Source organism: [Clostridium] ultunense DSM 10521 (genome assembly GCF_000511955.1).
GTDB classification, from domain to species: Bacteria; Bacillota; Clostridia; order Tissierellales; family Tepidimicrobiaceae; genus Schnuerera; species Schnuerera ultunensis.
This window is the reverse complement of sequence record NZ_AZSU01000001.1, coordinates 293872-351542: the sequence shown is the minus strand read 5'-3', so window position 1 is coordinate 351542 and position 57671 is coordinate 293872. Positions and strand designations below refer to the sequence as shown.

Below are 57671 nucleotides of genomic sequence, written 5' to 3'. Positions count from 1 at the left end.
TAGAAAACCAAAATTTAAATCTATAGGCCCACCTATTTTTATCTAAGATAGGTGTTATAAAAAATATTACTGCAACACTTAAAACTGAATACCATAATACTAAATGGGACACTAGACCTTGAGGCCAACTTTGGGTTACTATTATCTTCAAAAAGTAAGCATATAAAATAGCTGAATATACTGTAATTAATGGAATTACAATATATAACAATAACACCTTTAAAGGTTTCGGATATTCATATTTATTACAATCCTCATCTATTTCAGGAATTCTTGCTAAAAATAGAGAAGGTGCAAATATTCCTGCAATAATTAAGAAGGTATAATAAAAGTATTTCCCAGGTATATTAGCATTAAATAATTGATTAATGGTGAAATATATTGCCGAGGTCCCTAAGTATAGGACAAATGAATATATGGCTGTGACAAAAAAACTAGAGAACAATTTTATTATATAGAATTCATACCCACCTTTTTTCCTAATCCAAGGTATATAGGCAAAAGCTAAATATAAAAATAGTGAAACTCCAATATACCTTATCATGCTTATCATACCAAAGTCTTTCAATAACAAAAGATAGTATATTATTAGAATAGTTGCTCCTAATATATAACCTAATATTTCATGTGATCTATTAAAAACTTTCCTTTTCTGATATATTAATTTAATACACAGAGACAAAGGTATCCCTAGGGCAATGACCATATTGATTCGTTGGAAGGTTTCCCTTGAATTTTGAGCTAACTGGAGACCTTTTTCTGATAGGATAATCAACATAATAACTAAAGTAGTGGATACACCAATGGTTATAGGGAATCTTTTAAAGCTATTTTTAATACTTTTAAATATATTTTTTATTCTTAAAGTAAAATTCATTCCTTTCCCCTCCTTTTCCTTAATATTACTGTTTATATAATACTCTTTTTATTGCGAATAAGAAAGTTCTCATTTATAGTTCTCATTTATAAAATATTAATTAAAAAGAACTTGACCTAAATAAGTTTTAAAAACGGCTTCCTTATAATGCTTCGATAAAAACCTTTTTTTATAATAAATAAAACATTAACATGAAAAGGCAACTACCTAGGAAATAGTAGATGCCTTTTATTTGCCCAGTAGATTAGGGTTTTAATACTATCTTCTATCAACCATTTCTACTAATTTTTCTTCAATATATTCATTAAAGTCTTTATCTCCTATATTTACCTTGCCTTCTTGATATAAATCTGGCATTATTCTAAAGAAATTAATTATGAGTTTGTTTCCATCTATTATATAATCATCTAAATGGCCCGGAACAAATACTACCTCTATTTCTTCATATGCAAAATCAGGGTTTATGCTATTTGTTTTATCCACTAATCCACTTAAATTTAGCATTTTCACTGGTTGTACCATCATATTGGTAAACTCTAAATCTTCCAACATCCACATATTGTTATTCCAAAATTTTCTTTCCTTCTTACTCTCACTATTAAGCATTTCCCTATTAGAAATGGCACTAAGAACTTTTCTTACCGATTCTTTATCAAATTCTTGACCATAAATATACTCCATTTCTGGAAAATTAGCTATGCTTAATATATAGGGTTCTCCTACCTTCTCCTTTTCACTAGTAGCTTGCCAATAGTATAGCATTGCCTCTACTACATCTAAGTTTGTTTTAATTCTTTTAATCATACTATCACTCCTTGTAAGTTTATATTGTTATTTCTTCTACTATTATACACCTTGTAAAGGTTTATTTTTCACTTTTTTCTAAAACCAAAAATACCCATGAAAAAAAATTCATGGGTATTTTTACTGTTCTACATTGATCACTCTGTTTTGCCATTTATCCATTTTATATATTATATAGCCATATACGCATATTAAAAAATTGCTAGAACTCATGGAAATCCATATGCCTGTAGGGCCCAAATTGGTAAAGTGCTTAAATAATAAAATCATAGGAATTCTAATACCCCAAAGCCGTCCAATGGCCATAGTCATGGAATATTTAGTATGGCCTGAACCTTGAAATAACCCTTGAAATATACTAAACAACCCCATTAAAGGCATAGTTATAGATATATATCTTAAATATGTAACTCCCTGTTCTATTACTTCCATATCGTCCTTAGAACGCATAAAAAGATCTATTGTTTCCCTATCTCTCCACAACATGAGTATTACTCCAACAAAAGATATAGATAATGTTACTATTACAGATTTCTTAAAAGCTTCATGTACCCTATCAAATTGGCTTGCTCCTATATTCTGGCCAACTATAGAAGTTAAACCTGCACCTATCCCCATAGGTGGCTGCATTATTAATGAAGTAATCCGATTAACCATAGCAAAGGCCGCTAATGTAGCTGTACCATAGGAGGCTATGAAACTGTTTAAAACTACAAAACCTAACGCAGCTCCCGATTGACCGATGCTAGCAGGAAAGCCTACTTCAACAATCTTTTTTAATTTATCTTTATTGAACTTGAAATCTTTAAAACTTGGTTGGATCATAGGAGAATGTTTTTTTAATAAATATATTCCAGCAAATACTAATAAGGCTTGAGATACTACTGTGGCTATTGCAGCGCCTGCCACACCCATATCTAATGTAAATATAAAGATTGGATCTAATACTACATTGATAATAGCGCTAATGGCACTGAGAATTGTTGGAGCTAATGTATTCCCCTGGGCTGTCATAATAGAATTGAAATTAAAAAATAAAAATACAAAAGGAAATCCCAAAAAACTTATCTTTAAATATATAATACTATATATTGCTAAATCCCCAGTACCTCCCATTAACTTAATAATATATGGACTTAATATATACCCTAATAGAGCAAAACAAATGGAGAATATAGTTGATATCACCATTATTTGACTAGCATAAGCGTTGGCTTCATCATGTTCTGAAGCTCCCATTAATTGGGATAATATAGAGGTGCCAGCAATAGAAACCCCAATTCCTAAGGATATAAATAAGAATAGTATAGGCCAAACAAAAGAGGTAGCAGCAAATTGGACCGAACCTAGTTTACTCACCCAAATTGCATCTGCTAAATTATATAGGGTTTGAATAAAATTGTTTATCATAATAGGTAACGATACTACGGTAATTGCCCTATACATATTTCCTTTCAATATTAGTTCTTTTGGATCTAATCTCTCCATAAGCTCTCACCTCATCTATTTAACTATGCATTCAACATATATTATATCATCAATCCATAGTAAAAAAGTTCTTAGATACTCGAAATATAATTATTCCAAATAAAAAAAGGGGATTATCTTTAAAGCTCCCCTTATTTCTTTAACTAAACCATAGTTTTAATTCCCTTTCTGCGCTTTCAATGGAATCTGAACCATGGATAATGTTTTGAGTAAGTGAATAGGCGAAGTCTCCTCTAATGGTACCTGGTTGAGCCTTTTTAGGATCCTTATCCCCTATCATAATCCTCATTGTTTCTACAACAGTCTCTCCTTCAACCTCCATAGCCATAACTGGCCCTTTAATAATATATTCTACTAGTTCTTGAAAGAAAGGTTTTTCTTTATGTTCTATGTAATGATTTTCCACTAATTCTCTACTAGGTTGAAATAGTTTTGCCTTTGTAATCTTAAACCCTTTTTTCTCTATTCTTCCTATTATTTCCCCTATAAGTCCCCTTTCAACCCCATCGGTTTTTATCATTACAAAAGTTTTTTCCATCTTATCACCTCAACAGTTTTTTAATATTATAGCATATGTTCATATTTTTATCCAATATTTATACTTATAGACATATAATGTATTAATATTGGTATGCATAATACCTTATCTTGTGTTAACTACCTTATACAGATTACCCTCTCTCTAAATACGTGATTGTAGCTAAATACATATCTCCTTGTTGGATATATTCTATATCTATTACCTCCAACAGCTTTTCTTCGTTTGTTAGAATCCATTCATTTACCCTTTCCTCTAAACTTGAACCATCTCCATAATCCGCCATAGAAACATGCTTCATCTTACCACTCCTTAAAAACATAGTTATAACTAATATATTCAATAAATGGAGATAGTTTCTTGTTTTTTCATAAATTATATTTTGCCTATAATATTTTTATACCATTCTCAATAAATTCAATCTTTCCTTCTTTTAATAGTCTTCCCAGAGCTTTCTTAAATGCAGATTTACTAATATTTAATTCCTTCCTTATTTCTTTTGGTGAACTATAATCGTTTAATAAAAGTATACCACCCTTTTCTTGAGCCTTATTTAATATTAGTTCTGCATCCTTATCTATTTCCATATAAGCTTTATCCCTTAAACTAAGGTCTAGTTTACCATCTTCTTTTACATTTATTACCCGTAAATCTACTTCTTCTCCTGGTACATAGACTCCAATTAATTCATTTATAGGTATAAGCCCTTCATATTTATTGTCTACAGCTACAAAGGCACCAATTTCCTCATTTATACTATAGATAGTTCCCTTTACCCAATCATTTTCTTTATAAGGCGAATCATTTCTCAAAAAATCCTTAACCTTCATAGTGCCACATAATCTGTTGCTTTTATCCATATATAGGCCTATTAAATATTTTCTGCCTTTTTCTAATTTCATGGTTTGTTCTTTAAAGGGAAGAAAGAGATCCTTTTCTAGCCCCCAATCTAAAAATGCACCTATTTTTGTAATATCTACTACTTTCAATAAACCTATTTCCCCCAAAGTAACCTTAGGCTTTCTAGTTGTTGCAATCAATCTTTCCTTGGAATCCCTATAGATAAATACTTCTATTTCATAACCTATATTAGCAGCTTTTGGTACTTCCTTTTTAGGTAATAGTACATCTTTATCCCCTTTTTTACTATCTTTGGTATTTAAATATACTCCTACTGAAGTTTTCCTTTTTACCTCCAATTTCTGTATTTCACCAATCTGAATCATAAACACACCTCTTATCTTATTCATTATAAATACGATTCTATCATATATAGTATATATTTACCTATACTTTTTAAACAATTATTAAATGGGACATTAATTAATGTCCCATTTAATTCAAATACTAGCTAAAACTTGTCATAATATATATGCTCCTCCAGGATACCCTTTTCTTTTAACACTTCTACCACCGTATCTATCATGGCAGGGCTACCACATAAATAGGCTTCTTTATCATCTGGATTTTTTATATGTTCATCTAATAATACATTTACCCTTCCTCTTGCTCCTGTCCAGTTATGTTCATCTAATGCCCTAGATAGTGTAGGAATAAACTCAAAATCGTATAAAGCTTTCTCAAATTCCTTCAATTCATCTAACAGAAATAAATCCTCTGGAGTTCTTGCTCCAAAATAGAATCTTGCCTTCCGCTTTATATCCTGATCTTTCATATGATAGAGGATAGATAGAATTGGAGCCATACCGGTACCAACTGCCACTAGAATCATTTCGTTATCATACTTATCTTGATAACAGAAATCGCCATAAGGGCCATTAATATCAACCGTATCTCCTACTTTAAGGTGTTTATGAACATAAGTAGTAGCTATACCACCGGGTACATATCCTATAATGAGGTCTATATAACTTTTTTCAGAAGGGGGAGAAGCTATTGAATAAGCCCTATATACCTCTTCATCATTTCCTTCATATATAGGAGCCTTTAACTGAATGTATTGACCTGGTTTAAAGCTAATCTCCTCTCCCTCTTTAAATCTTAATCTTAATTTCTTTATCACTGGAGTCATATCTTCAATAGACTCTACTGTAACTTGATACTCCCTTACATTAAATAATTCTTCTGGAATTTCAATCCTCATATCTTCTTTAATTTTACATTGACAAGAAAGCCTTACCTTGTCTTTTAACTCTTCTTCCGTAAGCCATGGCAATTCTGTAGGAAGAACAGGTCCTCCACCTTCCAGTATTTTTACCTTACAATATCCACAGGTACCTTTTCCCCCACAGGCTGAGGGGATGAAGATTTTTTCATCGATTAATGCTGCCAATAGAGTATTTCCACCGTCTACTATGTATTCCTTATCATCATTTATTACTATCTTCATCTCTCCATAATTGGCAATGGTTCGGTCAGCAAGGGTTAATAAAAAGGCTAATATACCGGTAAAAGCTGTTACAGTAACTGTTGTAATTAGTATAGTTTCCACAAAATCCCCCCTATTGAATCTGTACTATGCCTGAAAAACCTATAAATGCTAAAGCCATCAGACCTGTTATAATTAATGTTATCCCTGGACCTTCTAATCCCTTTGGCAATTTAGTCCGCCTAATCCTCTGTCTAGCTCCAGCCATAGCGACAATAGCTAAAGTCCATCCAATTCCCGAACCTACAGCAAATCCCACGGACTGAAGGAAAGTATATTCTCTAATCACCATAAATAGTGAAACTCCTAATATGGCACAGTTAACGGTAATAAGTGGCAAAAAAATACCTAAAGCATAGTAAAGGTTTGGAAAATACCTCTCTACTACCATCTCAATTAACTGTACAAAAGCAGCTATACTTATTATAAACACTATGAATCTTAGATACTCTAAATTAAGAGGCACCAATATATTATGGTAGATTATATAGTTTAACATAGTAGTGAAAGTTAATACAAACGTAACTGCCTGTCCTAGACCCAATGAAGTTGGTATTTCATTAGATACGCCAATAAAGGAACACATGCCTAAAAAATAACTGAAAATCATATTATTTGTAAATATGGCTGCAAAAAATATAACTAATGGATTGAGTTCTATCATCAGTTAATTGCACCTCCTTCTTTTTCTTCCTCAGTAGTTCTGCTTCTAGCCCACCAGACTATTACCCCTAATATGAAGAAAGCTGCTGGCGGCATTACCATTATGGTCCAGTTAGTCCACCAATCACCTAATACCCTATATCCAAAAATAGTTCCAAATCCAAATAGTTCTCGGATAAAGGATATGGCAAGTAATATTATGGTATATCCTAAACCAGATGCAATACCATCTAAGAAAGAATTTAGAGGAGGATTGTTCTGAGCATAACCTTCACATCTTCCCATTATTATGCAATTTGTTATTATAAGCCCTACATAGGGTCCTAAAGCTTTACTCATTTCAGGATAGTAGGCCTTTAAAAAGATATCTACTATTATTACGTAGACGGAAATTATAAGTACTTGAACCATCATTCTAATATGTTTTGGGGTAAACTTCCTTATAATAGATACAGTTAATTCAGAAAAAGCTGTAACAAATATTAATCCCAACCCCATTATCAATGAATTTAGCATCAAATTAGTAACCGCTAATGCAGAACATATTCCAACTACCTGTTTAAATATAGGGTTATCGTCCCAAATTCCTTTTTTGAAAATTTTCTTTGGACTATCTCCTGCCATTTATCTACTCCCCCCTTTTCTATTTATAAATTCAAATATATCTTCATTTAAGAATTTACTAACCGAATTAGATGTTTGGGTAGCGCCAGCTATAGCATCTACATTCCCACCAGGTGCTGGCTTATATATAATATATTGCCCATCCTGGGCTTGAGTTAAATCTAGGCCTCTAAATTGTTCTTTGAACCAATCTTCCGATATTCTGCCGCCTAACCCCGGTGTTTCACTATGGGACACGAAATCTATTCCTAAAAGCTGACTATAATCCTCAGATATAGCAACATAACCTTGGACAGTTCCCCAAAGGGCAGTTCCTCCAACAGGGAAAGCATAGCCTGTGATTTCTTCCCCTTCCTTTATAAAATATATGGTTTCATCTCCTGTTTCTTCTTTTCCTACATATTGGTTAAATACCTCTTCTATTACCTTTGGGTCCTCAGAAGGTACTTCTATATCAAATACATAAAGTAAGGTCTTTCGCAAGTCGGTTTCTTCATTAAAAGCAATTGCATCAGTTGTTACATAATTCAGATAGGCGAGTATTAAGGTAAAAAATGCAGTAATTATAATCATGAAAATAATTGGGAAACTAAAGGATTTTTTCATGCCGTCACCTCTTTCTTGTCTTCTTTCTTAAGTTTCTTAAAATAATTTACCCCTTCATCTATAATAGGAGCAAAAGTATTGCCTATTAATATGGCAAACATCATACCTCCCGCAAATAATGCATATCCTCGAATTATAACTGTAACTACACCTATTAAAATTCCATATATCCATTTACCCTCCTTAGTCCTCGGTGAAGATATAGGATCTGTAGCCATAAATACCATGCCAAATAAAAAACCTCCAGACAATATACCAAAAATGGGATTTGGAATTTGAGGATTTCCTAAAAGGTATAGAGCACCACTTAATCCTGTAAATCCAATTAACACTCCTGCCATGGTTTGCCAAGCTGCTACTTTTTTGTATATCAAATATATTCCTGCAAGGATAATTAAAATAGCACTAGTTTCTCCTAAAGATCCTGAAACATTGCCTAATAGCAATTTTAACGAAGTGACCATTTCTCCAGTTTCCCGGAAAATCAACATTGGAGTAGCTTGAGATATAGCTTCAATATTTTCTGTAATATATGTAGCAAACCCGCCTGGAAAACCAGCTGCAGCTTTTGACCATTCAATAGTCAATGGTTCTGGAAAGGTTACATATACAAAAGCCCTGGCTACTAAAGCCGGATTAAATAGATTTCTTCCAAAACCGCCAAATACTTCTTTACCAAAAAAGACTCCAAAAATTATTCCCACCACTGCTATCCAAATAGGCGTTCTAGGTGGTAGGGTTAGTACATAAAGTATGCAAGTAACAAAAATTGCCTCTGACACCTTTTTCCCCTGTTTTTTTTCATAAATCCACTCGATAGCAACTCCAAATAGAGTTACCCAGAAAAGTAAGACTAAAGATCTCCATCCAAAAAAATAAATTGAGGATAGAATCAGAGGAACTAAAGATATAATTACTGTCCTCATCATCTTCTGTGTAATAAAATATTTTTTCATAAAGTTCGATATCAAGATACCACCTCCGTAAAATTAACTTCTTATGTTAAAATCCTTTACTCATACTAATATATTCCCTTATTTATCAAAAAAAAACATCTATAATTTAGATTAAAGTCCTATATGTTTTGCCTAACAAATTAATCATATAGTTTTTATAAAATGATAATAATTATCATTTACAATTAGGTTTTTTTATGGTATATTAGTATTGGCTTAAAATTATCGCGGCAAATTTATTAAATGGAGTTGATAATTTTGGCAAAAAAAATGAATCCTAGATTTAAAGAATGTAGAAGATTAGGATTAAATGTATGTGGCCATCCAAAGGCCATGAATAGAGCAAAAAAAGGTACTTCTAGAGCAGATAAAAAATTATCTAATTATGGTATGCAATTACTAGAAAAGCAAAGATTAAGAGCCTACTATGGTGTTATGGAAAAGCAATTCCTAGGATATGTACGGGAAGCTAAAAAGTCTAAGGATCAAACTGGTTATGCATTAATTAAAATATTGGAATCCAGATTGGACAATTTAGTATATAGATTGGGTTTTGCCTCCTCTATTAGACAGGCAAGACAAATGGTGGTTCATGGCCATATTCGGGTAAACGGTAGAAAGATAGATATACCTTCTTATAGGGTTAATGTGGGAGATACCATTTCTCTGAAAGAAAAATCTAGGAATATAAAATTGTTTAAGGAAAATTTCCTTTCATTCTTCCCCAACCTATATCCTTATTTACAAAAAGATGAATCTAACTTTTCTGGTACATTGATTAGATATCCAGAAAGGGAAGAAGTACCCATCGAAATTGAAGACCAATTAGTCGTTGAGTTTTACTCAAGTCTTATATAGAAAATATAACCCCTTAAGAAGTTTTTCTTAAGGGGTTATTAAAAATCAATTATTAAATTATTCCTTCATCACATCACCAAAAAGTTCTTCATCAGTAGGTTGGGTGTCCGGTATTGGATAGGATACCCAAGTAGTATTTAGTAGATGCTTCCAAGTTATGTTTTCACTAGATATATTTCCTCCCCAGGTGCCACACCCTAGACTTAAAGTCATTGGCATTCCATTAGTCCAAGCTCCACTATTGGCTAAACACTGAGGTTGTCTTACCATTACACGGCTTGTATAGGTTTTTAATGCAAATTCTACTATATGGTCTTCATTGGTTGAGTGGATTCCACAGGAGTGGCCTTTCCCTTGATATTCTGTTATCTCATTTACTTTGTCTATGGCTTCTTGGAATTCTTTGTATTTAAATAATGCTACTACCATTGAAAGTTTTTCTCCTGAGAATGGGTATTCTGGTCCTACTTTTGTTTCTTCTACCATTATGAATTTCCTATCTTCTGGTATTTTAAGTCCACCTACTTCTGCTATCTTTTGGACAGGTTGGGCTACTACATCTCTATTTAATACTCCATCTATCCACATGTTCTTTTGTAATTTTGCTTTTTCTTCACTGTTTAATAGATATCCTCCTTCATCTTCTAATGCTCTGATTAATTCATGGTATATGTCTTCTTGAATTACTAATGAGTTTTCTGCTGAACAGCTGGTTGCAAAGTCAAAGGTTTTACTCCTCATTATCTTATTGGATGCATCTTTAATATCTGCTGTTTCATCTATTACAACTACTGCATTACCTACTCCTACCCCATAGGCAGGAGTTCCAGATGAGTAAGCTGCATTAACCATAGCTCCTCCACCTGTTGCTAGCACCAAATCACATTGCTTCATCAATTCTTGCGTGATTCCCAGAGTTGGATTTTCTATGCCTATTATCAGGTCTTCTGGCGCATTATATTTTTTAAGTACTTCTCTCATTATATTTACTATCATAGTATTCGTCTTCTTAGCTTTCGGGTGAGGAGACATTACTACAGCATTTCTAGTTTTTATTGCCATTATAGCTTTAAGTACTGGTGTTGCTTCAGGATTTGTTGTCGGATTTACTGCACCTACCACTCCTACAGGTTTGGCTATTTTAATTAAACCTTTTTCTTCATCCCTCTCAATTATCCCCATGCTTTTTTTACCTTTCATATCTCTTAGGGCACCTTTTAGTTTTGTATTTAATTTTGCATATTTAGATTCATAATTTCCTAATTCTGTTTCTTCAACAGCAAATTTTGATATTTCTTCAATAGTTCCTGGTTTAACTATATTCCATACAATGGCAGTTACTAAATGGTCTACTCTTTCCTGATTGAAGCTTTCAACAATTTTTTGAGCTTTTCTTGCCCTTTCAACTAAACCATTTACATATTTTTTTTCTTCTGACGTTGCCATTTATATCAACTCCCTAATTTATTTTTATCTTATTTTTCTGGCCAAATCTTTACATTAGGATCTAATAGCCATTTATGTTCTTCTTCATCAATCCTATCTGTCCAAGGATTTTCATCTAAATGTCTAATCATCCAGCAGTAATACATTCCGTAACCAGGAGCTGTTACCTGAGGATGGGATAATCCGCCTGGTATTGTTGCCATACTATTATGGGTTATTTTGAATACATCCTCGCCTATGAAGCAAGCTCCAAAGCCTTGAGGTTTTGTAAATCGATAGAAATATATCTCTGGTTGTGGATGGTGGTGAGGTATATAGCTAGACCATTTCCCAGGAGTGTTTATAACTTCACCTATTACTAAATTTGAATAGGGGGCATTGTTATAGTCAAATATGGTCCTTACCATCCTTCTAGATGTATTCCCCCATACGCCGTCTCCAAAGATTTCAGTTCCACAATCTTCTGGGGTATATAGTTTTGATTGGAACTCTTTATCATTGTAAGTTTTTTGTATTAATATTTCTGCTTCCCTCTTCCCTTTTATCTTTACTTCCATTTTTCTTGGCACATGTAAACACCAAGGTTCTTCGTCGAATAGAGAGTCTCTCTCCATAGTTTCTTTGTTATTCAACCATTCCATAGTAACTTTACCATCTAAAAGTAAAATAGCTGTTTCCTTATCGTCATCTTCTAAAACTATTTGTTCGTCTTTTTTTAATTTATAGATTCCCACATCCATTAGCATATCCCTATGTTTCCCATCTATTTCTGCTAGGCTATTATAACCAAAATCTATATTGTCAAATCTTTCAAACATAATTTTTCCTCCTAATACCTAAGTAAATTCTAAAGTTTTATAGGTCTTCCTTCTTCATAGGATTTCTTTGCTGCTAATCCTATTTCTATTGTTATAAGTCCGTCTGCTCCAGTAACAGGCGGTTCTTTATCGTTAATTACTACATCAACAAAAGATTTCATCTCGTCTGCAAAAGAATCCATATATCTTTCTAAAAAGAAATATTTTGGTTTCTCTTTAAATACTCCTTCAGCTGTGCTCCAACTGGCTGTTGAAGGAGTGTCATTTTGAACTTCAGCTTGGCCTTTTGAACCGAATACCTCTATCCTTTGATCATATCCATATACAGCCTGTCTACTATTATCTATAACGCAAATAGTACCGTCTTCCATCTTAAGGGTTATTACTGCTGTATCTACATCCCCAACTTCTCCAATAGCAGGATCTATTCTACAATCAGCTGCTACATAGACCTCTTTTACTTCACTGCCAGTAAGATATCTTGCCATATCAAAATCATGTATGCTCATATCTAAAAATATTCCACCAGAAACTTTAACATATTCAGGGCTTGGTGGCTCTGGATCTCGTGATGTAATCTTAACAATATGAAGTTCTCCTAGTTCTCCTGAATCAATTAACTCTTTAATTTTCTTAAAATTATGGTCGAACCTTCGATTAAATCCTACTTGGAATTTAACATTAGCCTTATCTACAGCTTTTAATACTGATTTAACCTTATCCACATTTAAATCTATAGGTTTTTCGCAGAATATATGTTTGCCAGCTTCTGCTGCCTCAATAGAAATTTGTGCATGGGTATCTGTAGAAGAACATACTAATACAGCATCTATTTCTGGGTCCAACAATATTTTTTTATAATCTTTATAAGCATGAGGAATTCCATTTTCTTCAGCTAGCTTTGCTGCTGCATCAAAACAAATATCTGAGACTGCCTTAATCTCAACCTCAGGCACAAAATTCTTTAAGCTTAATGTATGAACTCTACCTATCCTCCCTGCTCCAATAATTCCCACTTTTAATTTTTTGTCCATAGACTCATCTCCATTCTATATAATAAACTATCTATAATCCCGTTTTCTCATTAATATAATCCATAGCTTTTATTGCATACTCTAGTGGATTTGCTTTAGCTGGGTCCTGTTCTGCTTCCACTACCATCCATCCTTCGTATCCACTATTTTTAATTACTAAAAAGACATGATCAAAATTTATAACTCCATCTCCAGGAACTGTAAACACCCCTTCTTTTACACCTTTCAGAAAAGACCATCTTTCCTCTTTCAACTTTTCATATATATTCTGTCTTACATCCTTTAGATGTATATGGACAATTCTATCAATATATTTATCTATAAGGTTATCTACAGCCTCTTGGTTGCCTTCAGAAAAATACATATGTCCTGTATCGAAAAGCAAATAGACATTTTCATTGACTTGTTCCATAAATCTATCAATCTCTTCGGGAGTTTGAATCCCTGTACCCATATGATGATGCAAAGACACTTTCATACCTTTTTCTTGGGCTAATATCGCAAGTTTGTTATAACCTTCAATCAATCTATCCCATTCCCCTTCAGTGAAAACTGGTTTTTCATCAAATATTGGTTTGTTTAAAACTTGTATGCTATGCCCTTGTTCAGAACAACCAATTACTTTGGCTCCCATTTCGTATAAAAAATCCCTATGCTCGATGAATTTTTCAATAGTTTCTTCTTCCTCCTTAGTAGTAAAAAAGGTACTAAACCAGGCATTACATATTTGTAATCCTCTAAGATCTAGGGCTTTTTTTAGTACTTCTGGGTCCGTTGGATACTTATTTCCAATTTCGGAGCCTGCAAAACCTGCTAAAGCCATTTCGCTAATACATTGTTCAAATGTATTAGCGGCTCCTAATTGGGGGAGATCATCATTAGTCCATGCTATAGGAGCTATACCTAATTTGATTTTTGTGCTATCTAACATAAGAATCCTCCCTTTTGCTAATATTTTCTCGCCTTGTTAATATTAAGCTCCATTTCTTCATGCGCTTTTTGTACAGATTCTTTATGGGATACTTCAGCCACTCCTACTCTCCACCAAGACTCATATCCATCAGTCATAGTTTTGGGAAGAACTTTTATATCTATTAAAGTAGAAATGTCTTGTTTTTTAGAGTCTTCTATTGCATCTCTAAGTTCCCTAACAGTCTTTACTATATAGGTTTTTAGACCATATCCTTCAGCAGATTTGGCATAATCTATTGGAATTAAAGGACCATCTAATTTTCCTGTTCTTTCATCTCTATATCGGAACTCCGTTCCCAAACTTCCCATTCCTTGAGACATTTGTAAATTGTTAATACATCCAAAGGACATATTATCGAATAAGATTATATTAATCTTCTTTCTCTCCTGGACACTAGTTATCATTTCTGAATGTAGCATTAAATAACTTCCATCTCCTACCATGGCATATACTTCTTTATCAGGATATGCTAATTTCACCCCTAAAGATGCAGCTATTTCATATCCCATACAAGAATAGCCATATTCCATATGGTAGGTATTTGCTACCTTCGGTCTCCATACCCTTTGTAAATCTCCTGGTAAACTTCCCGAAGCCCCTACTATTATTGCATCTTCTGGTAACAATCTATCCAATTCGCCTAAAACCCTGGTTTGAGTTAAACAAGAGCCAGTATCCTTATAAAATTCAGGTAATACATGATCTATATGTCCAGCAACTTCCGGTTTAAATCCTTCTTCCTTATACCCGGTAGAAAATAGTCTAGCTAATTCACTTTCCCATTTAATCTTTGCTTCTTTTATTTCATCTACATAATTAGATTTGTAATTTTCCTCTTTCAACACTTTCATCAATTCATCCAATGCCAGTTTGGCATCAGCTACAACTCTTGTAGAGTCAAGTTTGTAGGCATGAAACTCAGATACATTAATGCTTAAAAATTTAACATTTTCATTTTTAAACAAACCTTTAGAACCAGTAGTAAAATCTGTATATCTAGTTCCCACACCTATTATTAAATCTGCATCTTTTGCAATAAGATTGGCGGCTAAATTTCCTGTAACTCCTATTCCCCCTAAATTCAATGGATGATCCCATGTTATTGCAGATTTTCCTGCCTGAGTCTCCCCAAAGGGAATATTAAACTCTTCTGCAAATTTTCTTAAATTGTCAGCTGCCCCTGAATATTTAACTCCTCCCCCACATAGGATCAAAGGTTTTTTACTCTCTTTAATAAGCTTTGCTGCATCTTCTACAGCTTCCTTAGCAGGCGGTCTTCTTTCTATCCTATGAACTCTCTTTTTGAAAAAGTGTTCAGGATAATCATAGGACTCTCCCTGCACATCTTGAGGCAAGCAAATAGTCACTGCCCCTGTATCAGCTGGGTCGGTTAAAACTCTCATTGCATTTATCATTGCAGACATCAGCTGTTCCGGTCTATTAATCCTATCCCAATATTTACTTACTGGTCTGAAGGCGTCATTAGTACTTATACTTAAATCATAGGATTGTTCTATTTGTTGCAATACTGGATCAGGTTGTCTTGTAGCAAATATATCACCTGGCAATAATAAAACTGGAATATTATTTGCAGTTGCAGTGGCAGCTGCCGTTACCATATTTGCAGCTCCTGGACCTATCGATGATGTACATGCATATATTTGCTTTCTGTTCTTTTGTTTTGCAAAGGCAATAGCTGCATGTGCCATTCCTTGTTCATTTCTACCTTGATGTATAATTAAATCTTCACCATATTCTTCTAATGCTTGTCCTAAACCTACTACATTCCCATGACCAAATATGGTAAAAATTCCTTTTATGAATTTCTCTTGTCTGCCGTCAAACTCCACATACTGACTGTTTAAAAACTTAACCAAAGCTTGCGCCATTGTAAGCTTTATAGTCTTCATTTAACCCCTCCCTTATCCCATTGGACTTACCAACCAAGTAGCTTAATCTTACTAACTGCAACCTTTTTAACTTCCTCCATAGGTCTTCTGAATAGTTTGGTTCTATCGAATATATTTGGATTGTTCCCCATTTCTTCTCGTAGAGTATTTGCAAAGGCCATTCTAAGAGCGGTACCAATATTAACTTTTCCTACATTGTATTTTGTAAGTCTTTGTAAATCTTCATCCTTTACTCCCGTAGAGCCATGGATAACTATGGGAGTATCTATTAATTTTATTATTTTCTCTAATCTATCATACTGTATTTCAGCTTCTTGGACTTGCATCCGATGCAAGGTTCCAATAGCAGCTGCCAATGCGTGTACTTTGGTTTCTTTGGCAAAGTATTCTGCCTCTTCTGGTTCAGTATATATGCTTTTTACATCTAGGTTTTTATCACTATATGCAACTGACCCTATTTCTCCTTCTACTGTAACATTACAGGCATTAGCTAATTTTACTACTTCCTTCGTATTCTCTATATTTTCTTCTAATGGTAGTTGAGAACCATCATACATTACGGAGGTATATCCTACCTTAATAGCTCGGGCTATTAGGCCGTAATCTTTAGCATGATCTAAATGGATACATACAGGCACCTTAGCCTTTTTAGCCATAATGCCAAATAGCTTCGCAAAATATTCTATATCCATAAATTCTACTGCATCTTTGTTAGTCATGAGTATAACTGGGGCATTAGATTCTTCTGCAGCTTCTATTACCGCCTTGGCGTCCTCATATCCGAATACATTAAAGGCAGCTACTGTTCTGTTACTCTTAACAGCATCTTCTAAAATGCCTTTCATATTTACTAACATAGAAACACCCCTTTTTATTTACCATAATTTTTTATGAAATCTCTAATCTCATCTAATGTAGGCATGGCATCTGAACAACTATGGCTTGACACTACAATGGCTGCAGAAGCTGCTCCTAATTCCATAGATTCTTCTATACTAAGTCCATTCATAAGTCCATAAATAAATGCCCCTGCGTAGGAATCTCCTGCGCCAAAGGTCTTTACTGGCATCACTGGAAATACTGCTCCAGTAATTACTCCTCCTTCTTTTGTGTAGGCAATAGAGCCTTTTTTTCCATGTTTTATTACTACAATTTTTGCATTAAAATTAAACCATTTCTTAGCTGTAACGTAGTCATCTTTATTCTTTGGGTTAGTCAACATTTCCATCATATCGAATTCTTCCCTAGTTCCGATTATTACATCACATTTTTCTGCTGCTAAATTATAATATATGGAAGTCTCTTCTGCTGATTTCCACGTATAGGGCCTGTAATCTATATCGAAAAACACCATAGTGTTATGTTTTCTTGCAAATTCCAAACATGCGAACACGGCTTCTCTTGAAGGACTATCTGCCAAGGCTGTCCCCGATATTAATAATGCCTTTGCATTTTTAATATATTCTTCATTTATATCATTAACTTCTACCTTTAAATCTACTACATTATCCCGATACATAGTTATATTACAATCCTCTGGAGACTTCACTTCTAGAAATGCTAGTCCAGTTTTTGCTCCGGATTTATCTACTACCACATTGGAGGTATCTATATTCCTACTTTTTAAATAGTTTATAACGAATCTACCTAAAGGATCATCCGCTACTCGCCCTATGAACCCAGTCTCCATCCCTAAGGCTGCCATAGCAACGGTAATATTTGCTGGTGAACCACCTAAATATTTTGTAAAAGTTGCTGATTCTTCCATAGGCCTATTTATCTCATTTGGATTTAAATCCACTGCTGCTCTACCTATGGCTACAAAATCCATATCTACTTTTTCTTTAAATTTTAAATTATTCATAATATCTCCTTTCTGTAACATTTGTCAATTAGAATAATCCTATAAAATTGTAATACCATCAACTATGCAAAATATATTTAACAAAGCATTAATTTCTCTTTTTATGTTTCCTCATATCCACAATAACTGCACCTACAATTATTGCTCCCTCTACTATTTGTTGCCAATAGGCTTGGACACCAAGTAAAGTTAAGCCATTTCTGAGAACACTGAGTATTAATGCACCTATTACTGCACCACCTATTGTTCCAATACCACCAGCATGGCTGGTTCCACCTATAGTTGTAGCTGCAATAGCCGTTAATTCATATCCTGTAGCTGCTCCAGGGTGTACACTTCCTACGCGGCCTGCAAAAACTAAAGCTGCAACTCCATACATAAGCCCAGCATACATATATATAAGTACCATATTCTTTTTTACATTCACACCTGAAACTTCAGCTGCATGAATATTACCGCCTATAGCATATATGTTTTTCCCAAAACTGGTATAGTTTAATATAGTCCAGGTTATAAATATCATAATCCCATATATTAAAACAGGGATAGGTAGAATGCCTATTTTATCTCCTAAAAAAGTAAACTGCGGTGTAAGCTGGCTAATCGGTTTGCCGCCTGTATACATTAAAGTGAATCCCCTTGCAATAGTAGTCATACCAAGAGTTGCAATAAATGGAGGTATTCTAGTGAAGGCTATTAATCCTCCATTTATCGCACCAAGTATACCTCCAATACCAAGAGCTACTAAAATAGGGATAATTAGCGGCAATTCTCCTATATTTGGATAAAATTTGGGTGTTGCATTGGCAACCTGTCCTAAACTAGCGGCTACTATTCCTGCCAAAGCTAATAATGAGCCTGCTGATAAATCTATCCCTTTTGATATAATAACTAAAGTTAGGCCTAGAGACATTATTCCAAAAATAGAAGCCTGGGTTAAAACATTAAATATATTTTTGGAAGATAAAAACTTTGGCTCTACTATCGATATAGCTACTATCATCATAAGTAATACAAACGCTATACTATATTTTTTCCATATTTCTATAAATGTGGATTTCTTCTTTACTGAACCAATATTTTGATTACTAATTTTTGTATTTCTGTTTATTTCTTTCGTGTTCATATCCATAGATCTTCAACTCCTTACATATATTCAGCCTTGTCCTCTATGATTTGCCCCGTAGCGTAATGCATAATTTCTTCCTGGGTTAAATCCTTTGAATTATTTAATATGCCCGCTACCCGTCCCTCATGCATTACCATTATCCTATCACTCATCCCCATCACTTCGGGCAATTCTGAAGAAACTAAAATAACGCTTTTCCCCTGTTCTGCAAGAATACCTATCAGTTTATATATTTCTGCTTTTGCACCTACATCAATACCTCTGGTAGGCTCATCCATTATGAGTATTTCAGGACTAGTCATCAACCATCTGGCAACAAGTACTTTTTGTTGATTTCCACCACTAAGGTTTTCCATCCTTTGATATATTGATGGAGTTTTTATCTGTATACTTTCTATATACTCATTTACATCCCTAATAGCTTCTTTATGATTAAATAATCTGAACTTATTTTTATATCGAGATAGATTAGCTATAGTTATATTCTGAAAAACCGTTAACATCGGAAATATTCCATTTAAACGTCTATCTTCTGTTAAAAGGGCCATTTTCCTTCCCTTTGCTTCTTGCGGATTGCGAATATCTACTTCCTTCCCATCAATCTTTATTTGCCCATATGTTTTTTCCCTTAGTCCAAACAAAGTTTCAATCAATTCAGTTCTACCTGAACCCACTAGTCCAGCAACTCCAAATATTTCTCCCTTTCTTACGTTAAAAGATACACCTTTAAATGCACCTTCACTAGCCAGGTTATTGACTTCTAATTTAATATCATCAATATCACATTTAACTTTTGGATATAATTCGTTTACATTTCTCCCAACCATCATTTTTATCAAAGTAGGAGTATCTATATCAGATACTCTTTCAGTACCAATATATTCTCCATCTCGATAAACGGTAATTGTATCGCAAATTGTAAAAATTTCCTCTAACTTATGAGAAATATATATTATGGATTTACCTTCCTCCTTTAACTTTCTCATAATTATAAATAATTGTTCAATTTCCTTGTTTGTCAATGCAGATGTAGGTTCATCCATAATTATTAGTTTTGCATCATAGGAAATTGCTTTAGCAATTTCTATCATCTGAATTTTAGCTACTGGTAAATCAGCCATTAATGTTTTAGGGTCTTCATCTAAATCTATTCTTTTTAAAACTTCTTTGGTCATTTCATACATCTTCTTATGATCCACTAATCCAAGTTTAGTCTTTGGTTCCCTGCCTAACCAAATATTTTCCATTATAGACCTATGTTCAATAGGAGAGAGTTCCTGATGAATCATTGAAATTCCCAATCTTAATGCGTCAGCTGTAGTGTAATTATCTATGCATTCATCCTCAAATAGTATCTCTCCGGAAGTCTTCTGATATATACCTATTAAACATTTTACAAGGGTTGATTTCCCTGCCCCATTTTCTCCAAGCAATGCATGTATCTCACCATATTTTACATTTAGGTTTACTCCCTTTAATGCTTGGACCCCTGGAAATCTCTTAACAATATTTTTCATCTCTAAAATGTTTCTATCTTCAGTCATAATCATCCCTCACTTTATTAATATGGGATAGAGAATACCCCCATCCCATATTAACTAAATTTCCAAATAATTAAATAGCAATACCATTTATTGAAAGTCTGCAACATTTTCAGGGGTTATCAATACAAAATCAATCCATCTAATCGAATCTTGTTCATTACCTTCCAATGCATTATGAACAACCTCTACTGCTCCATGACCTTGTCCATCAGCATCTTGAAGAACTGTTGCAGCCATTTTACCCTCTGCCACCAGTTTTACAGCATCTGGAATTGCATCTATTCCCATTACGATTACATCGTTTCTCCCTGCAGTTTCTAATGCATTAAGGGCTCCTAAAGCCATTTCATCATTATTAGCAAGTATGGCATTTAATTCATCTCCATAGGCTGTTAACCAGTTTTCAGTTATGTCCATCCCCTGATCTTTTTGCCAATTTCCAGATTCCTTTGCTAAAATTTTGATTCCTGGATATTGGCTTAATATTTCTTCATTTCCTTCAGTTCTCTTTACTGCCCCTTCATTGCTTAATATCCCCATTAGTATTGCAACTCCACCTTCTTCTCCCATTAATTTAATTAAATACTCTCCTTGGAATTGTCCCGCAACTATTTCTTGAGAACCAACGTAAAATACTCCTTCCGGAATATCTCCTTCACCAAATGGATTTCTATTAACATATACCAATGGAATACCAGCCTCTGTTACAGCCTTGGTTATAGGGTCCATAGCAGATGTATCTACAGGAACTACTATAATTGCATCAACACCCTGCTCTATCATGGCATTTACTTGATCTTGTTGTTTAATTACGTCTTCCTGGGCATCTTGAATATCAATACTATAGCCGTATTCATCTGCTTTTTCTTTGGCGGCATCAACTATATAAGTTTGGAAAGTATCATTCATATTATTAATAGCATAACCTATTTTTATGTCTCCATCGCTACCTGCAACTTCAGTTTTTTTGTCCCCAGAACATCCAGTTGCAACCAACATTAACACTAACATCAGTGCTAAAAATTTTTTCATTGCTTTCCCTCCTATTTTAATTTAACAGATAAGTAACTAAGCTATTTTTTACGTTATGATATAGTGATATATTGTGAATCTTCTGTCTTTTGCAAACGTTTGTCCCGTTTTGAAAAAGGGGCAGACTAGTTTTCTATAATAATTTATATATTAATTGGAATAAATTTTCTATAAAAAGTTTTCTGTAACTCTATTCAGAAGGCTTATAACTTAGATTTATAGACATCTTCTCCCCTCCAAACCCCCTTATATAAATATTTGTGCCTTTTGAATAAACTACAAAAATATAATATCATTACTGTATATCTTTTATTACTAGTAATTTATTATAGAATCGTTTACAATCTAGTCTTATTTTCCTATGAAAAACTATTCAATTAAATATTACTTTTAAAAAAGGTTTAGCAAACGTTTGAGTTTATTATATTATACGATTTATGAAAACATATGTCAATAAAATTTATTTATATAATTTAAAATAGTCTGAAAACTATTCTGTTTAAAACTGTAAGAAAGCAAGCTTTGAATGAACATTAAAAATTTTAAATTTTTTAGAAAACTCATATTTGACTATACAATATAATTAAAATTTCTCATATATAATTACTTCTATAGATTTTAGATAATAAAAAAGCCTTTGCAAAAAAATTAAAAGTAACTTTTTTAAAACTCAATTAGATCAAGTATTTTTTAATCAATATTTTATAAGTGGGAACTTTTCTTCCGTTATAAAAATAGTCAGTAATCTTGTCTAAATATAATTGAAATAACCATTTAAACAAAATTACTGACTTAAATCTAACATAAAAACCTGTAGACTAATGCATTAAAATCTAATATATATAATTACTGAAATAGCTAAATAGCTATCTTGTAGTACTCCTTACTATTAACTTTGGCTCTAGTATAATACTTTTACACGTTCTATCTTTTCCTTCATGGATATCATCTATTAAAATTTCTAATGCATACTTTCCTAATTCATATTTGGGTTGGTGTATAGTAGTTAGTTGAATTTGAGGTAATTCTGCATAAAAAATATCATCAAATCCTAGGACCCCTAACTCTTCAGGAATGCTAAAACCATGGGTAGTGGCATAATCTAGTACCCCTAAAGCAATAACATCATTACCTGCGAATATGGCATCAATTTTTTTATCATTATTTAACAATTTTTCTGCTAATTTATATCCCCCTTTTGCTGTAAAATCATTATATAAAATCAATTCCTTATTAATTGGAATATCGTGTTCTTCTAACGCATCAATATACCCCTCTACTCTTTGCATATTGGTGTAAGAATCTTTTGACCCCCCTGCAAAAGCAATATTTCTATATCCTTGCTTTAATAGATATTTAGTACCAGTATAACCACCTCTTTTATTATTCACCCCAACAAAACTATTTCCATAAGTAGGTCTTCCCTCTAACAGTATGTAAGGAACATTAATTTCATCTTTATATTTACGCTCTTCTTCATCTTTAGAAGATTTTAATATTATTCCATCCACTCTCTTTTCTTGTAAAGTTCTCAGGTACTCTTTTTCAATTTCCATATTCCAATTTGTAATACATAAAAATACTGTATAACCATTCTCATTAGCAGTCTCAATTATCCCTTCAGTAACTTCTCCAAAAAAAGAGTTGGCTATATCTGGAATTATAACTCCAATTGTATTAGTTTGTTTTTTTACTAATCCCCTTGCCATATCATTAGGTTTATATCCCATCTTTTTTGCTTCGGCAATAACGCGTTTTCTAGTTTCATTACTTACACCAGGTTTATTATTCAAGGCTCGGGAAACTGAAGAATAAGATATCCCTAATGATCTTGCAATATCCTTTATAGTTATGCTCATACTCTAATCCCCTTATCCAAAAACTTCCTACAATACTATTTACTCTTATTACACACTTACAAATATATCGTAATCTATAGAAATTCTTAATTTAAACATACTCTATTTCATTTTAATAACAGTTCGTTTATCTACTGCCTCTTTGGCTGCAAAGGCCCACTTAACTGCCTTATATCCATCTATGAGACCTACAATAGGCTGGGTATCATTTTGTATACAGTTTACAAAATGTTGAATTTCAGCTTCAAAGGTTGGTTCCCAAAATTCGAAGAACCATTCTACACATTCCACACTTGCTCCATCTTTATTAAGAGAAACTAGCCTATCTTTATTTGGAAGGGTCCCCATTCTAACAGAGCCTTCAGTGCCATATACCTCTATTTCAACATGATATCCATAGGTACAATTTCTAGAGGTTTCCATTAAACCCATAACTCCGTTTTTAAATCCTATGGAAATAGTACAATTGTCTATATCGTTTACTTCTCTTAAACCCTCATAAACAAAGACACCGCCCATACCAAAGACAATATCTGCATCTGAACTAATAAGCCATCTTGCTAAATCATAATCATGGGTTAACATATCGAACACCAATCCACCGCTAGTTGGACTAAATTTAATAATATATTCTGCCATAGATGCTGGGTCTCTGTTTACCATTTTAATAAGGATTGGTTTACCTATAAAGCCTTTATCAATTTGTTCTTTCATTTTTATTAAAGATTTATCAAATCTACGATTAAAACCTATTTGGAATATGTTTACTTGATGTTTTTCTACTGTTTCCTTTATTACATCAATTTCCTCCAAAGTCATTCCAAGAGGTTTTTCGCAAAATATATTTTTTATACCAGCTTTAGCAGCATTGCATATCATTTCACAATGAAAAGCCGAATTGGAAGCTATTACCACGCCATCTAATTCCTCTATATTAAGCAATTCCATATAGTCTAATATAGCATAATTCGGATTCATCTCCATCTTTACATTATCTAATTCTTCTTGAACTGTGCTACATATGGCAGTTAACTCCGCATTAGGTATTTTATAGTGGATATTAGCGGCATGGTTTCTTCCTAATCTTCCCAGTCCTATAATACCAAGTTTTACTTTAGCCATAAGTAAACCTCCATTTTATATTATATTTAAAATTAACAATTATTCTAATAAGAGAACCTAATACCGTTTCCACAGAATTATCTTATTTAGTGAATTTGAACTTATAGGTATCAGTGCTGAATACGTATATAGATTATGTTTCAAATACATCAGATTAACATAATAATATGCGACTATTTTCCTCTTCTGTCGTAGAATTATCTATTAGCAAACGTTTGAGTTATTTGTTATATTATACGACTTATACATTTCCATGTCAATGTTATTCTCCATCTATTTTAAATAGCAAGAAAATATAAGATATAAATTTTGCCTAACTTATCATCTAATCCACTTTAAATCCCTTAACCCTATCAACCATACCTTTAGAAAAATCCACTAATTTTCTTATATACTCTTCTTCCATCAGGGGTGAGGATAATAGAAAATCGGCTGTAGATTGGTTGTTAGCTACAGGTATATCGTATAAAACTGCAATTCGTAATAATGCCTTAACATCTGGATCGTGAGGTTGGGCTTCTAAAGGATCCCAAAAGAATATCATAAAGTCTATATCCCCTTCAGCAATTCTTGACCCAATTTGCTGATCTCCACCTAGGGGACCAGACTTAAAGGCTTTTACTGGTAAATTAGTGGCTTCCGCAATTAAAGTGGCTGTAGTTCCTGTGCCACACAGAAAATGTTGGCTGAGCTTATCCCGATTCGTCTTTACCCATTGAATCATATCCTTTTTCCTATTATCATGGGCTATTAAAGCTATCCGCTTTTGTTTCCCCATTTTTATAGATACAAAATCTTTATTAATACTCATTTTAACAACTCCTTAATATTTTAGTTATACTATTACTTTACACAAATTTTGATTATATGACAATCTAAAAACTATTTCTCTATTTTCCTTCTTGATTATTTTACAATTGTGCACATGCTATGCAGATTTTCTATATATTCATTTGAGATTACAAATATATTCTGGTAAAATTAATACTAATATAATAATTTGAAAGGAGTGGTTTTATGGATTTTAAGCTTGGAAAAGGCGGAGAAGTAAAAATAATTCTTGTATTTAAAGGCACTGAATCCATAGAGGAAGTAGATGAGTTATACCAGTATTTAAAGAATAAAGGGTTGTTCAAGGGCAACGCTGGAGAAGTGTATGCCAATGTTACCAATACAGATAAAGCATTACTTTTAGGCTTAGGTGAAGAAGATAAACTTACCTTAGATTCCCTTAGAAAGGCATTTTTTAATGCTGGGAAAGAATTGGCAAAATTAAAGATCGAGAGTGTTGATATAGAAGTCCCTGAACTTAAAAATATTTGCTATTTAGATGGAATCCAAGCAATAGCAGAAGGACTTTTACAATCTGAGTATAGTTTTGAAAAATACCTTAGTAAAAAGAAAGTTATACTTAGCATAAAAGAGGTTAATTTAAATGTTATTGATGGAAAAAGAGAACAATCTATTGAAGCTATAGAAGAAGTTAAAAATATTATAGATGGAGTATTTTTAGCTAGAGACTTAGTCAATGAACCTGCTATGACAATGACACCTAAAACACTCGCTAACAATGCCAAAAAAGAATTAGAAAAATTAGGAGTAAAAGTAGAAATCTACGGTAGAGAAAAAATTGAAGATTTAGGGATGAAAGCTTTCTTAGCTGTATCTCAAGGTTCTTCCCAAGAACCTCAATTAATAGTTATGGATTATAAAGGAAACCCAGAATCCATCGAAAAACTAGCTTTAGTTGGGAAAGGTTTGACTTTTGATTCTGGTGGCTATTGTCTAAAACCTGCAAATGGTATGGAAACCATGTTTTCAGATATGGCTGGTGCCGCTTCTGTTATTGGGGCTATGAAAGCTATTGCTAAATCAAAAGTTAAAAAGAATGTAGTAGCAATAGTGGCGGCCTGTGAAAATCTAATATCTGGTGCTGCTTATAAACCGGGAGATATTATTGAGTCCATGTCAGGAAAAACTATAGAAGTGTTAAATACCGATGCTGAAGGAAGACTTACATTAGCCGACGCCCTATGGTATGCCGTTAAAAACTTAAATGCTAGTAAAGTAGTAGATATAGCTACTTTAACTGGTGCTTGCATAATAGCCTTGGGTAATGTAAATACAGGGGCTGTTACCAACAATGAAGAATTTATGAAAAATATCAAAAAAGCCAGCCATATAACAGGGGAACCTATATGGGAACTTCCAAATAACGATGAGTACAGGGAGTTAATTAAAGGTACTTTTGCAGATTTGAAAAACACAGGAGGCAGAGGAGCAGGAGCTATAACTGCAGGACTTTTCCTAGAAGAGTTTGTAGATAATACTCCTTGGATTCATTTGGATATTGCTGGAACATCCTATCTTTCCAAAAAACAAGGGTATTTACCTAAAGGAGCTACTGGTATACCAGTAAAAACTTTATACTATTTAGCCAAAGAATTTTAGGAATGGACGAGACATGGTCTCGTCCATTATATTTGGCCTAACAGAAATCGTACACCTAGTGATACTATAGCAACAATAGCTGATATGATAAATCCATGAAGCATAGGAGCAAAACCCGAATTTCTTACTTCTTTAAGACCCGTTTTAAGTCCTATTGCTCCCAATGCCATTATCATTAGAAACTTACTAGTACTTTTTAATATTAATCCTAACCCTACAGGAATCAAACCTATACTATTTAATATAGCAGCTAAAGCGGATGATGAACTTATTCTAATATGTGGAAGTAAACATCCTTTTAAAGAGAAAACTTCTATTAACCTTCATGAGTTATCCAAAGCAGACCTGATACTTCGTGAAAGTGGTAGTGGTACCAGGGAGCTATTTGAAAATATTATGCTATCAAAAGGTTTTAGTTTAAATATAAAATGGGTATGCAACAATTCAAAAGCAATAAAAAATGCAGTCATATCTAATATTGGAGTCTCAATTGTTTCTAGAATGGCTATTGAAAATGAATTGGAAAACAATAAGTTATTTCATATAAAACTAGATGATATAAAATTAAAACGTAAATTCAATATCATCTACCATGGGAATAAATATATAACCAAACCAATGGAAAACTTCTGGAATTTATGTTATACATTATAAAAGGAGATAGTCTGACTATCTCCTTTTATAATGTAATAATTTCATAACCATCTTCAATAAATTTAGCCATTGAAGGATGACCGCTTAATTCTCCATTTATTGGAATGCCAGATTTTTCATTATATGTAAGGACACCCATCTTAGCGGAACAAGCCTTACAGATGGAATCAAATAAATTTAATTCTCTGGCCTTTTTGTAAACATTGCTACCGCCAGAATCTAATTCCCGTATTAACTTAACAGCCTCTCCTTCCATAACGATCTTAACTTTCATTCCTTTTTCGTGCATATCTATAGCGTTTAAAAGTACATGCATGAAACACATCTGCTCTCCCTTAAAAGCAAAAAATACAATCTTTTTCAAATCAAACACCCCCTGTATCTTCATATTACTCCATTAAAAAACCTATGTCAAGAAGGTTAAATTCTATGATTATGATATTTTGAATAATAATTTTGATTGAAATTTAATAAAAAATATGCTAGAATAATAATTGTCCATGGGCGATTGGTTCAGGGGTTAGAGCGCCACGTTGACATCGTGGAGATCATTGGTTCAAATCCAATATCGCCCACCATATTTAAAAAGCATCTACAAAATTTTGTAGATGCTTTTTAAATTCCCTGTAATATTGGTAGTATAATACCCATCATCCCACCTAGTAAGGCGCCAAGCCAAGTTATGGCCTTCAATTCCTTATGAGCTATTTCAAGTATAAGCTCTTCTACAAAAGCCATATCATAACTATTTATCTGATCTTCGACCACCCTAGAAATATTGAATACTTGGACAATATGGGGTAATTTATTTCTAACAAAATCATTAAATATAATATTACAAAAGCTGGCAATGTTTGAAACTGTCCTATCATCTATATTGCCAGCAACAGATGACATAGGTTTATCCATAATCTTTTCAATAATATCATCGATAATAGAAAAAATATTATCGTATAATATTTTAGAATCAAAAAATGTTTCCAGCTCTTTAGACATAAAATTTAATATGCTGCCCCTAATATTAGCTTTTTCGGATTTAAGCCTTTTGTTTATTATATTAATAATTTTGCTTTGGTTTTCCTCTTTAGATATATATTGTATTATAAGATTGGATAATTTCAACATTTGATCTCCATCCAAGTTGGTTGAAATTATAGAAGCTATATTTCCTACCTTATTCTCGAAGATTTTATCAATTAAAGTAATAATAACTGTTGCAATATTATCATTTATTTCAGGTTTATTAACAAATTCCTTTATTGCATCAAATACTTTATCCGATATTGTTTCCGGGCTCATAAATATTGCCACCAGTTTATTCATATTATTAGATGCAACCTTTGTAATCCATCCTTTTAACTCTAATTCAATCCTTGAGTCATTGAGAATGTTTTTCAATATTTCCCCAATCTCTTCATCATGTTGGGCAACCATATCCTTGATTCCAAAAATAATATTTTCTGGAATAACTTCAGTTAATGGCCTTTCATCAGTACTTAATTCTTTTAGTTTTCCAACAATAATATCCTTTAGTCCTACCATCGTTTCTTCAGATTTAGTTAATTGGTATAAAAACAATTCTATCTTCTCATTTATTATTTGGTATAATTCATCTTTGGAATTGATAAAGATATATTCATCAATTAATCGGATTAATTTCTGTTTAAATATATCTTTACGTAATTCTAAACAGATAATCTCTGTAACTTTCACCTTTATAAGACTTAATATTTCATTATGTTTTCCATGTCCTAAGTCTGAAACCAAACTTTTTATTGACCTATCTTCCCGTTGTAACCTACCTATATAGGATTTCACCCACTTTTTTATATAATCATTCTTATCGTTAGATAAAGATTTTACCACTACCTCTGGCGATAGCAGATATACTCCTACCGCATCTCCTATACTTTTTGCGATTCTTTCCCTTTCCTTAGGGATGAGTCCTGGAGTAAAGGGAACATGTATATTGAAAATTTTCTTCTCATAATGAGGTCTGAACAGCATTTTTATTGCAATCCAGTTGGTAATATATCCTATAGTTGCTCCTAGTAATATTGGAATTATAAATTTCACACTTTCACCTCTTGTGTTTAATAAAATATCTTTCCTAATATATTTTAAATCAATATTTATTTATGTCAATAATATTATGATAGAATTCAATTTCTTAGCCTTTTACTAATTCTGATGAATATTTTAAGATATAATAGCCAAAATAAATTGGGAGAAAGTTTTATCTATATTTGGAGGGATAATATGACTATAAACTTGAAGAATCTACCTGAATCTTATTGGCTATCCTCTACACCCACGACAAACTATCCAACTTTAAATAAGGATGTAGACGTAGACATAGCTATAGTAGGCGGAGGATTAGTAGGAATTTCATGTGCTTACCTACTACATAAAGAAGGATTCAAAATTACTATTCTCGAATCTGATAGGATTTGCCAAGGTGCTACAGCTCATACTACTGCAAAAATAACTTCTCAACATGGACTGATATATAACAAAATTCTAAGTAAAATGGGAATGGAACTAGCGCAACAATATGCTGAAGCTAATGAATGGGCAATTCACGAGATTAAAAGGATTGCTGAAGAAAATGATATTGATTGTGATTATGTTCCCCAATCTGCTTTTGTATATACCCAACAGGATAAGTATATTCAAGAAATTGAAAATGAAGTTAAGGCAGCGTTAAGCCTAGGAATTAAGGCCTCTTATGTGGAAAAAATATCTTTTCCCATATCTATAAAAGGGGCAATTCGGTTTGAAAATCAGGCTCAATTTCACCCAAGAAAGTATTTATTAGGATTAGCTAATATTATACATAATAATGGTGTTCAAATATATGAAAACACTAGGGTTATAAATATTGAAGAGGACAATAATTATACAATTATTACAGAACAAGAGAAAAAAATAAGGGCAAAAAAAGTAATTATAGCCTCTCAGTATCCTTTTTATAACAAACATGGAATATACTTCGCTAGAATTTTTCCTATAAGATCCTACATTATTGGAATTAAAGTAAAAGAAAAGTATCCAGGTGGAATGTATATAAATGCAGAAAATCCAACTAGATCCCTTCGTCAGCAAAACACTGAAAATGGTGAACTTATTTTAGTTGTTGGATCCAACCATATGACTGGAAAAAGCCATGACACTGAAAAACATTACGAAGCATTAATAGATTTTGCAAACCAAATTTTCACCGTGGAAGATATCCCAAATAGGTGGTCTACCCAGGATTATACAACTTTAGATGGAATACCTTATGTAGGAAATTTTACATCTAATACACCCAATATATATGTTGCTACTGGATTTCAACAGTGGGGAATGACGAATAGTATGGTCTCTGCTATGATTATCAGAGATTTGATAGTTAAAGAAGAAAGCCGGTGGCAAGATGTGTATAATCCTTCGCGGAAAAACATTATTGCATCAGCCAAAAATTTCATCTCAGGAAATTTAAATGTTGCAGCACAACTGCTAGATGGAAAACTTTCTCCATTGCCTAAAGATATTCGTATTGAACCTGGTGAGGGTAAGGTTATAAAAATAGAAGGAGAAAGAGTTGGAGCCTATAGAGATGAAAAAGGAACCTTACATCTAGTAAATACTACCTGTCCCCATATGGGTTGTGAGTTAAATTGGAACTCTGCTGAAAGGTCTTGGGATTGTCCTTGCCATGGATCAAGGTTTACCTATAAAGGAGAGATAATAGAAGGACCATCGGTAAAACCTTTAAGAGCTGGTAACAGTGTAAATACAATTGAAAAATTATTTAAAGATGATTTTTAAAGACTCCATTATTCTAAACATAAATATGATAATACCGACCCAATAAAAATTAATAGGTCGGTATCATTAAAATTAAATCCCTATTTTATCCAATCTTTCTAGTTCATATTGTTTAATAATCCTCATCAATTTCAAAGCATATTCTGGGTCAGTAGCATATCCAGTCCTCTTAAGGGCCCAAGCCCCTTGTGTGCTATTATGCATTACCTGTCTAAAAGGTTCATACCTATTGGAATTTAATAAGAAACTCTTATGGTCGTCCCAACTTTCTTCCACATTATAATAAGCCCGGAACTCAGCATCAACGTTATAGACCTGTCCATTATATACTTCCCAAGTCTTATAGATCACTGAACCTGCAGGACCTTTTCCCTTTATTCCAAATAGATTATAGGATAATTTGCCACTATATTTATCTACAGGCACACTTTGTCCCCATCCCGTTTCAAGTATGGATTGAGCTGTTTGTAAAGCTGCTGACATGCCTGTTTTTTCCCAGGAATCCCTAGCTAATCTAGAAGATAGACCAAGAAATTTGTCCTTTTCAATTATAGGTAAGGATTCATAAGTTTTCCCTAGATAAACCCTAACTGGAACATTTTCGCTGCTAATTTCTTTTCCTTTATAATTTCCAATAGCTTTAATATTCCAATATCCAATATCCTCTTTCACAGGAGTGTAAACCTGTTCAAAGGATGGTTTCTTATCCTTTGCTATTATTTTTTGCTTTCCTGTTTTTTGGTTTGTAAGTATATAACTTATACTATCTAATTCTACATTACTCCTTACTTTTAACTTGGTTGAATCCCTTAAAACTTGATTTGGTCCTACCCCCTCTAAAAGTACTAGAGGCTTTCCACTTAAATTAACCTTTATAGGTTTGCTCTCATGAGATACTCCTCTTAAATCTTTAACTCTTACTAATACTTCTTTTTCGCCAGAAAGTTCTGGCCCCGGAAACCAACTATAATTCCCATATGGTATTGCCTTAATAAGCTGTTCTTTCCCAGATTTGGGATCCCTTAATATATATTCCGTTTCGCTGACATCAAAATTTCTAGAAGCCAATAGATTGACTGGTTTATCTATAGTTTGTCCATCATAAACTCCTGATAAGAATAATCTGGGGTTTACTTCCACTTTTGCTGAAACGCTTTCGCTTTCATATGCTTTGTTTTCACTATCATAAACAATTGCTTTAAAAGAGTAACTACCATTTTCCTTTAATTGGGGTTCCCATTTGTACTGAGCATAGGGATCTATGGGAACTTCTTCGCCAATTACCTTAGTCATTCCAGTATCCAAATTGGAAATTTCATATTTTACATAAGAAGCTATAAAATTAGTATCTATCCCTAAGCTTATGGTGTCGTTTAGTATTTCCCCTTCCCTTATGCCCATTAAAGAAACCTTGGGAACTATATCTATGCACAGGTGGATAGCATCACCAGCTAAAAATTGCCCCTTTCCATCATAAATAGCGGCTACAAGAACTTTTACACCTTTTTCCTTTAAATCAGGTATCCAAGTATATTTGTCAGTTAACTTGTTTCCCCTAGCTATAACAAATCCTTCCCATGTATCTAGGTCTAATAATAGATACTTTATCTCTTTAGCATTGGTTAAATTATCCCCAGAAAGTTCTATTTGCAATTCGGTTTTTCCTTTTATAACTTGTCCAGAATTCAAGTTAGTAATTTTTACAGGAAAAAATGGTTCAATATTTGATGTCTTATTAGAATCAACATGAATTATTCTATTTTCTTCGTCCCATTCTATATCTATACCTAAAGCATTGCTAACCAAACGAAGAGGAACAAAAGTATGGTTATCAATAATTTTAGGTGTAATATCACTTAAAAAATAAGCCTTTTCTTCACCTTGATTCAACACTAGACGACTACCGATTTTCAAACTTACTAATAGATTATCTTTTTTGAGAATCACCCTTTTCTCTTTGTCCTTCCACTCAACTTCTGCTCCTAGCTCCTCTGCTATAAATCTTATTGGAACTAAGGTTCTGCCATTTTCTATTATTGGACTAGCTAATGAAGTGATATCCTTCCCATCTACTATTAACCTAACAGGATTAGCAGCTAAAGGATATGAACCCAAACATTGAGAGAACATTAACATCATTACCAGTAGAAAAAGTAACATCCCATTAAATACCTTTCCTTTCACATTTCCACTCCTTTCTATTTCATAATGAATAATGTCTATTGCTTATATTATATCTTATATTTTAGATTTTCTTAATAATATGTATATTAAATTCATATTACAAATTAAAGCAAGACTATATTCATAGGTTTTCATCAATATCATAAAACATGATATAATTGATATAGTTTAATGATATAATATCTATAGAGACATATTATAGGACTTTGTATAAACTTAAGGAGGAAGTTATGAAAAAAAGGGTAATTTTAGGTATGAGCGGTGGAGTGGATTCATCTGTCTCTGCCCTATTGCTTAAGGAAGCAGGATATGAAGTAATAGGACTTTTTATGAAAAACTGGGATGAAGAGGATGAATATGGAGTATGTACGGCAACAGAAGACGCCGAAGATGCTAGGAGGGTAGCCAGCCAATTGGATATCCCTTTTTACACCATAAATTTTGAAAAAGAATATTGGAATAGGGTATTTACCTATTTTTTAGATGAATATAAGCAGGGAAGAACACCTAACCCGGATGTAATGTGTAATCAAGAGATAAAATTTAATGCTTTCCTAGACTATGCCTTAAAGCTTGAGGCAGATTATATAGCCATGGGTCATTACGCCCAGGTAGAGGAAAGAGATGGCAAATACTATCTTCTTAGAGGAAGAGATAAAAATAAAGATCAGAGCTATTTTCTATCAAGAATAGAACAACAAGCTCTTTCTAAAACCATATTTCCCATAGGCCATCTTGAAAAAAGAGAAGTTAGAGAAATGGCTGAAAAAAATAATTTATATACTGCTAAGAAGAAAGACTCAACAGGCATATGTTTTATAGGCGAAAGGGACTTTGATGAATTTTTAGATAGATACCTTTTAACAAAAGAAGGAGATATAATGGATGTGGAAGGTAATAAATTAGGCAAACATACAGGATTAATCCATTATACCTTAGGCCAAAGGAGGGGGATAGGAATAGGAGGGATTGGCACCGGAGAGCCTTGGTTTGTAGCTGGTAAGAATTTAAAGAAAAATATACTCTATGTAGCCCAAGGGGAAAATCATCCAGCCCTCTATTCCACTTCGTTAATCGGAGAATCTCCTTCATGGATATTGGGAGAGGCGCCTAATATGCCATTAAAATGTACTGCTAAATTTAGGTATAGACAATCGGATATTCCAGTAATGGTGGATGTATTAGAAGATGGTAATCTTCATATAAAATATGATGAGCCAGTAAAAGCAGTAACCCCTGGCCAAGTTGCCGTATTGTATAAAGATGAAATATGTCTTGGTGGTTCTATTATTAAGTCTATAGAGCCTTTGGAAAAGAAATATGAGTATTTAAATGAAGGTTAGATAAAAGAAAATTCTTCATTTCTCCTTGACAATGTCTAGACTTAATGCTATCATATTAAAAAACTTCATAAAAATCCTCATCCTCCAAGGGTGAGGTAGAGGCGCGATTACTAAGAGTACCTATATTAAGGCCGGAAGCCAATGATGTATAGGGAAAGGAGTTATCGCCGAAGTGTCAGATACCAAAATCTGAGGCTGGGCCTGCATCGAATAGGTGTAGGACTGTCATCATTGTATCTGCCCGATACTTTGATGTTGAGCTATCTCACTATGGGCCAGAAAGGGGGAGAGGATGTCTTTAGCTTTGCTATTAACAGAAGCATTTGGCATACCTGTCAAATGCTTTTTATATTTTTTGTAGATTAAAACATATTTTAAATTTAATTAAAAGTTAGTTTTAAAATTTATTTCACAGAATTAGATTTGGGAGGTAAAAATATTGTTAAATCGATCAGAACAATTAATTAATACAATGAATTCAAGAGGTTCAACACATTCAACGGATTCAGGTTTTAAAAAAGAAATTAGTTTATTTGGCGGGGTTAGTATTCTAGGTGGAATAATGGTAGGATCAGGTATTTTCTATCTAGGTTCATATGTATTAATGAGAACAGGCATGAGTTTAGGCTTAGCCTTGTTAAGTTGGATTTTAGGTGGGTTAGTTTCATTGCTAGGAGGTATTTGTTATGCAGAGCTAGGCGCTTCCGATCCCAGGGCTGGCGGTATGACTGTATATTTAAATAAAGCTTACTCTCCTGCCGTTGGTTTTTTAAATGGATTTACCAGTTGGTTAATTGGTGGTCCAGGTTCTATTGCTGCCATAGCAATTGCTTTACCTAGCGCTTTAACCGCTATTATTCCCATGGGAGAATGGACTATAAAATTTGTAGCTATTGGATTAATCATAGGACTAACCATTATAAATTATTTTGGTGTCAAATTTGGATCTAAATTACAAAATATTTCTATGATTGCAAAATTAATACCTATTGGTATTATAATGGTATTAGGATTGTTATTCGGAGAAGTATCCCCAGATTTAAGCCTAATTCCAAAAACAGCAGATGTAAGCTTTGGTTCAATTATTAGCATGGTGGCCTTTGCAGTAATTGCTAGCCTCTGGGCTTATGAAGGATGGACTAATTTAAATACTGTAGCTGAAGAACTAAAAAACCCAAGAAAAAATCTACCCCTTGCCATCATTATTTCTATAGTCTCTATAACAATTTTATACACCCTATTCAATTATTCTATATATAGGGTTATACCTTTTAATGAAATTGAAAATTTAATAGCAAATAATGAGTACTATCTAGGAAGCTATGCAGCAGAAAGCCTAATGGGCAAATCTGGTAGCCTATTGGTTATTTTAGGTATGGTAGTATCAATGTTTGGAGCTTTGAACGGATGCATTTTAGCCTTTCCAAGAGCATATTATGCAATGAGTGTAGAAGGCCATTTCTTTAAAAGCTTTGGCAAATTACATCCAAAATATAAAGTCCCATATGCTCCTTTAATCGCCCAATGTTTAATATCCATTGTACTAGTATTATTTAGAAACTTAAATCAACTAACTTCTTTAGTTGTATTTTCAGGAATGTTATTCAATACTTTAGGTGTATATGCGGTCATAATTTATAGAAAAAAGTTTCCTAATTTAAAAAGACCTTATAAGGTAGCTGGTTATCCTATTACCATCATACTAACAACCTTAATATTTATTGGTTTAATGATTAACACATTTATCGAAGATCCTCAAACTTCAATAATAGGCTTAGCTATTCCTGCTATTGGCATATTGTTTTATCTTTATTTTAGTAGACAAAATAAAAATGAAAAACAAATATTAAGGAGATGATTTTTTTGAGAACAATTTTAAAAAACGGTAAAATTTATGTTGAAAAAAACAATTTTCAAGAAGCCTTACTCATTGAAAATGGAAGGATTAAACAGGTTGGTTCTAATGAAGAAATCCTTAATAATAATGCTGACAATGTAATGGACCTTCAAGGAAAAACTGTTTTGCCAGGCTTTAACGATAGTCATATGCACCTTGCTTCTGTCGGCGCTGTAATGTCATGCTGTAACTTAACTTCCGGAAAATCAATAGATGAAATTATTCAGTTGGGTAGAAAATTTTTAGAGGAAAACAAGGGTTTGACTGTCCTATATGGTCGTGGATGGAATCAAGATTGTTTTACCACTGGTGAAAAGCGTCTACTCAATCGATTGGATCTAGATAGAATATCTACAGAAATCCCTATAGTATTTGATAGAGTGTGTGGACATGTTTCTGTAGGAAATACAAAAGCTTTAGAAGTACTAGGAATAGATGAAAATACTTTTGTAGATGGTGGAACTATAGAATTGGATAGTGAAGGAAAACCTAATGGAGTTTTTAATGAAAATGCTGTAAGTCTAATTAAATCAGTTATACCTGAAAAAAACCATGAAGATATAGAAAAAGATTTTTTAAAAGCTGCCAACTATGCTCTAAGCGTTGGAATAACTTCTGTCCAATCCTGTGATGTATCAAATAAAGAATTTAAAAGTATGTTCAATATTATCCACAGCATTTATGATAATAAGAAAACCAAATTAAGATATGGAATTCAATTTAATTTTCAGGACATAGATGATTTTAAAGACTATTTAGAATCGGAATTTAAGGAAGGTCAATGCGATGAAAACTTCCTATCTAAAGGAGCTTTAAAACTATTTAAAGATGGTTCTCTAGGAGCTAGAACTGCCTTAATGTTAAAGGATTATGAAGATGCTCCAGGTACTAAAGGCGTAGCAGCATTAACTGATGAACAATTACAGGAACTATGTGATTTAGCAACAGAATATGGTATCAGGGTAGTAACCCATGCCATTGGAGACGGGGCTGTAGAAAGTGTTATTAATGCCTATGAAAAAACTATGAAAAACGGGAAAAATAATCTACGCCATGGAATTGTTCACTGTCAAATTACCAGCATGGAACAACTAGAAAGAATAGCTAGATTGAATATACCTATTATGTATCAACCTATATTTTTGGACTATGATCTTAAAATTGTAGAATCTCGTGTTGGAAAAGAATTATCAAGTACTTCTTACGCTTTTAATACATTATACCAATTAGGTACTCCTATAAGCTTTGGTACAGATGCTCCAGTAGAAGATTGCAACCCATTCCCTAATATTTATTGTGCAATAACAAGACGAGGGATGGATGGCAACCCTAAGGGGGGCTTTTATCCAAAGGAAAAAATGGAATTACAGGATGTTATTGACGCCTATACAATAGGTAGTGCCTTCAATGAATTTAAAGAGAATTTTAAAGGAAGACTAAAACCAAACTATGTAGCTGACTTAATTGTATTAGATAGAGATATCTTTACTATTGAAGAACTTGAAATTAAGGATATTAAAGTTGAAAAAACCATGGTAAACGGAGAATTCGTCTATGAAAAATGGTAATGTGTATATATAGATTTAGGGGAGTTGTTGAATCCCCTAAATCTATATTATCTTACTTTTTCAACTAGAATTAAATAATTATTCTAAGAAGTTTGAAAATATTTATCTTCTAAATCTTCAAGATGATAAAAAATATGTACTAAATCATCTCCAAAGTTAAGTAAAGAATAATAAGTATTGTTCCCATTAATGGTCTTCTCTATAACTTTTTTATCTATAAGGATGTTTAATTTCCTATTTAGCTCTGTATGGCTTAGATATGGGATGCTTTTTAAAATATCACTATAACGTTGATTACCAAGATGAATAGATTTTAAGATTTCAGGTACCCATCTCAACTTAATTAAATCTTGTACAATTTGAAATCCATTAAAAATCTTTGTTTCCATTATTTCACTCCTACTAACATATTTGTGCCTTTTTGTATCTTATATTATATCATATAATATAGTTAATAGAAGATAATAATTAATATATAAATATTTGGAGGGATATAGAATGAAACATATTGATCTATTACAAAAATATCTAGCCAATCTAAGTGTGCTAAATATAAAATTACACAATATCCATTGGAATGTAGTAGGAAATCAATTTATGGAAGTCCACAAATTTACAGAAGAAATTTATGACCAACTATTTGAAAATTTTGATGAAGTAGCTGAACTATTGAAGACTAAAAAAGTAACACCTTTATCTACAATGGCAGAATATCTAGAAATAGCAACTATTGATGAAATCAAAGCAAAAGACTTTTTAGTAAAAGAATCTCTAGAAATTATTAAAATGGATTTAGAATCCATGAAAGAACTAGCAACAGAAATTAGAAATACAGCAGATGAAGAAGGAGATTTTGAAACTGTTGCAATGTTTGAAGACTATGTTGCCGATTTAAGCAAAAACATATGGTTCGTTGAAGCTATGCTACAATAAAGTATTTTGAAGCATCCTTGTTGAAGGATGCTTCTTTCATTGCGTAAAACATTATGCTCTAAATGGTATTCTTTGAATAATATTTGAGTTGTTGATCAAAATAATAAATATAGCATATGAAAGGAGTAATTTAATGAAAAATCACAATAAAAGAGACGATATTTCAGTAAATCTTATTTCTGCTCCAAATAGAATAAAATCAATTTCTAAACAACCCGTTGGTAATGCGGAAAAAGACCCTTTTTGCATATATGCAGGTATGAGGCATGCAGTTGGCTCTATTATTACAAAAGACGATGGTTCAAAGCTAATATGCACAAAAGATGGTTCATGGCAGAATATTTAATATTGCCTTAAACCATCTTCAATATTTTTTAGTCCTTCACTCTTGGTTTGGTTGGATCACAGTCGGGCATATCTACTTTAGACACTTTAGATAGTTTAGTTATATAATAACATTCTTCTCTTAACATATGGTCAACCATAAGAGGCATCAATGTACCAACCGCCTCTTTAGATAATCTTAACTCTTCTATTTCCTTCAAAAATTCCATAAATAACTGTATTTTATATTCAGCTTGATAATTTAATCTATGTAGAGCAGGAAAATCTTGAACACAGGTTCTCAGATAACCCGAAAACTCATTTGCTTTAATAAATAGATTATTAAACTCCACAACAAATTTTTGGCTCTTTTCCCTTAATTCTGTTTCAACACTATCTAATTCGCATTTAACAGCGTCAGCATGACCAGATGCATCTGGTAGCCATAGTTTATGGTAATGTATAGGATGAGCTGTTGGTATTTTATCAGATATCAAACATTGTAAAATTCGAAGATATTCTTCCACTTCGTTTACCATATGATTTACAAATGTAGGTGAAAGACCAATAATTATATTTCCTACTAAATGCTCTTTTATTAACTCTAATTTAAACTCCCTTATGTCCTTAGAATGATGCTGAGATTTTAACATTAATTCATAAACCTGTCTTCCATCTAAAGACATCCTTGCTTCTTCTAACAATTCATCAAATATACGTATAAAATAAATAGCCTTTTCAATCTTCTCTTTTTCAGAAGACGATAAAGTGTTATAAATAAACCTGGCATGATCCCCTAAAATTTGGAGCCAAAACCGTTGCTCAAATAATGCTTCCTTTTCAAAACTAATATAGTCCAAAAAATCCCCTCCTTGTAAAATAATTGACATTATTAAATAATATGTTCATAATAATAATTTTGTGATATTATTGATTAAAATTATATTAAACTTAATAGAAATTTCCGAATAATGATCTGCTTTTTGGCTATGATAACTAGGAAAAGGAGGTTGAAAATGTGGAAAAAGCTATTAATAAAATAAAGATACTTGAATGCCCAACAGGAGAGTTAGAAGAACGGATTATTAATATACTTGAAAAATATAAAATTGCTAATAGAAATGAAGTAACTGTAAATAGGGATGAAAGCTTAGATGAAGATGGTTTTAAAGCTTATAGGATTGAATTTTTAGGTAATAAAATACCATCTATTGTTCTATTAACAAAATCTGGACTAGATGACTATGTTGTTAAGGTATTTAGAGTATACATAAATTAAGGTACCCTTCATAGTCATCTTTATCTTAGCTTACAACTCAAAGGTGGAAGAATCTATCCACTTCCAATCCTTTCTTAAGTTTTTTATGGACTCTACAAGATTAAATAGGGCAAGATCCTTTTTCTTTGCTTCTAACATAATATCTATATCTTTATTTAATGGCTTACAAAGCTCTATGAATTCAACAAAATCATTACCATTAATAAAGTCTGCATGTTTCCTATCTTTTGAGTGATTCTTAGGACTTGAAAAATGAAGTTTTGGAGGTAGTTTTTCGTCTTTCCATGTGTCTAATATATCCGGTAATATCTCATCTATACTATAACCATCATTATTGCATATATGATGGTGGATATCCAACACCATGGGAACACCTAAATTATTGCATAGTTGAAGAGTTTCCTTAGCAGTAAATGTTTTATCATCATTTTCTAAAATAATCTTAGATGTTATCTCATCAGGAAATTGTCTGAAATTATTTTTAAATCTTTTAAGAGCATCTTTTTTACCCCCTGCACCACTTCCTATATGAAGTATCATTTTCCCAAAAGGATATCCAATGTCTTCAAATAAATTTACATGAAACCATAGGTTTCTTTCAGTATTTTCTACTACCCTATCATCCATACTATTAATTACATTAAACTGATCGGGATGGGTATCTACCCTCATACTATGTTCTTTTATCAAATCTCCAATAATCTTAAAGTCCACAGCAAAAATTTTTCTATAATCCCAATTTACTTCAGGGTGAGTAGCAAGGGGAATAAGGGATGAAGTTATTCTATAGAAATGAATATTATTTTTTATATTGTATTCTAATATTTTTCTTAAATCTAATATATTAGAGTAGGAAACCTTTTTAAGCTTATTTAATTTCTCTTCTTTCGTTGTTAATTTTTGATAATATGTATAAGTTACACTGCTAGATGATGTGGTTTTGGGAAGACCTAAAGCAATTGCTACATAACCTAATCTAACTCTCATAAATACACCCCCATAATTTTCTTAACATTCTTAGTATACATCATAAGCTTATAAGAATACGGATTTTTTAAATTAGATTAAAAGTTAGTATATATCTTACCATATGATTTATAGATATTAAAATATATACGTCACGACATAGTTTTTGTGTTAAAATATAATTATTCTACAATTACTAATCCCTAAAGAAAGGAGCATACCATTTGAATATACTATTTAATAAATTTAAAGAAGTATCTTTTTCCGTATTGCCTATAACTTTGCTTGTAATTGTACTTAGTTTTACTTTAGTTCCCTTAGAAATGGAAATGTTTATAAGATTTATTATTGGTGCTATATTAGTCATCATTGGACTGGGGATTTTCCTATTTGGAGCTGAAATTGGTATAAGCCCTATAGGTAACCTTATGGGAGAAACAATTGCTAAAACTAACAAATCATATATTGTAGGTATAATGGGATTTGTTCTAGGCTTTTTTATCACAGTAGCAGAACCAGATTTGCAAATCCTAGCTTCTCAAGTAAACAGTGCAACTGGAGGAATTATACCAAGTTATTTAATTCTCATTGTTGTTTCTATTGGAGTAGGTATTATGGTATCCATAGGACTTCTTAGAATACTATATGAAAAACCGCTAAACAAATTGTTTACCATAGTTTATTCTATTATATTGATTTTAGGGTTTTGGGTCTCAGAGGAATTTTTGGCTATTTCCGTTGATGCATCGGGAGCAACTACTGGAGCAATGACTACACCATTTATTTTAGCCTTAGGATTAGGTGTTTCTCAATTAAAAGGTGGTACAACATCAGAAGAAGATAGTTTTGGATTGGTAGGCATTGCTTCAACTGGCCCTATCCTTGCTATTATGTTGTTGAATATAGCTATTGGGCAAAATAATATACAAGGTCAAGCGGAGGCATTTATACCTAATATAGGAATTTTGTCTCCATATATAAGCCAATTTCCCATACTAATGAAAGAATCACTTTTAACATTATTACCTTTATTTATATTATTTATCATTTTCAACAAGTCTAAATTTAAACTAACCAAAAGAAAAAAGAATAGAATATATAAAGGGCTTTTATATACGTATATTGGACTTACCCTATTCTTAGTTGGAGTCAATGCTGGATTTATGGAAGTTGGCCGAGTTATGGGGAATGGAATAGCAAATTTAGAATCTAATTGGCTGCTTCCAGCCATTGGGTTTTTATTAGGTATGGTAGTAGTCCTAGCTGAACCAGCAGTATATGTACTTACAGAGCAAGTTGAAGAAGTAACTGCAGGTCATATTAAAAAGAAAATAATTTTGGGTACACTATCTATTGGAATTGCATTTGCTGTAACCATGTCTATGTTTAGAATTATGATACCAAGTTTAAAACTATGGCATTTTCTATTACCTGGATTTGCAATAGCTATTTTTCTTAGCTATAGAGTACCACCTATTTTCGTAGGAATAGCCTATGATTCGGGAGGAGTTGCATCTGGTCCTATGACTGCTACTTTTATCCTAGCTTTTGCTCAAGGAGCAGCTAATGCTATGCCTACAGCTAATGTATTAATAGACGGATTTGGAGTTATTGCAATGGTTGCCATGACTCCATTAGTAGCTATACAAATATTGGGCCTATTATTTAAAATAAAGGCAAAGCGAGGGGGTATCAATATCAATGAATCTAATAGATAAAGAATACTCATTATTTTGCATAATAGTAGACTTTGGAAAAGGAAGTAAGGTTTTAGAAAAATCTAAAGAGTTAGGAGCAACTGGGGGAACTTTTTTCTTAGGAAAAGGAACTGTAAGCAATAATCTACTGGATATATTAGGTCTTAATGAGGTAAGAAAAGAAATACTTATAATGGTTATTGAAAGAAAATTAGAAGATTTCTTCCATGATAGTCTAACTAAAACCTTTTCATTTAATAAACCCAATCATGGTATAGCCTTTTCCATGCCATTAACAAACTTTATAAGAAATAAAGAATCTAAATATATAGCTGATTCCAATAAAGGAGGGGTTGAAAATATGGAATATGAAGCAATATTTACTATTGTAGATAAGGGGTTGTCAGACGATGTATTAGAAGCAGCTAAATCAGTAGGTGCAACAGGAGGAACAGTGATTCATGGGAGAGGTTCTGGATCACATGAAAAAGCTAAATTATTTAATATTGAAATAGAACCAGAAAAAGATATTGTGCTAATTCTATCTACAATTGATAAAACAGAAAAGATAGTAAATTCCATTAGGAGAAATATGAATATCGATGAACCTGGAACAGGAATAATATTTGTACTAGATGTAAATAGAACTTCTGGATTATTTGGAAATTAAATCTTTTAATAAAATAGAGTAGAAGAGATGAAATCATCTTTTCTACTCTATTTTTATCTCATTACTCTAAGTATACTTAACCTATAAACCTAATATCCTCCACCCTGAATACGAGATATTTGTTTGATCCAATATTTGAAAATTCATATATTAGATATTTATAAATTAATTTAAAATAAAATTAATTTTGCTGTAACACAACTTTTGTACATGCATAGTATGTACTACCAAATAGGAAGGGAGGAAGTGTAAATGGCAGATAGAATTTTTGCATCCGTAGTTAACCAAAAAACTGTAACTCAAGTTCAACTACAAGTTCTAACAATAATTGCTGCTCAAGTTGCCAGTGTGATTGAAGCTCAAATAGGTGTTACAGTACAATCTGACGACGATTTAATAGATATTTAAACACTAAATATAATATAAAAGTTAGGAGGGAAAACTAATGGCAGATCGTATACTGGCATCGGTAGTTAACCAAAAATCAGTAACTCAAGTTCAATTACAAGTTCTAACAATAATTGCTGCTCAAGTTGCTAGTGTAATTGAAGCTCAAATAGGTGTTGCAGCACAGTTTGATGATGATTTGATAGATATCTAAATGTAAATCCAGCGTAATGCTTTTATAATAGATGGCTTATTAATAATGGAAAGGGGAGATAAAATTGAAAATAGGATTTTCAAAAGATGGATTAACGTTGAATTCAAAGAAATTAAATCCATTAAATATTCCTGTAAAGGGCGTTAAACTAGAATCTGATATACCGGTAGAACATCCTAATCCTGCTGATATATTATCGGTCTTCCAAAGACCGAATATTAGAAACGCTAACCGACTGGAAGGAATAGAAATATTAAAATCAATGATAGAAAAAGCTAGATAACCTAGATAATAATTTAGAACTGTCTCAGAAAAACTCTTTGAGACAGTTCTTTTAATTTATGGTCTGGAACTATTTTATAGCAATTTCATATTATGTTAATAGAAAAAGTAGGATGGGGGTTAGTTTTATGTCCAAAGATACTCAAAAATCATTGCCTAAAGGAAAACACAATACCTATATGGGCGCTAAAATTGCAAACCAAATAAATACTAATCAGCAATCTAATATGCTCCTTTCTGCATATAGTGTAGTAACTCAAAATTCTACTACTATTAACATAAATTTAGAATAGGGGAGGATTAGGTTATGACAAATAACATTAATGAAAACAGCCAATGGATAAAAATAAAATTAAAGAAAAATGGAAAAAAATTACCCAAGGAACTTCGAATTGATATGGACGGTAAGGTTTATGTAGATGGGGAATTATATGATGAAACTAAATCCAAGTATAAAAATTTAAGCATAGATGTGGAGCAACACGGTAGATTAAGTTCTGGAGAAGAAACACAAAAAATAATAGAAGAAAGTAAGAAAGCTAAAAAAGGAGAATTCATTACCATTAAAGAGGAGGAAGGGCCTGATAAAAAAGAGATTACCACAGTCAAGTTCTGAATAAAGGAGGTATTTTTTTTGGATAGTAAGGAGCAAGAAAAAAAGGAACTATTTGATAATCAAGTTAATATAGATTCTAATATTAATAAAATAATAACAGGTGATATTGAAATAACTTTGCATATTAAAAAACAAAAAAATCCTGCTGAACTATTAGAAAAGTTCTATTTACTGAGAAACGATGCTAACCTAAGTAATCACGAAAAAAACGAAAAAGTAAAAAAGATAATGACTGACTATATGAGGTGATCTATTTTGAAAAAAGTAAAACATTCATTACTACTTAACCTTTCAAACCAAGCTAATACTATTCAATGTAGGAAGACATATCTATCTCAATTTAACTTTATTACAATTTTAGGCCTTGAATATTTAAATATTTTGAATACAAAAGAAAGTATTCCCATTTCATTTGCTATAGATAAGGATGGAAATTTGTCAATTAATGGGGTTGATGGAGAGCTAATTAGCGATAGAAATATACATGTATATACGGATAAAAAAGTAACCGAAAGTGATTAATCCATATAAATATTTCATATGGGGGGATTATAGTGGAAGATACCAATAAACCTGAAGATTTTTTGGCTGAAATCCTAGATTATAATGATAGCAAGATATATAACTTTATGATAAATGCATCAAATCAAGCCAATTTAACTGGTAATAATAATATTTCTCCAACTCAACTAAGCTCAATTTTTGTGATTATAAACCCATATTATATAGAAAAACTGAATATTGAGGGATTAAATTTAGATATAAAAATGAATGAAAATAATATAGTTTCAATAAATAAAAAGAACTATGAAATGATAGAAATAGAACCAGGAATCAAAGTATTTGGAATATGCAAAGAAGATAAGGAGTGATGGTATGGGAAAGATTAATGTCAACAAAAATAACTCTAACAAGAGAAAATTAGATGATATTCTTACAGAAGAAGAGAAAGTATTATATGAAAAGATACTAGAAGATATAGAAAGGAATGATAAATTTTATACTACTAGCAGCCCAGAGGAAATTACATCTCATTTAACTGATGTTTGTGGATTTAATAGAGATAGTATTTATAAATTGTTTAAAAAAATAACTCTTATTAATGAGGAGTGAGGGAAAAATGTCAGTCAATGTCAATAAAAATGAATATCCTATTGATATAAATGATAGAACTAACCAATCAAATGATAATATAGATGAAAAACAGAATGTAAAGCTGGAAGATACCAATAATATGTCTGCAGAAAAGGAAAATGTAGAAACTGAAGAACAAGAAATTAAAGTTAATAACCTAGTTAAGGAGAAAAATACTAAAGACCCTGAAGCTGACATCCCACTAGATATTTTAAATCAATTTAAAAAGATATACAAAAATAATATTTAATCAAAATGGGTAAGAAATCTTAGCCATTTTGATGAACTTCAAAACTTTCAATATACTATCAAATTAATGCTGGAGTGTAGTACTCTAAAGTAATTACTACCTATACAAGCTTTTCATTTAATACTTCTTCAGGAAGCATTAGCAATGCCTTTTCCAGTATTTCTTTAGCATAATATCCTTCTCCCCAAGGAGGTGACAAAAGCTGTCTCCAGATTTTACTTCCTCTTTTATTATGGAATAGGCCTAAAGTGTTTTTTAAAGCTTGATATCCTACTTTTTCGTCCTTTTCCATTTTTTCTATATAGTCTATTAACCCCTCTATAACCTGCCTTCTTGAAATATTGTTGACATTACCTTCTTCAAAAAATTGATCGACTTCTGTTAATAAAAATGGACTTTCATAAGCTACCCTACCTAACATTACTCCATCTACATATTGCAAATGCTCTTTTATAGATTCAATGGTTTTTATACCTCCATTGATTTCAATGAATAATTCTGGAAAGTTTTTCTTTACTCTATATACTTCATCATATCTAAGAGGTGGAACTTCCCTATTTTCTTTAGGACTCAATCCTTCTAATATAGCAATACGGGCATGAATTATAAAATGTTTTACTCCTGCTTCATAAAGGGTTTTAATGAAATATTCCATATCCTCATATTTATCAAGTATTACCTTTGATAAGGAACTAGATAATATATTTATTCCATCAATTCCAATTCTATGCTTTACGCTAATTGGTTTTTTCGTTTCTTTCCTCATAGCTTGAATTATTTCTGCAACTAATTCAGGATAGGCCATTAGAGCTGCTCCCATTTGATTTCCAGAAACCCGGTCTGAAGGACATCCTATATTTAAATTTATTTCATCATAATCCCAATCCTCTGCTATTTTTACTGCTTCAGCAATCTCCCCTTTATCACATCCTGCAATCTGTAATACTATAGGTTTTTCAAAAGGATCAAAATCTAAAATTTTATTTCTATCTCCATGAATAATTGCACTACTTGTAATCATTTCTGTATATAATATAGATTTCTTAGTAAGAAGTCTACAAAAATATCTAAAATGTCTATCTGTTATATCCACCATTGGAGCAATACTTATTCTAGACATTGTTTTTCCCTTCCCATTTGCTTTAATAATAGTACATAGATATATTATTACCCACCTATGAATAATATAGTTTATTATCATTTTGAAGCATCCCTAAATAAATAAGGATGCTTCATTTTTATTAATTATCTTTTAATTTTTCGATTATTTTCTTTAAAAATACAGGTAAATCTTTAGGTGTTCTAGAGGTAATTAAATTTCCATCCACTACTACTTCCTCATCTAGATAATGGGCTCCTGCATTTATTAGGTCATCTTTTATAGCGAAAAAGGAAGTAACTTTTCTACCCTTAAGATCGCAAGACGATGCCATCATCCATGGACCATGACAGATTGCAGCTATTAGTTTATTCTCTCTGTCCATGTCCTTTACAAAATCTACTGTAGATTTACATCTTCTCATATAATCTGGAGAGAAACCCCCTGGAATTATTACTCCATCATAATCCTTAGCTGATACTTCTTTAGATGAATAGGTGCTTTTTTCACTTAGACCAGTTTTTGAAAAATAATCAGTTTCTTTTTCAGTCCCTATTAAATGAACTTCATACCCTTCTTCTAATAACCTATAATAAGGATAAATTAACTCTCTTTCATCGAACATGTTCTCTATTAATATGGCTATTCTCTTCATCGTTATCCCCTTTCTATAGTGTTTAATCTCTCTATATTATAGCTACCCTATTAAACCATATATTAAAACAGTATTTATTATAGACTTTTCCTCCATCATAATATTGGACCTAGAATATCATAGTTCCCAGTTGTTTACATAATTACCTATATAATAGTTTGTAATAATTGATGAAATACCACGGACATTTGTGACTTCGTCAAAAATTAGCGTTATTTCATCAAAATATTATGCTTATTCTTTACTAGCTATAATAAAAAACCTATGGCATGTAAAATCAATATAACCTAACCTTTCAATTTGATTATAGATTTCCAACAATTTGTCAAAATATCTTTCTATTGTAAAATCTGGCACTTGCCATGGTATTGCTTTTAAATAATATACAATAGCTCCTATATCATAGAATCTTGTTTTTACCAAATCTTCCTTTTGCTCAAATATTTTTAAACCTACTCCTTCTAATTGGCCAACAGCTTTTTCTAAATTCCAATCAATTAATTCAAATTCTTTAGCTTCTAAAATTTCATTTATTTCTTTATCATTTAACCCACCAACCTGCTGAGTAATAAATATTCCTTTATCCTTTAAAATCCTTTTAACCTCTTTAGGTGAGTAAGATTCATGTTTGTTTATTATAAGTTCAAAAGTTTCACCTTCAAAGGGCAAATATTCATCAACTTCAACTTCAAATACTTTTACACCTAAAGGCTCTAATCTATTCTTTGCTATAGATATATTAGGCTTATGTCCTTCTGTAACACAGGTATATTCAGGTAGTGGTCTTAAGGTATATAAAAATTCCCCTCCACCTGTACCCATATCAAGTAAAGAAGAAGCTTCTTTCACCTCCATTATTACTTTATTCCTGTAGTTCCAACTTAATGGAAACTCTTGCATTCTTCCAGTTGATTCTAAATAGGAAAAATCCCATCCTTCAAATCTTTCAGTCACTTCATCTATTAGATAATAATATAATTCTTTATTTGTTAATCTTTTTTTCATAATCAATTCCTCCTATAAGGTATTTTTAAAGTACTTTTAGAATTCAAGTATAAATACTTGATTGATGGAGGACCCTTTATAAATTGTTACAACCCATACATTATAGAATAAATACAGCTATAAAGCTCCAATTGTTTATCTATATTACCCAAACTTTATTCTACCAATATTATGGTTTTGGAAAAAAGCCCGCCACGCAATTTCCTCTCCTATAGCAAGAATTGCAAACTGAAATATCAACAATATAATTTTATCAAAGGGTACAAATCCCTCTATTCTTGCTAGTACATGCTCCATATGTTCAGGTAAAAACAGATTCGATATTATAATAGAAGCTACATCCATAATTAAAGGTAAGCCAATCCAAATCCAAATTCTTTTATCCTTTAAATTAATCCTAATTTTCTTTACATCAAACCCACTATCTTTAAATGTCTGTTCTTCAGAAACCTTATTTATAAAGAAAAAAATTACTCCAATAATAACTGATATCCCACCAATATTTATTCCGAATATACTTATAAGAGATATGATTATCATTGCAATTATTGGAACTAAGGCTATCTTTTTAATATCTTCCATGTCTTTCTCCCCTGCTTTTCTATAAAATAATATATGAATAATTAATATGTCATATTTTCTAAAAGACGAATTATCTTATTCTTAATAGAATGATTGCACCAATTAGAAGATCTAATATGCCAATAATACCTGTGGGATTTGGCCCTAATAATGTGTTTATCCCTGAAATTGCCATAAGTGCTGGCCATTCCCCAGCCCCAGAGCACACCATTTAACAAAATTGCTTTTTGCTTGTTCATAAGTTTTATCAAAATTGGAAGCACATAAGCACGCCATCCTATTTCCTCACCAAAAGCAAATATAGCCACCGATATAATGAAATGTATCTTTTTTAATAGTGTTTGTATCCAGAGTTTCAATATTATCCACAAATTCCCCCTTCATTCCCATATTTTTAATATCCCTCACAAAAAAGTTAAAATGCGTTCTTGTCCAAACAATACAATGCAAACTTAGCTATTTTTCTTCAACTTTAACTCCTCCTAAAATTTATTCCGTCAAAGGCTACACTTGTATTTACATTATATAGTTATTAGTCTAAATTTTCTATACTATTGATTTAGCTCTTATAAAATAAAAATAGCCAGTTGGAAACAACCATATCCTGAAGTAAAATGCCCAGGATACCTTTATAATCTTTTTTCACATTCTACCCTTTTTATGTATAAAAAAATCAACCTAATGGTTGATTTCATAGGTTGATTTTTATATAGATTAATTACTATTGACCTGTGCATCTTTTAAATGAGATCAAATCCCATTTTATTTATAATATTTAATATTTCCTGCCTTTTAGGATTAACATTATTAAGCTTTGCAACTACTTGATTGCTAAAGCTATCAACTCTTCTATTTGCATCTCTAAGATCGTAATAGGTACTCATTTCTTCATCGTAATCCTTTAATTCTCCTAAATAATCATCAAATATAATATATTTATTCTCAAAAACCCTGTATTTCATATCCATTCTTGGCTTAAGCTGTGGATTCTGATTTGGATATCCAATACCAAGCCCTATAACTGGAAAAGTTAATGGGATGTTATTATAAGTATTGCTAACCTAGTATAAAAATACTAACTTATTAGTTAAGGTTAATAGCCAATACGTTCATAAGTAAAACTAAGCTTAATTATTGAACTGTAGGTACTATAGAATACTGCAAATATGGGCTAGAGTAGGTAATTAATTTGGTTTCTATTGTTATATAAAGTTTGATAACCAAAATATAATGAGCCAAATACAGAAAGACATACAACAGTACAAATGGCAATCATGATAGCAATTTGATAGAGTATTGCCGTTGTAGGCAATGTCCCAGATAAAATCTGTCCTGTCATCATACCAGGTAGGGAAACAATACCCATTCCCACCATGGAGTTTAGAGTAGGTAATATAGCAGTCTCCAATGCTTGATTTACAAAGGGAAGAAGAATATGCTGGGGCTTTGCGCCAAAGTTTAATAATGTTTCGATTTTCGACCTCTCACTATCAACAATTTCCCTGAATGTCTTTGTCCCAAGATTAACTCCAGTCATTGCATTCCCACTTATCATTCCACTTAATGGTATTGTATATTGAGGATTGAATATATTTTGGTTCACAATGGCGATTACAAAGAATAAAACAACTGCTATGCCAGAAACAGATAATGAAGCACCAATTGCTATTTTGAAACGTAAGTTAAGTTCTTTGTTTTTAGATAATACTCTATGTATGGCAAATGCAATCATAGCAACAAGATAACCTATGGTAAAAGCCGGATGAGGATTTTTAAGTATATAAGTTAAAATAAATCCTGCAATTACCAACTGCACCGTCATACGCATGCTTGCTACAAATAATAGCCTCGTCTGATCTATGTTGCTCTTTTTCATTATTACAAGTACAATGGAAAGTAGAAGATATATAACAAAAAATCTTTGGATACTAATAGAAACTATTCCACTCATTCTCAATACCTCCAAAATTAATAATCTGTTCCCCATATTTGTCAGCAAGGGTTGTATCGTGACTTACAACAATCAATGTAATGCCACTCTGTTTACAATAATCAACTATATTTGTCATAACGCAATCTGCTGTGCTGGAATCAAGTGCTGAAGTAGGCTCATCTAAAAGCAAAGTCTCTGGCTTAAAACTCAAAGCAATAGCCAGGAATATCCTTTGCTTTTCTCCTCCAGAAAGATTTTCACATGAAATGCCCATTGAAAAATCTATACAACATGCATTAAGATACTCTTTTATTTCTCTATCTTTAGGAGATTGGGTTTCACGATATTTATGAAATTGTATAAAATTGTTTCTAATAGTATCATTAAACAAATAAATTGATTGCCCAGCCAATATTATTTTTCTCCTCAAACCAATAGAATCTAATTTCTCTATATCAACATCATTGTATAAAATTTTTCCTTCAGATGGAGAAACCATATTGTTTATTAAGCGTAGGAAAGTGCTTTTCCCCGATCCACTAGGCCCTTGAATAAATACAATACTCCCTCGGTTAATACTTATATCAGGATAATAAAGCTTCCCATTGAACACAAGGTTAGTTGTTTCCAATATTTTAGCCATAATAATCCCCCTTGATATTTTAGCTATATTTTAGTACTATAAATGTAAATGATTATCGAAATTCGTTATCGTTTCGCGTTATCTATTTACGATATTAAAATCGTATCATAGGAGGTCAATTTATGCAAGATAAAATTTTAAGAAGATTATTCTTGGGATTTATACAAATTCACATTCTACATCATGCAAAAGAAGAACCTTTTTATGGTTCTTGGATGATGCAAGAACTAGAACATCATGGATATGAAATAAGTGCAGGTACATTATATCCAATTCTTCATAACATGGAAAAAAACGGGCTATTAACTGTAGAAAATCAGGTTGAAGATGGTAAGATGAAAAAGTATTATTCTATTACTAAAGAAGGATGTCTTGTCCTTAATGAAGCTAAAATAAAGATTCGCCAACTAATTGACGAATTGTTGTAAAAGGATTTGTATTCCAAATCCTTTTAACTCCCTAACCCGTTTAAACAACTATACATGATTGTATTAAAATATCACCAACAAAAAGTTGCAAAAATAAAATAAAAATTAAAATATGATAGGTTAAGGAGTTAAAGTTCTTAGGATACCTAAGTTAAAAAAATAAGTTCTATTACTCCTAAATCTAAGTTAAAACATTGGCTTCCCTTTCAATGGGATCTACTAAAATATTTGGTTGAACGAATTCCCCAAGCTACTAATCCAATAATAAATCCACAAATTGCCGGTATCACCCATCCAAATCCATAATCAAACCCAGGTAGATATAAATGTGCAAAATTTACGATTCCCTTTATTACTATATTTCCTTGTATAGGCTCTGGCAATGCTTTGCATAGGTCAAAACAAGCTGCAACAATCGTTAAAAGAGTTGTCCACCTATAGACAACGCTCTCTTTGTGAATAAATGGACTTAGTAATGATAGCATAATTAAGGTAATTGCTAAAGGATATAAAAACATAAGTACTGGTACAGACAGCTGAATTATATTATTTAATCCAAAATTGGCAATTATAAAAGAAAATAGTGTAAACAAAATAGCATAATTTTTATAGGAAATGGATTTGGGAAACATTTCGTTAAACATTTTTGCACAGGAGGTAATTAAACCAATTGCTGTTTTTAAGCACGCTACTGCCACAATAGCTGCTATGAGTATCTTCCCTATAAATCCAAAATAATGATTGCTTACCATAGATAATATGATTCCTCCGTTATCTGCACGGCTTACACTTCCTAAGCTTGTAGCTCCCATATAAGCTAATGATGCATATATAACAGTCATACCGATAATGCTTACTAAGCCTGATTTACAGGTTTCAATAGCAATTGAATTTGGATTTTTTATGCCCAGCTTTTGTACATTAGAAATAATAATAATTGCAAAAGCTAAAGATGCTAAAGCATCCATAGTATTATATCCATCTAATAAGCCTGTAAATAAGGGGTTGTAAGCATAATTCCCTTGAGGTTGGTGCTGATTAACATTTCCCATTGGGTTAATAATTACAGCAATCAATAAAATCGATAAAAGAACCAGAAAAGCTGGATTCAAATATTTACCAACCCAATCTATAATTTTTCCTGGTCTCAGCGAATAATACAGAGTTAAAGCAAAGAAAATCAATGAGAAAATAAATAATCCTAGCTTTAATTGTTCCTCTGTCATAAAAGGACGCATTCCCACTTCGAAAGCAACAGTAGCAGTACGTGGAATAGCAAATAGCGGACCAATTGTTAAATACAATGCACATGTAAAAAAAATTGCATAACCTGTATTAACAGGCTCTGCCATATGAAATAAACTATCACTTTCCGACAGCGCTGATGCAATAATACCTAGCATTGGCAATCCTACTCCTGTAATTAAAAACCCGATAGTAGCTAAAAAAGTGTTACTCCCAGCTGCTTGTCCCATTTGGATGGGAAAAATCAGATTCCCCGCCCCAAAAAATAATCCAAATAACAACGAACCTATCAACAAATTTTGCTGCAAATTTAGCTTTTCTTTCATAATATTCCTCCTCTTACATTCTTTGCTTAATTAATTTTAGTTCAATTTCTCTATTTTACTATACATTTTAATGTATAAATAGATTTCTAATTCCTTCTATAATATTAGTAAAAAAATTATTATTTATCTTTATTCCTTGTTATAAATGCACAACATTCAATATGGCTCAAAAGATAGCATCTTATACTCCTATAACTGCTGGTAAACCATATTCACGTGCTATAACTGCTCCGTGGGTCATTAGTCCACCGACTTCGGTGACTAATATATCTCCATCGTCTAAATCAGCATCTTCCATGTTTAAGATGACACGTGCCTTGCCCTCTATCACTCCGGAAGAAACAGGTAAACCTACAATAGCTTCAGTCGGGATATTTTCACGCTTATACGTACCTGCAATGATTTCACCATCAGATGTGATCACACGCGGGGTGTTAGTTTTTCATAACAATTCCTGCATTTTTTCGTTTATCCATGATGAAGCATTCATAGCAGCCATAATCACACCCATATTTTGCGGATCAAATAAATTCTTCTTTAATTCTTGGATATCTTCTAGAATAAAATTAAATAGATCCGCCCCTGAACATATCCAGACCACATGCCTTTATTGTTTTTACCGGGACTCTATTCTTTCTTATCATTTGGTATCAGCTTTAAACATAGGTCCGGCTGCTGTTAACTGCCATAAAGACAATCCCAATGGTTTCATGGGATCTATCATCATTTGTTGATGACCGACAGATATAATAACGTGTTTTCTACAGTCATTTACTCCAGGGATGGAGTATAGAGTAGTGATTGGTCGACTCTGGACAATGTAAAATATATCATCTACCAAACACCATCGATGTCCTGGGGGTAGTCGAAATGTTTTTCGATCCTTCTACCCATGCACTCAAGCTGCAAAATCTGATCATTCGTCAGCACTTGCCTATTCTGCCTCTCAGACTCAATCTCTTGTTCTTTCGTACCTCCTCTTTTCTAGGTATAGGTGAAGCAATTCTCTATGAAATAATACCTATTCCTATAATACAAACAATAGGAGGAAATTATCAGCCTGTTATTTAATAATTTCATGTGATATAATAAAGTTGAGGAGGGATAGTTAATTTTTTATAAGAATTAAGAGAGTAAGGTAATATATAAAACACTCTTAATCTGTTCTATTAACATAACCATCTCAACGTAACTTGAGAAGAATATAAAGAAAAAATCAGAGAAAAAAATTATCCTCTGACCTTATGAATTTCACAATACAGAATTAAGTTTTAGGTAATATATTCTGCTTTACATTATCATTATTCCAATCTCTATTATTTCTTTTGCAAAAGGATTTGATGAATTGAAATAACATGTTTTAAATGGTCTAGGTTTATTCTATTGTCTATTTTCCTTCTTATTTTCATTAACATCAACGTATCTTCTATTGGATCCCCAATAAAATTGTCTCCAACCACAACGATATCTATATCACTATCTGATATATAAGTTCCTTTTGCTTATGAACCAAATAAGTATATATTTTTTACATCTAATTCCTTTTTCACTAATTTCCCATACTTTCTTGCAATTTCTTCTATTGGTTCTCTAGTATTAAAAGAAGCCATGCTCTCAACTCCTTTATTTTCTCTATATTGCTCTTAGTAAAATCGTAATCACATTTTTTATAAAAACTTTGTTTATAATCTGGATATCTAGTATTTATATTAAAAGTTGTAACTAAGTCCAATTCATCTTATTGAACTTCAGCTGTATAAATCTGTGCCTTTTCTGCTAATCTTAATAAATCATGTATTATAGGTGGATTATTATCTACATTTTTAACATATATATATATATTTAAACAATTTTCCTATAACTAGATGCCGATAAATAAACTCCAGAGATAATCCTTACTTTTAAATAAAATTAACATTGTATTATAATTTCTATTTGCAGTTTCAACCCAATAATTAATCAAAGTTTCTTTATCCATAATCTCACCTGATTTATATCATATACGGATTGATCCCTTAATTTTGGACAAAAACTCACTAATACTTCCAATATCATAATATTTCATTTTGCCCTTGGTTTATTGTACATTAATATTTATCTTCATCAAGGGTAAAGGCTACGCCCCTCAAAGCAGGCCCTTGATTTCAGCTAAATATTAATGTGTTAGGCACTTGAAGGCAAAGTATTAAAGCTTTATTTTCAAAGGTTTTGCTGTTCCTTCCAATGTTTTATGGTAAAATTCTACTGGTGAAATATATCCTAAAGAACTATGGATTCTAACTTTATTGTAGAATTTAATATATTCAGATACTGCTTCATAAGCTTCTGTATAGCTTTTAAATTCGTACCTTGACAAACATTCATCTTCTAACAATCTATGAAAAGCTTCTATATGGGCATTTTTATTTGGAGTCTTAAATGGTATCCTTTCATGCTCTAATTTTAATTCTTTACAAGTATCTTGAAATTTATTGCTGATGAATTGTGGGCCATTATCTGACCTTATAATCAAGTTAATTTTCTTATTATAAAGTTCCCGCTTCATTAATCCCCTTTTAA

General features: G+C 32.2%; 65 protein-coding genes, 1 tRNA gene, 2 pseudogenes and 1 riboswitch (1 of these 69 running past the window's edge). Of the genes and pseudogenes, 24 read left to right on the top strand and 44 right to left on the bottom strand.

The genetic code is table 11. The features are described 5' to 3' along the window. The 11 genes from CUL_RS0101820 to CUL_RS0101770 form a co-directional block, all read right to left on the bottom strand. Positions 1 to 877 carry the 5' end (the start) of a DUF4153 domain-containing protein gene (locus CUL_RS0101820; protein ID WP_005582324.1) on the bottom strand. It extends 878 nt beyond the left edge of the window, so the window shows 877 of its 1755 coding nt (coding positions 1-877); its start codon is at positions 875 to 877; its stop codon lies off the left edge, out of view. A gap of 258 nt (positions 878 to 1135) precedes the next feature. Then, positions 1136 to 1681: a TDE2712 family protein gene (locus tag CUL_RS0101815; RefSeq protein WP_005582323.1), complete on the bottom strand. Its 546-nt coding sequence runs from the start codon at positions 1679 to 1681 to the stop codon at positions 1136 to 1138. 120 nt (positions 1682 to 1801) lie between these two features. Next, positions 1802 to 3169, bottom strand: a complete 1368-nt coding sequence (locus CUL_RS0101810; protein ID WP_005587957.1) for an MATE family efflux transporter — start codon at positions 3167 to 3169, stop codon at positions 1802 to 1804. 139 nt (positions 3170 to 3308) lie between these two features. Then, positions 3309 to 3707 carry a nucleoside-diphosphate kinase gene (gene ndk, locus CUL_RS0101805; protein WP_005587955.1) on the bottom strand — a complete coding sequence of 133 codons (399 nt, stop codon included), beginning with the start codon at positions 3705 to 3707 and terminating at the stop codon, positions 3309 to 3311. Positions 3708 to 3840: 133 nt separating this feature from the next. After that, positions 3841 to 4008, bottom strand: a complete 168-nt coding sequence (locus CUL_RS18795) for a hypothetical protein (RefSeq protein WP_157752606.1) — start codon at positions 4006 to 4008, stop codon at positions 3841 to 3843. Between the two features lie 85 nt (positions 4009 to 4093). After that, entirely contained in the window at positions 4094 to 4933 is an 840-nt protein-coding gene (locus tag CUL_RS0101795) for a CvfB family protein (RefSeq protein WP_005587953.1), read from the bottom strand. A gap of 125 nt (positions 4934 to 5058) precedes the next feature. Beyond that, positions 5059 to 6159 (bottom strand): NADH:ubiquinone reductase (Na(+)-transporting) subunit F, encoded by a 1101-nt coding sequence (locus CUL_RS0101790; RefSeq protein WP_005587952.1) that lies wholly within the window; start codon positions 6157 to 6159, stop codon positions 5059 to 5061. 10 nt (positions 6160 to 6169) lie between these two features. Beyond that, entirely contained in the window at positions 6170 to 6760 is a 591-nt protein-coding gene (locus tag CUL_RS0101785; protein ID WP_005587951.1) for an NADH:ubiquinone reductase (Na(+)-transporting) subunit E, read from the bottom strand. Continuing rightward, entirely contained in the window at positions 6760 to 7383 is a 624-nt protein-coding gene (locus tag CUL_RS0101780) for an NADH:ubiquinone reductase (Na(+)-transporting) subunit D (protein WP_025640328.1), read from the bottom strand. Before CUL_RS0101780 ends, CUL_RS0101785 begins: the two co-directional genes overlap by 1 nt. Further along, entirely contained in the window at positions 7384 to 7989 is a 606-nt protein-coding gene (locus tag CUL_RS0101775; RefSeq protein ID WP_005587949.1) for an RnfABCDGE type electron transport complex subunit G, read from the bottom strand. Continuing rightward, positions 7986 to 8960: an RnfABCDGE type electron transport complex subunit D gene (locus CUL_RS0101770; protein WP_025640327.1), complete on the bottom strand. Its 975-nt coding sequence runs from the start codon at positions 8958 to 8960 to the stop codon at positions 7986 to 7988. The genes CUL_RS0101775 and CUL_RS0101770 overlap by 4 nt, the downstream gene beginning before the upstream one ends. Positions 8961 to 9203: 243 nt before the next feature. On the opposite strand from CUL_RS0101770, the gene rpsD reads away from it, so the two are divergent. Beyond that, positions 9204 to 9803, top strand: a complete 600-nt coding sequence (rpsD, locus tag CUL_RS0101765; RefSeq protein WP_005587947.1) for a 30S ribosomal protein S4 — start codon at positions 9204 to 9206, stop codon at positions 9801 to 9803. Between the two features lie 57 nt (positions 9804 to 9860). Here the strand turns inward: rpsD and CUL_RS0101760 are convergent, their stop codons facing one another. The 13 genes from CUL_RS0101760 to CUL_RS0101700 all read right to left on the bottom strand — a co-directional run bounded on the left by CUL_RS0101760 (position 9861) and on the right by CUL_RS0101700 (position 25345). Beyond that, positions 9861 to 11249 carry an aldehyde dehydrogenase family protein gene (locus CUL_RS0101760; RefSeq protein WP_025640326.1) on the bottom strand — a complete coding sequence of 463 codons (1389 nt, stop codon included), beginning with the start codon at positions 11247 to 11249 and terminating at the stop codon, positions 9861 to 9863. 29 nt (positions 11250 to 11278) lie between these two features. Then, on the bottom strand, positions 11279 to 12067 hold the full coding sequence (locus tag CUL_RS0101755; RefSeq protein WP_005587945.1) for a 5-deoxy-glucuronate isomerase: 789 nt from the start codon (positions 12065 to 12067) through the stop codon (positions 11279 to 11281). 29 nt (positions 12068 to 12096) lie between these two features. Continuing rightward, positions 12097 to 13101, bottom strand: a complete 1005-nt coding sequence (gene iolG / locus CUL_RS16485; protein WP_005587944.1) for an inositol 2-dehydrogenase — start codon at positions 13099 to 13101, stop codon at positions 12097 to 12099. Positions 13102 to 13132: 31 nt separating this feature from the next. Next, the gene (gene iolE / locus CUL_RS0101745; protein WP_025640325.1) at positions 13133 to 14032 is read right to left on the bottom strand and encodes a myo-inosose-2 dehydratase; all 900 of its coding nucleotides are present in this window, start codon (positions 14030 to 14032) and stop codon (positions 13133 to 13135) included. A gap of 17 nt (positions 14033 to 14049) precedes the next feature. After that, a complete protein-coding gene (gene iolD / locus CUL_RS0101740) occupies positions 14050 to 15984 on the bottom strand; it encodes a 3D-(3,5/4)-trihydroxycyclohexane-1,2-dione acylhydrolase (decyclizing) (RefSeq protein ID WP_005587940.1) in 1935 nt (644 codons plus the stop codon). 26 nt (positions 15985 to 16010) lie between these two features. After that, on the bottom strand, positions 16011 to 16841 hold the full coding sequence (locus CUL_RS0101735) for a class II fructose-bisphosphate aldolase (RefSeq protein ID WP_025640324.1): 831 nt from the start codon (positions 16839 to 16841) through the stop codon (positions 16011 to 16013). A gap of 14 nt (positions 16842 to 16855) precedes the next feature. Then, the gene (gene iolC, locus CUL_RS0101730; protein WP_005587938.1) at positions 16856 to 17848 is read right to left on the bottom strand and encodes a 5-dehydro-2-deoxygluconokinase; all 993 of its coding nucleotides are present in this window, start codon (positions 17846 to 17848) and stop codon (positions 16856 to 16858) included. An 88-nt stretch (positions 17849 to 17936) separates the two neighbouring features. Then, the gene (locus tag CUL_RS0101725; RefSeq protein ID WP_005587937.1) at positions 17937 to 18980 is read right to left on the bottom strand and encodes an ABC transporter permease; all 1044 of its coding nucleotides are present in this window, start codon (positions 18978 to 18980) and stop codon (positions 17937 to 17939) included. A 14-nt stretch (positions 18981 to 18994) separates the two neighbouring features. Continuing rightward, complete coding sequence (locus CUL_RS0101720) at positions 18995 to 20521, bottom strand: sugar ABC transporter ATP-binding protein (protein WP_005587936.1); 1527 nt, start codon at positions 20519 to 20521, stop codon at positions 18995 to 18997. A gap of 87 nt (positions 20522 to 20608) precedes the next feature. Further along, positions 20609 to 21553, bottom strand: a complete 945-nt coding sequence (locus CUL_RS0101715; RefSeq protein WP_025640323.1) for a sugar ABC transporter substrate-binding protein — start codon at positions 21551 to 21553, stop codon at positions 20609 to 20611. Between the two features lie 866 nt (positions 21554 to 22419). After that, positions 22420 to 23412, bottom strand: a complete 993-nt coding sequence (locus tag CUL_RS0101710; RefSeq protein WP_005587934.1) for a LacI family DNA-binding transcriptional regulator — start codon at positions 23410 to 23412, stop codon at positions 22420 to 22422. 102 nt (positions 23413 to 23514) lie between these two features. Next, a complete protein-coding gene (locus CUL_RS0101705) occupies positions 23515 to 24534 on the bottom strand; it encodes a Gfo/Idh/MocA family oxidoreductase (RefSeq protein WP_005587933.1) in 1020 nt (339 codons plus the stop codon). Positions 24535 to 24859: 325 nt separating this feature from the next. After that, the gene (locus tag CUL_RS0101700; RefSeq protein ID WP_005587932.1) at positions 24860 to 25345 is read right to left on the bottom strand and encodes a methylglyoxal synthase; all 486 of its coding nucleotides are present in this window, start codon (positions 25343 to 25345) and stop codon (positions 24860 to 24862) included. Between the two features lie 206 nt (positions 25346 to 25551). Between CUL_RS0101700 and CUL_RS0101695 the strand changes: the two genes are divergently transcribed. Then, a complete protein-coding gene (locus tag CUL_RS0101695; RefSeq protein ID WP_025640322.1) occupies positions 25552 to 26985 on the top strand; it encodes a leucyl aminopeptidase in 1434 nt (477 codons plus the stop codon). 26 nt (positions 26986 to 27011) lie between these two features. On the opposite strand, the gene CUL_RS18790 is transcribed toward CUL_RS0101695, so the two are convergent. Continuing rightward, complete coding sequence (locus tag CUL_RS18790; RefSeq protein ID WP_269077311.1) at positions 27012 to 27230, bottom strand: putative sulfate exporter family transporter; 219 nt, start codon at positions 27228 to 27230, stop codon at positions 27012 to 27014. Here CUL_RS18790 and CUL_RS19370 point away from each other — a divergent pair. Continuing rightward, the gene (locus CUL_RS19370) at positions 27139 to 27639 is read left to right on the top strand and encodes a LysR substrate-binding domain-containing protein (protein ID WP_081722722.1); all 501 of its coding nucleotides are present in this window, start codon (positions 27139 to 27141) and stop codon (positions 27637 to 27639) included. The two genes, CUL_RS18790 and CUL_RS19370, sit on opposite strands and share 92 nt — an antisense overlap. 25 nt (positions 27640 to 27664) lie before the next feature. Here CUL_RS19370 and CUL_RS0101680 read toward each other — a convergent pair whose 3' ends face one another. Then, entirely contained in the window at positions 27665 to 28012 is a 348-nt protein-coding gene (locus tag CUL_RS0101680; RefSeq protein ID WP_408065612.1) for a cytoplasmic protein, read from the bottom strand. A gap of 129 nt (positions 28013 to 28141) precedes the next feature. On the opposite strand from CUL_RS0101680, the gene CUL_RS0101675 reads away from it, so the two are divergent. After that, positions 28142 to 28217 (top strand) — tRNA-Val (locus CUL_RS0101675). Between the two features lie 37 nt (positions 28218 to 28254). On the opposite strand, the gene CUL_RS0101670 is transcribed toward CUL_RS0101675, so the two are convergent. Further along, positions 28255 to 29715: a DUF445 family protein gene (locus tag CUL_RS0101670; protein ID WP_025640320.1), complete on the bottom strand. Its 1461-nt coding sequence runs from the start codon at positions 29713 to 29715 to the stop codon at positions 28255 to 28257. A 183-nt stretch (positions 29716 to 29898) separates the two neighbouring features. On the opposite strand from CUL_RS0101670, the gene CUL_RS0101665 reads away from it, so the two are divergent. Continuing rightward, positions 29899 to 31452 (top strand): FAD-dependent oxidoreductase, encoded by a 1554-nt coding sequence (locus CUL_RS0101665; RefSeq protein WP_005587924.1) that lies wholly within the window; start codon positions 29899 to 29901, stop codon positions 31450 to 31452. A 72-nt stretch (positions 31453 to 31524) separates the two neighbouring features. On the opposite strand, the gene CUL_RS17860 is transcribed toward CUL_RS0101665, so the two are convergent. Further along, complete coding sequence (locus tag CUL_RS17860; protein ID WP_051403473.1) at positions 31525 to 33636, bottom strand: stalk domain-containing protein; 2112 nt, start codon at positions 33634 to 33636, stop codon at positions 31525 to 31527. Positions 33637 to 33866: 230 nt separating this feature from the next. Between CUL_RS17860 and mnmA the strand changes: the two genes are divergently transcribed. From mnmA to CUL_RS0101645, 3 genes are all read left to right on the top strand, one after another. Further along, positions 33867 to 34979: a tRNA 2-thiouridine(34) synthase MnmA gene (mnmA, locus tag CUL_RS0101655; RefSeq protein WP_025640318.1), complete on the top strand. Its 1113-nt coding sequence runs from the start codon at positions 33867 to 33869 to the stop codon at positions 34977 to 34979. Positions 34980 to 35067: 88 nt separating this feature from the next. Beyond that, a riboswitch (Lysine riboswitch) is annotated at positions 35068 to 35250 on the top strand. A 168-nt stretch (positions 35251 to 35418) separates the two neighbouring features. Next, entirely contained in the window at positions 35419 to 36837 is a 1419-nt protein-coding gene (locus tag CUL_RS0101650) for an APC family permease (RefSeq protein WP_005587438.1), read from the top strand. Beyond that, positions 36834 to 38444 carry an amidohydrolase gene (locus CUL_RS0101645; RefSeq protein ID WP_005587441.1) on the top strand — a complete coding sequence of 537 codons (1611 nt, stop codon included), beginning with the start codon at positions 36834 to 36836 and terminating at the stop codon, positions 38442 to 38444. Before CUL_RS0101650 ends, CUL_RS0101645 begins: the two co-directional genes overlap by 4 nt. Before the next feature lie 83 nt (positions 38445 to 38527). On the opposite strand, the gene CUL_RS0101640 is transcribed toward CUL_RS0101645, so the two are convergent. Next, positions 38528 to 38833: a winged helix-turn-helix transcriptional regulator gene (locus CUL_RS0101640; protein ID WP_005587443.1), complete on the bottom strand. Its 306-nt coding sequence runs from the start codon at positions 38831 to 38833 to the stop codon at positions 38528 to 38530. 109 nt (positions 38834 to 38942) lie between these two features. Here CUL_RS0101640 and CUL_RS0101635 point away from each other — a divergent pair, with 109 nt between their 5' ends. Both CUL_RS0101635 and CUL_RS0101630 read left to right on the top strand, forming a co-directional pair. After that, positions 38943 to 39377 (top strand): Dps family protein, encoded by a 435-nt coding sequence (locus tag CUL_RS0101635; RefSeq protein WP_005587444.1) that lies wholly within the window; start codon positions 38943 to 38945, stop codon positions 39375 to 39377. A gap of 133 nt (positions 39378 to 39510) precedes the next feature. Beyond that, positions 39511 to 39723 carry a hypothetical protein gene (locus CUL_RS0101630; RefSeq protein ID WP_005587446.1) on the top strand — a complete coding sequence of 71 codons (213 nt, stop codon included), beginning with the start codon at positions 39511 to 39513 and terminating at the stop codon, positions 39721 to 39723. Positions 39724 to 39751: 28 nt separating this feature from the next. Here CUL_RS0101630 and CUL_RS0101625 read toward each other — a convergent pair whose 3' ends face one another. Further along, the gene (locus tag CUL_RS0101625; RefSeq protein WP_005587448.1) at positions 39752 to 40561 is read right to left on the bottom strand and encodes a DUF2935 domain-containing protein; all 810 of its coding nucleotides are present in this window, start codon (positions 40559 to 40561) and stop codon (positions 39752 to 39754) included. Positions 40562 to 40719: 158 nt separating this feature from the next. Between CUL_RS0101625 and CUL_RS0101620 the strand changes: the two genes are divergently transcribed. Then, positions 40720 to 40980: a hypothetical protein gene (locus CUL_RS0101620; RefSeq protein ID WP_005587450.1), complete on the top strand. Its 261-nt coding sequence runs from the start codon at positions 40720 to 40722 to the stop codon at positions 40978 to 40980. 30 nt (positions 40981 to 41010) lie between these two features. Here the strand turns inward: CUL_RS0101620 and uvsE are convergent, their stop codons facing one another. Continuing rightward, complete coding sequence (gene uvsE / locus CUL_RS0101615; protein ID WP_025640316.1) at positions 41011 to 41967, bottom strand: UV DNA damage repair endonuclease UvsE; 957 nt, start codon at positions 41965 to 41967, stop codon at positions 41011 to 41013. A gap of 203 nt (positions 41968 to 42170) precedes the next feature. Between uvsE and CUL_RS0101610 the strand changes: the two genes are divergently transcribed. From CUL_RS0101610 to CUL_RS0101555, 12 genes are all read left to right on the top strand, one after another. After that, positions 42171 to 43664 carry a DUF1538 domain-containing protein gene (locus CUL_RS0101610; protein WP_025640315.1) on the top strand — a complete coding sequence of 498 codons (1494 nt, stop codon included), beginning with the start codon at positions 42171 to 42173 and terminating at the stop codon, positions 43662 to 43664. Continuing rightward, positions 43648 to 44313: a P-II family nitrogen regulator gene (locus CUL_RS0101605; RefSeq protein WP_005587455.1), complete on the top strand. Its 666-nt coding sequence runs from the start codon at positions 43648 to 43650 to the stop codon at positions 44311 to 44313. The genes CUL_RS0101610 and CUL_RS0101605 overlap by 17 nt, the downstream gene beginning before the upstream one ends. A gap of 252 nt (positions 44314 to 44565) precedes the next feature. Next, on the top strand, positions 44566 to 44721 hold the full coding sequence (locus CUL_RS19270; RefSeq protein ID WP_005587456.1) for a hypothetical protein: 156 nt from the start codon (positions 44566 to 44568) through the stop codon (positions 44719 to 44721). Between the two features lie 37 nt (positions 44722 to 44758). After that, the gene (locus CUL_RS19265) at positions 44759 to 44914 is read left to right on the top strand and encodes a hypothetical protein (protein WP_005587457.1); all 156 of its coding nucleotides are present in this window, start codon (positions 44759 to 44761) and stop codon (positions 44912 to 44914) included. 64 nt (positions 44915 to 44978) lie between these two features. Continuing rightward, positions 44979 to 45197 carry a hypothetical protein gene (locus CUL_RS0101590; RefSeq protein WP_005587458.1) on the top strand — a complete coding sequence of 73 codons (219 nt, stop codon included), beginning with the start codon at positions 44979 to 44981 and terminating at the stop codon, positions 45195 to 45197. 127 nt (positions 45198 to 45324) lie between these two features. Next, entirely contained in the window at positions 45325 to 45489 is a 165-nt protein-coding gene (locus tag CUL_RS18785; RefSeq protein WP_005587459.1) for a hypothetical protein, read from the top strand. Positions 45490 to 45503: 14 nt separating this feature from the next. Continuing rightward, positions 45504 to 45812 (top strand): hypothetical protein, encoded by a 309-nt coding sequence (locus CUL_RS0101580; RefSeq protein ID WP_005587460.1) that lies wholly within the window; start codon positions 45504 to 45506, stop codon positions 45810 to 45812. 18 nt (positions 45813 to 45830) lie between these two features. After that, positions 45831 to 46061 (top strand): hypothetical protein, encoded by a 231-nt coding sequence (locus CUL_RS0101575; protein ID WP_005587461.1) that lies wholly within the window; start codon positions 45831 to 45833, stop codon positions 46059 to 46061. Positions 46062 to 46067: 6 nt separating this feature from the next. Further along, positions 46068 to 46334 carry a hypothetical protein gene (locus CUL_RS0101570; RefSeq protein ID WP_005587463.1) on the top strand — a complete coding sequence of 89 codons (267 nt, stop codon included), beginning with the start codon at positions 46068 to 46070 and terminating at the stop codon, positions 46332 to 46334. A gap of 32 nt (positions 46335 to 46366) precedes the next feature. Next, a complete protein-coding gene (locus CUL_RS0101565; RefSeq protein WP_005587465.1) occupies positions 46367 to 46684 on the top strand; it encodes a hypothetical protein in 318 nt (105 codons plus the stop codon). A gap of 4 nt (positions 46685 to 46688) precedes the next feature. Beyond that, positions 46689 to 46925 (top strand): hypothetical protein, encoded by a 237-nt coding sequence (locus CUL_RS0101560; protein ID WP_005587467.1) that lies wholly within the window; start codon positions 46689 to 46691, stop codon positions 46923 to 46925. Positions 46926 to 46932: 7 nt separating this feature from the next. Next, a complete protein-coding gene (locus tag CUL_RS0101555; RefSeq protein WP_025640313.1) occupies positions 46933 to 47196 on the top strand; it encodes a hypothetical protein in 264 nt (87 codons plus the stop codon). Between the two features lie 100 nt (positions 47197 to 47296). On the opposite strand, the gene dusA is transcribed toward CUL_RS0101555, so the two are convergent. The 8 genes from dusA to CUL_RS0101515 form a co-directional block, all read right to left on the bottom strand. After that, a complete protein-coding gene (gene dusA / locus CUL_RS0101550) occupies positions 47297 to 48397 on the bottom strand; it encodes a tRNA dihydrouridine(20/20a) synthase DusA (RefSeq protein ID WP_025640312.1) in 1101 nt (366 codons plus the stop codon). 40 nt (positions 48398 to 48437) lie between these two features. Then, positions 48438 to 48950: a type 1 glutamine amidotransferase domain-containing protein gene (locus CUL_RS0101545; protein ID WP_025640311.1), complete on the bottom strand. Its 513-nt coding sequence runs from the start codon at positions 48948 to 48950 to the stop codon at positions 48438 to 48440. 234 nt (positions 48951 to 49184) lie between these two features. Beyond that, on the bottom strand, positions 49185 to 49955 hold the full coding sequence (locus tag CUL_RS0101540; protein ID WP_025640310.1) for a class I SAM-dependent methyltransferase: 771 nt from the start codon (positions 49953 to 49955) through the stop codon (positions 49185 to 49187). Positions 49956 to 50099: 144 nt separating this feature from the next. Further along, positions 50100 to 50537 (bottom strand): hypothetical protein, encoded by a 438-nt coding sequence (locus CUL_RS0101535; protein WP_025640309.1) that lies wholly within the window; start codon positions 50535 to 50537, stop codon positions 50100 to 50102. A 41-nt stretch (positions 50538 to 50578) separates the two neighbouring features. Then, positions 50579 to 50896 carry a CPBP family intramembrane glutamic endopeptidase gene (locus tag CUL_RS20070; RefSeq protein WP_005587475.1) on the bottom strand — a complete coding sequence of 106 codons (318 nt, stop codon included), beginning with the start codon at positions 50894 to 50896 and terminating at the stop codon, positions 50579 to 50581. A 381-nt stretch (positions 50897 to 51277) separates the two neighbouring features. Then, positions 51278 to 51505 carry a nitroreductase family protein gene (locus CUL_RS16475; protein ID WP_025640307.1) on the bottom strand — a complete coding sequence of 76 codons (228 nt, stop codon included), beginning with the start codon at positions 51503 to 51505 and terminating at the stop codon, positions 51278 to 51280. Between the two features lie 203 nt (positions 51506 to 51708). Beyond that, positions 51709 to 52488, bottom strand: a complete 780-nt coding sequence (locus tag CUL_RS0101520) for an ABC transporter permease (protein ID WP_025640306.1) — start codon at positions 52486 to 52488, stop codon at positions 51709 to 51711. Beyond that, the gene (locus CUL_RS0101515; protein ID WP_005587477.1) at positions 52466 to 53113 is read right to left on the bottom strand and encodes an ABC transporter ATP-binding protein; all 648 of its coding nucleotides are present in this window, start codon (positions 53111 to 53113) and stop codon (positions 52466 to 52468) included. The genes CUL_RS0101520 and CUL_RS0101515 overlap by 23 nt, the downstream gene beginning before the upstream one ends. Positions 53114 to 53235: 122 nt before the next feature. Between CUL_RS0101515 and CUL_RS0101510 the strand changes: the two genes are divergently transcribed. Then, positions 53236 to 53541 carry a PadR family transcriptional regulator gene (locus CUL_RS0101510; RefSeq protein ID WP_005587478.1) on the top strand — a complete coding sequence of 102 codons (306 nt, stop codon included), beginning with the start codon at positions 53236 to 53238 and terminating at the stop codon, positions 53539 to 53541. 206 nt (positions 53542 to 53747) lie between these two features. Here CUL_RS0101510 and brnQ read toward each other — a convergent pair whose 3' ends face one another. From brnQ to CUL_RS0101475, 5 genes and pseudogenes are all read right to left on the bottom strand, one after another. Then, complete coding sequence (gene brnQ / locus CUL_RS0101505; RefSeq protein WP_025640305.1) at positions 53748 to 55112, bottom strand: branched-chain amino acid transport system II carrier protein; 1365 nt, start codon at positions 55110 to 55112, stop codon at positions 53748 to 53750. Positions 55113 to 55293: 181 nt separating this feature from the next. After that, entirely contained in the window at positions 55294 to 55410 is a 117-nt protein-coding gene (locus CUL_RS19365) for a PEP-utilizing enzyme (protein ID WP_201767826.1), read from the bottom strand. Positions 55411 to 55946: 536 nt separating this feature from the next. Beyond that, positions 55947 to 56075, bottom strand: a pseudogene (locus CUL_RS20065) (hypothetical protein); the annotation flags it as partial. Between the two features lie 353 nt (positions 56076 to 56428). Beyond that, positions 56429 to 56608: pseudogene (locus CUL_RS20060) on the bottom strand (hypothetical protein); the annotation flags it as partial. A 689-nt stretch (positions 56609 to 57297) separates the two neighbouring features. After that, positions 57298 to 57671: integrase core domain-containing protein (locus CUL_RS0101475; RefSeq protein WP_035142657.1), on the bottom strand; the 374-nt coding region annotated here is incomplete at its 5' end.

Coding starts and splice junctions, on each gene's coding strand:
- CUL_RS0101645 (WP_005587441.1), top strand. CDS start 36,834: ATGATTTTTTTGAGAACAATTTTAAAAAACGGTAAAATTTATGTTGAA.
- CUL_RS0101815 (WP_005582323.1), bottom strand. CDS start 1,681: ATGATTAAAAGAATTAAAACAAACTTAGATGTAGTAGAGGCAATGCTA.
- CUL_RS0101735 (WP_025640324.1), bottom strand. CDS start 16,841: ATGTTAGTAAATATGAAAGGCATTTTAGAAGATGCTGTTAAGAGTAAC.
- CUL_RS0101700 (WP_005587932.1), bottom strand. CDS start 25,345: ATGAGTATTAATAAAGATTTTGTATCTATAAAAATGGGGAAACAAAAG.
- CUL_RS0101720 (WP_005587936.1), bottom strand. CDS start 20,521: ATGACTGAAGATAGAAACATTTTAGAGATGAAAAATATTGTTAAGAGA.
- CUL_RS19265 (WP_005587457.1), top strand. CDS start 44,759: ATGGCAGATCGTATACTGGCATCGGTAGTTAACCAAAAATCAGTAACT.
- iolE (WP_025640325.1), bottom strand. CDS start 14,032: ATGTTAGATAGCACAAAAATCAAATTAGGTATAGCTCCTATAGCATGG.
- brnQ (WP_025640305.1), bottom strand. CDS start 55,112: ATGAAAGAAAAGCTAAATTTGCAGCAAAATTTGTTGATAGGTTCGTTG.
- CUL_RS0101780 (WP_025640328.1), bottom strand. CDS start 7,383: ATGGCAGGAGATAGTCCAAAGAAAATTTTCAAAAAAGGAATTTGGGAC.
- CUL_RS0101515 (WP_005587477.1), bottom strand. CDS start 53,113: ATGGCTAAAATATTGGAAACAACTAACCTTGTGTTCAATGGGAAGCTT.
- uvsE (WP_025640316.1), bottom strand. CDS start 41,967: ATGAGAGTTAGATTAGGTTATGTAGCAATTGCTTTAGGTCTTCCCAAA.
- CUL_RS0101715 (WP_025640323.1), bottom strand. CDS start 21,553: ATGAAAAAATTTTTAGCACTGATGTTAGTGTTAATGTTGGTTGCAACT.
- CUL_RS0101785 (WP_005587951.1), bottom strand. CDS start 6,760: ATGATAGAACTCAATCCATTAGTTATATTTTTTGCAGCCATATTTACA.
- CUL_RS0101775 (WP_005587949.1), bottom strand. CDS start 7,989: ATGAAAAAATCCTTTAGTTTCCCAATTATTTTCATGATTATAATTACT.
- CUL_RS19365 (WP_201767826.1), bottom strand. CDS start 55,410: ATGGAAGATGCTGATTTAGACGATGGAGATATATTAGTCACCGAAGTC.
- dusA (WP_025640312.1), bottom strand. CDS start 48,397: ATGATAATAAACTATATTATTCATAGGTGGGTAATAATATATCTATGT.
- mnmA (WP_025640318.1), top strand. CDS start 33,867: ATGAAAAAAAGGGTAATTTTAGGTATGAGCGGTGGAGTGGATTCATCT.
- CUL_RS0101555 (WP_025640313.1), top strand. CDS start 46,933: ATGTCAGTCAATGTCAATAAAAATGAATATCCTATTGATATAAATGAT.
- CUL_RS16475 (WP_025640307.1), bottom strand. CDS start 51,505: ATGGATATGAAATACAGGGTTTTTGAGAATAAATATATTATATTTGAT.
- CUL_RS0101810 (WP_005587957.1), bottom strand. CDS start 3,169: ATGGAGAGATTAGATCCAAAAGAACTAATATTGAAAGGAAATATGTAT.
- CUL_RS0101705 (WP_005587933.1), bottom strand. CDS start 24,534: ATGGCTAAAGTAAAACTTGGTATTATAGGACTGGGAAGATTAGGAAGA.
- CUL_RS0101580 (WP_005587460.1), top strand. CDS start 45,504: ATGACAAATAACATTAATGAAAACAGCCAATGGATAAAAATAAAATTA.
- iolG (WP_005587944.1), bottom strand. CDS start 13,101: ATGGACAAAAAATTAAAAGTGGGAATTATTGGAGCAGGGAGGATAGGT.
- CUL_RS0101510 (WP_005587478.1), top strand. CDS start 53,236: ATGCAAGATAAAATTTTAAGAAGATTATTCTTGGGATTTATACAAATT.
- iolD (WP_005587940.1), bottom strand. CDS start 15,984: ATGAAGACTATAAAGCTTACAATGGCGCAAGCTTTGGTTAAGTTTTTA.
- CUL_RS0101725 (WP_005587937.1), bottom strand. CDS start 18,980: ATGGATATGAACACGAAAGAAATAAACAGAAATACAAAAATTAGTAAT.
- CUL_RS0101560 (WP_005587467.1), top strand. CDS start 46,689: ATGGGAAAGATTAATGTCAACAAAAATAACTCTAACAAGAGAAAATTA.
- CUL_RS0101795 (WP_005587953.1), bottom strand. CDS start 4,933: ATGATTCAGATTGGTGAAATACAGAAATTGGAGGTAAAAAGGAAAACT.
- CUL_RS0101695 (WP_025640322.1), top strand. CDS start 25,552: ATGGATTTTAAGCTTGGAAAAGGCGGAGAAGTAAAAATAATTCTTGTA.
- CUL_RS0101545 (WP_025640311.1), bottom strand. CDS start 48,950: ATGAAGAGAATAGCCATATTAATAGAGAACATGTTCGATGAAAGAGAG.
- ndk (WP_005587955.1), bottom strand. CDS start 3,707: ATGGAAAAAACTTTTGTAATGATAAAAACCGATGGGGTTGAAAGGGGA.
- CUL_RS0101520 (WP_025640306.1), bottom strand. CDS start 52,488: ATGAGTGGAATAGTTTCTATTAGTATCCAAAGATTTTTTGTTATATAT.
- iolC (WP_005587938.1), bottom strand. CDS start 17,848: ATGAATAATTTAAAATTTAAAGAAAAAGTAGATATGGATTTTGTAGCC.
- CUL_RS0101630 (WP_005587446.1), top strand. CDS start 39,511: ATGAAAAATCACAATAAAAGAGACGATATTTCAGTAAATCTTATTTCT.
- CUL_RS0101535 (WP_025640309.1), bottom strand. CDS start 50,537: ATGGAAGATATTAAAAAGATAGCCTTAGTTCCAATAATTGCAATGATA.
- CUL_RS0101760 (WP_025640326.1), bottom strand. CDS start 11,249: ATGGCAACGTCAGAAGAAAAAAAATATGTAAATGGTTTAGTTGAAAGG.
- CUL_RS0101540 (WP_025640310.1), bottom strand. CDS start 49,955: ATGAAAAAAAGATTAACAAATAAAGAATTATATTATTATCTAATAGAT.
- CUL_RS0101665 (WP_005587924.1), top strand. CDS start 29,899: ATGACTATAAACTTGAAGAATCTACCTGAATCTTATTGGCTATCCTCT.
- CUL_RS0101605 (WP_005587455.1), top strand. CDS start 43,648: ATGAATCTAATAGATAAAGAATACTCATTATTTTGCATAATAGTAGAC.
- CUL_RS18795 (WP_157752606.1), bottom strand. CDS start 4,008: ATGAAGCATGTTTCTATGGCGGATTATGGAGATGGTTCAAGTTTAGAG.
- CUL_RS0101640 (WP_005587443.1), bottom strand. CDS start 38,833: ATGGAAACAAAGATTTTTAATGGATTTCAAATTGTACAAGATTTAATT.
- CUL_RS0101755 (WP_005587945.1), bottom strand. CDS start 12,067: ATGTTTGAAAGATTTGACAATATAGATTTTGGTTATAATAGCCTAGCA.
- CUL_RS19270 (WP_005587456.1), top strand. CDS start 44,566: ATGGCAGATAGAATTTTTGCATCCGTAGTTAACCAAAAAACTGTAACT.
- CUL_RS18785 (WP_005587459.1), top strand. CDS start 45,325: ATGTCCAAAGATACTCAAAAATCATTGCCTAAAGGAAAACACAATACC.
- CUL_RS0101710 (WP_005587934.1), bottom strand. CDS start 23,412: ATGAGCATAACTATAAAGGATATTGCAAGATCATTAGGGATATCTTAT.
- CUL_RS0101635 (WP_005587444.1), top strand. CDS start 38,943: ATGAAACATATTGATCTATTACAAAAATATCTAGCCAATCTAAGTGTG.